Below are 57,671 nucleotides of genomic sequence, written 5' to 3'. Positions count from 1 at the left end.
TTTCTTGCGAGTCACCGTGAATACACGCTTTATCGCGCAGAGCTAGACGGTAAGCCAGTTGTTGTATGTTCAACAGGTATCGGCGGCCCATCTACTTCTATCGCAGTTGAAGAGCTTGCTCAGCTTGGCGTTCGTACTTTCCTACGTGTTGGGACGACTGGTGCGATCCAACCTCACGTAAACGTGGGTGACATGATTGTTTCTACGGGTTCTGTTCGTCTAGACGGCGCTAGCCTACACTTCGCTCCTATGGAGTTTCCAGCAGTTGCTGACTTCGAAGTTGCTACAGCAATGAAAGCAGCAGTTGAAGAATCAGGCGCAGCAGTTCACATGGGCGTAACCGCTTCAAGTGATACTTTCTACCCAGGTCAAGAGCGTTACGACACGTTCTCTGGTCGCGTGGTTAAGCGTTTCCAAGGTTCTATGCAAGAATGGCAAGACATGGGTGTTCTTAACTTCGAAATGGAATCTGCAACGCTACTAACAATGTGTGCAAGTTCTGGTTTGAAAGCAGGTTGTGTTGCTGGTGTGATCATCAACCGTACTCAAAAAGAGATACCTGATCACGAGACACTAAAAGTAACGGAAGCGCGCTCAATCAAAGTGGTTGTAGAAGCTGCTCGTAAAATGCTTTGAGTCGTAACAGTACTTTTAGTTTTCAAGTGCTTTAAGTCCCAAAACGACTTCAAATTTTGAAAATGGCCACATCGAATGATGTGGCCATTTTTTTGGGTGTTTACAAGTCCTTTGAGCTTTTTACCTTGCGAGCTTTAGACTTTGTAAACGTAGACCTTGTGAGCTCTAAACCTTGTGAACATCTAGATGCTGTAAAGTTTAGACCTTGTCAATACGGGCGGGGTAGTGGATATAAGTCATTTACTACGATTGGCATAATCGTTACGGGTACAAAAAAGGCGAGTGACTTAAGCGGTCATTCGCCTTTTTGTTTTTTGAGAATTCGATATGTTCGAGTTTCTTAAATTAGCACTCCAAATCTTCATCACCACCGGCAGCGGTAAACCATGCCGCGAGATGTGTTTTAAGATCTTTTAATTCGTCAGGGCCAATCAATGCTAGGCCAAGATCTTCTGCTCGTGTGATGTCATTATGACGAAGAGGGCGGAAGCTCACCAACATTGCACGGGCCTGTAGGCCACCTAGCAGGTCTCTGAGCGATTCCAGCTTGTACAAGGTATCATCGCCATCATCTCGCATACCTTTGGTCTTACACTCGATGATGTGCAGCTTATTGTTCACTACAGAAGCAACATCAAGCTCATTACGAACTTCGCGCTCACCGAGCTGACGATAAACCTGAACATTCAAAGAGCGATCTTGAATGGTCGGCATGTCATCTTGGATCTGCTTAACGGTGCTATGAACCAATGTTTCAAGCCATTCGCCGTTTGAGAAGCGTCGCGCGTCTTCATTGGCAAACGTCAAAATACCATTGTCATAAGTGGCAATCTTAGCTTCAACCAAATCGCTCAACAGCATGTTCAGCTCGCGATAACCTTGTTGCTTCTCAGACAAGCCCACATCAAGTCTTTGTTCTTTACGGCAGGTCGTTGCAAGGTAGTTCAATGTAGCAAGGCCTGGGCCTAATTCTAATGCGTTACTTGCCCAACGCTCACCCAGTTCATACAGTTTTTGGTCAAGTTGCGGAGACAGTTGTACATCGCTGAATTCACCACGAGCACCGAATACCGTTAAGTAGTCATCGATAGTGATGCGGTCTTGAACTTGTGCGTCTTCTTTACCATTCGGGTAAAGCCAGCACAGTTTGTCACTGTTTGGTTCAACAACAAAGATTGGCCAGTGGTAAGTACGAAATACTTCGTAGACAGACAGTAGGCGGTGACGAAGGCCACAACTTGCGTTGAGCTTCACTTCTTGTCCCCGAGCTTTTAAGTCTTCAGCAAGGTTTTGGATCGATTCTTTAATTGCAGAGGTGTTTACGATAGTTGGAATCTCGAAAAATTCACTCGTAATATCACGCTTCTGCAAAACGCTGTCTAAGCGTTGATAGATACTGATTTGATTTTTGTCACCGATGAACACGATGTGAGTGCTGATCGTTCGGTTGTCGAGTAGTGGGGTGATCAACCGAATGGGGTCTTGATCGATAATGCCAACATGAACAGCCATATAAATTCCTTAATAGCGGCTCGCTCATAAAGGTGAAAGAAAAACGGGAAGCAGCAAGCCTTTACAATCATATAATGACAAAGCTCATAAAAAACAAGGGCAACCCTTGATAAAAGTTGCCCTTGTTCAATTAGTTATCACTATTGGGTGAGATATCCCAACATTTCAGGTGAATATCTATTGGTTCTTCGTTTACTTATAGCTTGAATTGATGAACTAAATCGCCTTGCTGGTTTGCCAGAATTGTTAGGTTTTGGCTTGCCTCTGCAATTGATGACATCGCTTGATAACTCTTATCAGCAATCTGGTTGATGTCTTCAATGTTACGCGCGATATCACCCGAAGTTTCACTCTGCTCAGCCGCGGCTTGAGAAATGTGCGTACTCATTCGACTGATTTCTAGAATCAATGCCTGAATTTCTTCCATAGCACTATTAGCACTTGAAGCTTGTTCAACCGACATATCCATATCGCTCATGCAGCTTTCAATCACATTACTTGCTGTTTTAGAACTTGATTGTAGGTTACTGATCATGGTCTCAATTTCAGACGTCGATTGAGTTGTCTTTTGTGCCAGTACTCGGACTTCATCTGCAACTACAGCAAATCCACGGCCTTGTTCACCAGCGCGTGCGGCCTCGATTGCTGCGTTGAGTGCAAGTAGGTTGGTTTGATCAGCAATACCACGAATAACATCGAGGATAGAGCCAATCTGGCTACTCATTTGTTGTAGCTCGCCTACAGCACCCACGGATTCAGTCAGACGTACCTCAAGTTGATTAATGGTACTGATGTTGGTGTTCATGACCTGGCGACCTGATTCAGAAGCCGATTCTACTTGTTGAACCATAGTTAATGAGCTTTGTGCGCTGTTTGCTACTTCTTGTACAGAGTGAGACATTTGTGTCATTGCCGTTGCGACGGTTGCTGTTTGTTCACGCTGACTGTTCAATTGAGCCTGTGTCTCAGAAGAGGTTTTTTGGTTTACGCTTGCAGTATTGGTTAGGTCATCTGAAGCGTCATTCAGTTTCACCAGAATATTGTGCAGGTTGTCGGCTAAGGTATTGATGTGACGGCTTACTCGGCTGAATTCGTTGTCGTATCGAATATCGATACGCTGAGTCATATCTCCTTCAGTCAGGCCTTCTAATGTACCTAGGATACGCGTTAGTGGCTCTCTTACACTATGTGCAATGTGGTAACCAATTGCTGCAGCGAATACGGTGACAACAATGCCAATTGCAATCGCTTTGAATAGACCGTTGTCGTAGATGCTGCTCGCATCTGCTAATGATGAGTTGAGTTGCTCTTCCGCTGTGACGTTGAAAGAATCCAGTACCGCCATTGCTTGGTCGACTTCAACGGCTAGATTAGCAATGTTGATGTACAAGGCTTCTTTCGCTTTCAGATAGTTATTATGTTTATCTAAAACACCGCCTTTTTGTCCCACGTCTTTGGTGAAATTTTTAACCGATTCATCGAAAACATTTTTAATCGCAGGCAATTGTGTCGCTAAGCCACGGTACGCGTAGTTTAGGTGGGTAACGGCCTTTTTGTTTTGGTTGACGGCTTTTTGTACGAAGGCAACATCAGAACTTGCTAGTGCATCAGAGGTAATCACCTCGGCGTCTTGTAGTTTAATAAAGTAGCTCTTTGCCATCACTTTTACAGAGATGCTTTTTTGGTCGGCAACGTACTCTTTCATGCCAACGGTCAATTCTGAATGTAAGCGTTGGAAATCACGTGATGCTTTTTGTACTTGCTCTTGCGCCTCAAACATAGCGATATAATTGTTCATCGCTTCATCTGCTTCGGTGAAGTAACGTTCTTCCATCGCTCTTAATTGCGTGATGCGCTCAGTGAGCGAGGTATTGTCTTGGCTTGCTGTTTCTAGGCTACCTAGAACTTCAGAAAAAGCGTTTTGTGATGCAGCAAACTCTGTACGCATTGCAGACATACGCTCAGAATTTTGTGTGGTTAAGAAGTCTTTAAATGACTTGTCAGCGGAAAGTAATTGGACACTTGTTTGGTTTGAAAGCGCAACCAGCGGCAATGATACTTTTGAGACGCTCTCAAAATTGCTATGTATCTGATTCATGCTGCTCATCATGATGGTTATCGTGACTGCGAACATGATGATGATCAGTGCGAAACCAGCGTACATACGCTTGATCACAGATCCCTTCATGACTTTCTCCCTAAATAAATGTGGACCTAATACCAGGTCAAAACAAAACTAACAAAATTATCAGGATTCTATTGAGCTCGGCTTACGCATTTTATGACGCACACGTCAAAAATAGCCCTTTGTCCTAGCCAATATGCCGTTCTTGAGAGATAAGGCGTGTTTTTTTTGATTTGAACGGTGTTTTTTATTATGCTTTAAAGCAGGTTTATTGTGGTTTGATGCGGCATAGCGCATACTCAAAGCATTAAAAAATAAATGTTTTATCGGAGAGACACATGGCTGAAGAAACCATTTTTAGTAAGATCATCAATAAAGAAATCCCAGCAGATCTACTATACCAAGACGATTTAGTAACCGCATTTCGCGATATTAACCCTCGTGCTCCTAGTCATATTCTAATTATTCCTAACAAGCTGATTCCAACAACGAATGATGTTGAAACGGAAGATGAAGCAATGATGGGACGTATGTTTACTGTTGCTCGTAAGTTAGCAAAAGAAGAAGGCATTGCAGAAGATGGCTATCGTCTTATTGTGAACTGCAATTCTCACGGTGGCCAAGAGGTTTACCATATTCACATGCATTTGGTTGGTGGCCGCCCGCTTGGTCCGCTTTTAATGAGTTAATTAAAAGGCTAATAAGCTAACGAAACAGTTAATGGTCTCGTTAATACAAGTTAATGGTTAATTAACATAAACAGCGAGTTGGAAAATTTGTTGTTTGTATGCCAACTTTTAGTTTTATCTGTTGTCTGAATATCGGCATCGATTAGGTTGAGCCTAAAAAGCAAGGTATCCACTTGCTTAAGATCCTTTTAACAAAGTTGGCATTTTAAACATGCACGGAGACGATAAGTGAAGCACCAGTTTAGATTCGCTTCCATTGCCCTGTTATCGGCGTTGACAGCGGGTTGTGCGAATATGTCGGCAGGGAGCCTGTTCAGTCATTACAGCGCGCAAAACAAAGAAATTTACCAAGCAGTCAAGTCTGGGGATTATTCAACGGCTCAACAAGAGTTACCAGATTACGTAGCAGGTGACATTCTTGATAACTTTGAAAAAGGTAGAATTAATCTACTTGATCAAAAATATCCTGAGAGTAAGTCGTCGCTCGAACTGGCCGATCAGGCAGTAAAAGATCAGCAAAGTAAAGCGGTGATCTCTGTATCAGACAGTGCAACCAGTGTCGGCGCGTTGGCTGTGAATGACAATATTACCGAGTATGTGCCAGCCGATTATGAGTTGGGCTTTCTGCATTTATATCTTGGTTTAAATTATTTAAAGAAAAACGACTTAGAAGGTGCGGTGATCGAAATGCGTCGCGCTAACCAAGTTCAGGAGCAAGCCAAGAAACAACGTGAAGCTGAGTTAGAAAGTGCTGCAAGCGATGCAAAATCTCAAGGGTTGTCTGCCAACGTGGGTAGTATTCTTGCGAATTATCCTGATGCGGGTAAAAAGCTGCAATCTGTGCAAAATGCGTATTTGATGTTTTTGTCTGGCCTGCTTTACGAAGCATCTAACGATCTGAACAGCGCTTATGTGGACTATCGACGTGCTTTGGCCATCATGCCTGAGAACCAAGAAATCATCGATAGAACCATGGCAACAGCTGCTCGCTTAGGCATGCGACAAGATTTAGCTACACTGAAAAAGCGCTACAAGCAGTCATCTAAGTTAGGGGCAAGCGAAGGGCGAGTAATTGTGCTTCAAGAACAAAGTGCAGTTCAAGCGATGGACAGTTGGCGATTAGATTTACCTATTTATGACAGTCGCGATCAGGGCGCAATATACTCTCTGGCGCTGCCATATTACCCGCGCCAAAACGTAGAACGTTTTTCTGCGCTACGAATCAGCGGGCAACCGTTGTCTGAGCATTTGATTACGGATGTGAATGCGATGGCGCAGAATGATTTATCTGAACGTATGACGAGCATTGTTATTCGCCAAGCGTTACGTGTGGTCGCGAAAGACCGCATCCGTAAAGAAGCCACTCAAGGTAACGATGTCGGTAACATTTTGTTCAATGTCTGGAATGCATTCACGGAACAACCAGACACTCGAAGCTGGCAATCTTTACCTGCGGAAATAAAGACCAGCACGTTTGTAGCAAACAGTGGTCAATATACGTTAGAAGCGGGCACTAAAACGTATGACTTTGATATTCGAGAAGGGCAGACCACTTTGGTGTGGATTTCTCGACAAGGAAACAATGCAACAATGTGGCATAAACAGCTAGGGAGGCTGTAATGAAAAAGTGGTTAGTGAGCTTAGCAGCGGTTATGGCTCTGGCTGGTTGTGCTGATAATACAGCTGGCGTAAGGGTAGATAGTCAAACTCAGAACGTTTTCTTTGGTGATAAGGTATTGGGTAGCCGCTTACAGGTTGAAGATATCCGAACTGACCTCGTCGACGGTCATACGCGAGGAATCGTGCGTTTAAACAGTAACTATAAAGGCGATCAACATATCCTTTATCGCTTTTACTGGTACGACGATGCTGGTCTTGAGGTCAACCTAAAGCAAGGCCCTTGGAAGCAAGCGATTGTTCGTGGCTTTGAAAGTATTTCGTTGTCGGAAGTGTCGGTAAATCCGAAAGCGACTCAGTTCAGAGTTCAGTTCAGAGAGCAGTAAACTTTCGTTTGGAACCGCTCATATTTAGAGTGGTTCCAAGCTTTATAGCAAAGACGAGATAGAACGGGTCTAAGGATTCGAAAATACAAAAATTTAAGAGAGTGGGTAACCCCACTTAGTGATTAGTTAAGGAAACAAAATGAAAAAGAGTGTCATTGCGCTACTAGGTTTAGCGGTTATTTTAGGCGGTTGTTCAAACAAGGTAAGCTACGGTGATGCACAATCAGTAGAAACCACGACAATCGATTTCGGTTCAACTGACCTTCAAACGATTGCGGGCGAAATGGTCGATAGCATGATGGCGTCTGGTTCTGTGTCTTATATTACTCGTGAGCAACGTCCAATCGTGTTCGTAGAGCGAATCAAGAACAAAACAAGTGAGCACATCGATACTGAGTCAATCACTGATACCATCAGTACTAAAATGCTGAACTCTGGTAAGTTCCGTTTCGTTGATATGGACCGTGTAGAGTCTGTTCGTGAACAGTTGAATTTCCAAAATAACGATGAGCTTGTAAATCAAAGCTCAGCAATCCAATTTGGTAAAATGGTTGGTGCTCAGTACATGTTGTACGGCAACCTATCAAGCATCGTTAAGAAAGCGGGCAGCGACGAAGACGTATACTACAAAATGACCATGCGCCTAATGGATCTTGAGTCAGGCTTGATTGAATGGGCTGACGAAACTGAAATCCGTAAGCAACAATCTAAGAGCTTGCTGGGCTTTTAATTCAGTTTACTTGGCTTCTAATTAGCTTACTGAGTTTTTAATTTAGCTTATTGAGCTTCTTAAATGGCTTAGTGTGCTATTAACCTGGCTTAGTCATGCCTCAACGCAGTACATGTTATTTGCTGTGATTGGTATTAATGAAGAGGCACTGGCTTTTGGTCAGTGCCTTTTTTGTAGGGAAATTAAGACGTTTATAGGGCAGTTAAGACGTTTATAGGGAGTAAATATGGCGATTTTTTCTTGGTCTGAAGCAAAGCTTCTTGATACCAGTTTGAGTTCTCTTGATGGCTACTTTTCTGAGCCTCCAATCAGAGCACAGACACTGACAGGTGGGTTGACTAATCGATGTTGGAAATTGGTTTTAGCCGATGGCACCGCGTATGTTTGGCGTCCAATTACCCCCATCACCAAAGCGTTCTTCATCTCTCGCCATGAAGAGTATCAAGTACTGTCTGCTATTGAGCGTCTAGATATCGGACCAAGTCCGATAGTGGTCAATGAGCAAGGCTTACTGGTTGAATGGATCGCGGGTGAGACGTTGTACGAAGGACTCGAGCAGGATGATTTACTGAAGACGCTGATCTCAGTGCATTTGGTTAATACTGCGCGACTGCCGCTCCAACCGTTCAGCTATACGGCTCGAGTTGACCATTACTGGCTTCAGCTTGATGCGGTTCATAAGACTGAAACCTGCACCAAGATTTATCAAGAGTGGCGCGTGGCTCCAAGTATCCCAAGTGTAGGCCTGTCTTTGTGTCATTTTGATCTCGGTGGCTATAACCTTGTGAAGAATCAAGATGGGATTAAGATCATTGACTGGGAATACGCAGCGCTAGCAGACCCAAGGCTTGATCTTACGCTGACTATTGCTGTTGCCCGATTACCAGTTACAGAAGCTGTTAATAAGTACTGTCAGCTAAGAGGTATCCATGATCCCCAATCTTGGCTTGACGGAGTAGAAGCCTGGTTACCAAGAAGCCAAATGATGGCAATGCTGTGGTATTTACTTGCTCATCAGCTATGGGGCGATGACAGTTATCAGTGTGAAGCAGAGGCTCTTAGTCACACTTTATGTAGCTATGATCACGTTTAGGAAGTGAAAAATATAATTTCAGAGGTCTTCCCTTTAAAACCTTGTTTTTCGTGTTAGATTGATCAAAACGTACCAATATTCAATGGGGGAGGTACAATGATTATCTATCTACACGGCTTCGACTCAACAAGCCCGGGCAATCACGAAAAAATACTGCAGTTGCAATTCATTGATGATGACGTTCGTTTCATCAACTACAGTACTTTGCATCCAAAACACGATATGCAGCATTTGCTAAAAGAAGTGCATAAAGTGATAGAGCAATCCGATGATCCACATCCAATCATTTGTGGTGTAGGTTTGGGTGGTTTTTGGTCTGAGCGTATTGGTTTCTTATGTGGGATTAAGCAGGTGGTGTTCAACCCTAATCTGCACCCTGAGAACAACATGGTAGGTCGAATTGATCGCCCAGAAGAGTACGAAGACATCGCGACTAAGTGTGTCGCTCAGTATCGTATGAAGAACAAAGGACGCTGTTTAGTGGTGCTTTCTCGTGAAGATGAAATTCACGACAATACGAAAACAGCTTCTGCTCTAGAAGATTACTACGAAGTTGTCTGGGACGAAAAAGAGAGTCATAAGTTCAAAAAGATCTCTCAACACTTACAGGCAATGAAGGCGTTTAAAAACGCTTAAGGATTACCGTCATTTTATAAAACAGCACTCAATTGAGTGCTGTTTTTTTATCCAAATTAGCAAGCGATGCCCGAAGGGTTCGAGCTGAGCACCCCGCAAAAAGCGTTTTACTCTTTGTTGAGGGAGATTTGCTTAGAATGACCAGGCTACTTCCCCCTTGCCGCGATTAAAACGCTTTTATATCGAACGAAATTTGACCGTGAAAAGGTCAATGTGCCCTAGTCATATAGATTTTATCGATGAGTTTGCGCAAACGTTAACTAATCAGTCACGAATCCTCATTGTGGGTAAGGATTTTTGTTGCGGTCATCTTTTTGCTATATATAATGTTCTAAAGCAAAATATTTTGATAAATGTCAAAAAAAATTGAGAGCGAGTGATAAAACTTGCCCATAATTTGTGCTCTGCCTCTCAGGTAGACACCTTTTTCATCCTCGTGAGCAAAGTGACAAACCAATGTTTGTTGCTTGTAATCCCTCTAACTACTCAGTGAGCTGTTGTTACTTATTATCACAGTCATCAAATGAGCCGCAGCCTTTGGAATTGAGGCCGAGTAGATACATAGAATTTATCGGTTGGAGTAATCGAGCCGAACCCCATTTATTCATTTTGTAGAGGATTGTCATTGTGACAAAAATTATCGTAGTAGGCGGCGGTGCTGGTGGTTTAGAACTAGCAACTAAGCTAGGCCGCACTTTAGGTCGTAAGAAACGTGCCCAGATTACTCTGGTAGACCGTAAAGCAAGCCACCTATGGAAACCATTGCTTCATGAAGTAGCCACTGGCTCATTGGATGAAGGTGTTGACGCGCTAAGCTACCGCGCACACGCGAAAAACCATTGCTTTGATTTCCAAATGGGCAGCCTGAACGATATCGATCGTGAACGTAAAGTGATTGCGTTGAGCGAGTTGACTGATGAGCACGGTGAGTTACTGATGCCAAGCCGCGAACTTGAATACGACATTCTTGTGATGGCGTTAGGTTCAACGTCAAACGACTTCAATACCCCAGGTGTTCGTGACAACTGTATTTTCCTTGATAGCCCAGAGCAAGCACACCGTTTCCGTACAGAAATGAACAACCAGTTCTTAAAGCTGCACGCTAAGAATGGTCAAGGTACGGTAGACATTGCGATTGTTGGTGCGGGTGCTACTGGTGTTGAACTGTCTGCTGAGCTTCACAACGCTGTGAAAGAGCTTCGTACATACGGTTTTGGCGACCTAGATTCAAGCAAGCTGAACGTTAACCTTGTTGAAGCGGGTGAGCGTATTCTTCCAGCTCTACCTCCTCGTATTTCCAGCGCAGCACATTCTGAGCTAACTAAGCTTGGCGTCAACGTGCGTACAACGACAATGGTTACACAAGCTGACGCTGACGGTCTAACGACCAAAGATGGTGAGAAGATCCCAGCACAGATCATGGTATGGGCTGCTGGTATTAAAGCGCCAGATTTCATGAAAGATATCGGTGGTCTTGAGACGAACCGTATCAACCAGTTGGTTGTCAAAAACACGCTGCAAACTACGCTTGATGACAACATCTTTGCTATCGGTGATTTGGCGCAATGTACACAAGCGGATGGTTCGTTTGTTCCACCACGTGCGCAAGCTGCTCACCAAATGGCAAGCTGCGCATTTAGCAACATCATTGCTAAGCTGAACGGTCGTGACCTGAAAGACTACATCTACAAAGATAAAGGCTCACTGGTTTCACTAAGCCGTTTTTCTACAGTAGGTAGCTTGATGGGTAACCTGACTAAAGGTTCGATGATGGTTGAGGGACGTATTGCTCGTGTGGTTTACATCTCTTTGTACCGAATGCACCAGATGGCACTTCACGGCTTAATCAAAACATCACTGATGATGTTGGTGGGTCGTATTAACCGTGTCCTTCGTCCAAACCTAAAGCTTCACTAATCAGGTAAGCCTTCTAAGGTCATTACGCTGATAATAAAAAAGAGCTCTTCGGAGCTCTTTTTCGATCGTGTCGAGTACGTGTTATTTCGGATTGTTACTCTATTAAGCGATTAAGATAATGGAGGTAACACAGAATAAACCACGCCATCTTTCGGTTTACCGTTAAAGATAAAGCGATTCTTTGCAATGGCTTCACGTTCAGCGCCACATTTCTCGATCAGCTTTTGGCTGGGTAGGTTCTCTGTATCGCAGACAATCTCCAAACGCGTCAACTTGAGCATTGCGAAGCAAAATTCAAATAGGGCAAGCATTGCTTCTTTCGCTATCCCTTTTCTCTGAAATTGATCACCCACCCAATAACCTAAACTTGCCATATTAAAGGTGTGGTAAAGCTCATTTATGGCCACCATGCCGACTAACTTTTCGCTTTTTCGTTCGAAGATACCAAAGCCAAACGCATCGGCTTTAACCCAGTTTAAGCGAGTCGCAAGAATGAATCTCTCGGCCTCGACGGTCGAAAACTCGTCGTGGCACCAGTCGAGCCATGGCAATAAACTCGGGGAGGATTTAACCAGCTGCGAAAACTCTTGAGCGTCTGAGGCTTCAATGATTTTTAGGTTGAGGTGTTGAGTATTTATCTGAAAGTCAGGGCTCATAAGAAATACCGAATTACATGTAAGTACTGAACAAAGGATTCAGTGCAGAATAAAGATAGATAGCACTTAATAAAACGCCCTCACTAGGAGGGCGGATTGAATTATTTATATAATTATAGCCGAATCGGCAAGTAACTTACTGCGCTACACGTCGAACTTGAATCACCATGCCTAGAAGCGGGTGATCAAGGTAGTGAGTCTCAGTACTGCGCATACGACGTTTTTGGTCCATGCGGTAGCTCTTAAGGAACTCTTCCACTTCAACCGTCGGAGAGATTTCAGTGAGGTTGCCCACTTGAACATTGCTTTCGGCGCCACTTACTGGTGAATCTAGCTCGATTTGTTGCTCTTGAAGAGTCACTTCACGAACGCTCGGCGCTTTTAAATCCAATGTTGTTTCAGCGTAGAGGTAATGCTGAACGTAGATTTGCAGCTTGCCGTCTAACTCGTAAAGCGGCTTATCGATAGTCTCTTCTTGAAAACCATCAGTATTTACTGCTGTTACTACACCTTTCTCAGAACCGTCGGCATTAAACTGTTTGGAGAAGTCTTTACCGGCTTGAACATGGAAAACCGGTGCCGAGCTTTTGCCTTGGTCGCCTTGACGCCAAGCGGTATGCATCAGAACTTCAAAGCCTGCGTGTTTGCGTAGCTTGTCTTTCTGAGGTGTTAACTTGTATTCCGAGTAAGGCAGCATCTGCACGCCTTTCTTCGCTCGGTATTGGGTATCTTGAAATGAACCTACGCGCTCAAGTGAAATCTGAGGCTGTGTGTTTGGCCAAGATTCATTCACTTTTTCTGCATCAACAGCACGCTTAAAAATGATCACTTCTATATCAAATTGTCTCTGCGCCAAACTTGGCAGTGAGACGAACAATAGTAGCAGTGGGATCAGTCTTTTCATTTTTACTCCGTCTTCCAGCCGAACTACCGGCTGGATAATTTATATGTGCAAGTGGATTGGGTCTTATGCCGAAGGAAGCAAGTTCTGTCTGAATTCGCCCAATAAATCACTAACAAATTGAATTCGTTTCCGTCTGTCGACCAATGGTATCGTAAACTTGAACTTTGTTGGTCCTTCCATTGAAAACTTTTGCGGTTGAGATTGCAACAGTTTAACAAGGTAGGTCGGGTTTATGTCAGCATCCGGGTAGAATTCTAAGAATCCACCTTTATCATGAGCCTCAATTTTCTTCGCTTTGATAGACGCCGCGGCTAATTTTAGCTCTGAAACTGACAACAAGTTCTTGGTAGCATCCGGCAGAAGGCCGAAGCGATCAATCAGCTCGACTTTCAACTCTGCCAATTCGTCGGTGTCACTCACACTCGCAATACGCTTATAAGTAGACAAACGTGTATTGATGTCTGGGATGTAGTCATCAGGCAATAGCGCAGGCAGGCGCATCTCAATTTCAGTTTGTTCACGCAGTAGGTCATCAAGCGATGGCTCTCGCCCCTCTTTCAATGCTTCAACTGCTTGTTCAAGCATCTCCATGTACAAGGTGAAACCAACCGATTGGATTTGACCACTCTGTTCATCACCTAACAGCTCACCCGCGCCACGAATCTCTAAGTCATGGGTTGCTAGTGTAAAGCCTGCACCTAAGTCTTCAAGTGAAGCTATGGCATCTAATCGCTTAACCGCATCTTTGGTCATTGCTTTCGGAGGAGGTGTTAGCAGATAGGCATAGGCTTGGTGGTGAGATCGACCCACACGCCCACGCAATTGGTGCAACTGTGCTAAACCAAGGTTATCGGCTCTGTCCATTAAGATGGTATTGGCTGTTGGTACGTCGATACCGGTTTCGATGATGGTTGTACACACTAGCAAGTTAAAACGCTGGTGGTAGAAGTCATTCATGATGCGTTCTAGTTCGCGCTCTCGCATCTGGCCATGAGCCACGGTGACACGTGCTTCTGGAATCAGTTTCTGTAGTGACTCAGCCGTCTTTTCAATCGTGTCGACTTGGTTGTGTAAGAAGTAAACTTGACCACCACGCATGATTTCACGAAGTACCGCTTCTCTGACGATCGCGTCATCACTCTCACGGACAAAGGTCTTTATTGCTAAGCGTCGTGCTGGTGGTGTTGCGATGATTGACAAGTCACGCATGCCGCTCATTGCCATGTTCAATGTACGTGGAATTGGCGTCGCGGTGAGCGTTAGGATATCGACATCCGCACGCATTGCTTTCACTTTTTCTTTCTGACGCACACCAAAGCGGTGCTCTTCATCGACAACCAACAGGCCAAGGTCTTTAAACTGAAGGTCACTTGAAAGTAACTTGTGAGTACCCACTAAGATGTCGACCTTACCGTCGGCGACATCTTGCATGATCGATTTCTGTTCTTTGGCTGATTTGAATCGAGACAGAACCTCAACACGAATCGGCAAGTTGGCGAAACGGTCGCGGAAGTTTTCAAAGTGTTGCTGAGCAAGTAACGTTGTCGGTACTAACACGGCCACTTGTTTGCTGTTATCGGTACACACGAACGCGGCACGCATTGCGACTTCTGTTTTACCAAAACCAACATCACCACACACCAAGCGGTCCATGGCTTTTGCTTGGCACATATCAGACATTACCGCATTAATTGCCATCGCTTGGTCATCGGTTTCTTCAAACGGGAAGCCAGATTTGAAGGTTGCGTACTGACCACGATCGAGCACAAATTTGTAACCCGGCTTAAGCTCACGCTTGGCGTAAACATCGAGCAGTTCGGCTGCAACGTCACGGACTTTCTCTGCGGCGCGCTTACGAGCTTTCTGCCATGCTTCACCGCCAAGCTTGTGTAGCGGTGCGGAATCTTCAGCGCCACCAGAGTAGCGGCCAATTAAGTTCAGAGATGCAACTGGTACGTAGAGCTTGGCATCGTTTTGATACTCAAGTGTTACGTATTCGGTTTTCATACCACCCGCTTCTAAGGTTTGCAGGCCAATGTAGCGACCAATGCCGTGGTCAATGTGAACAACAGGTTGACCTGGTTTAAGCTCAGCAAGGTGACGGATTACGGTGTCGCTGTTTACGCTTTTCTTATCTTTTTTACGACGCTGAACAACGCGATCGCCCAAGAGATCACTTTCACAGATAAGGGCGATGTTTTGCTCTTCGTGGATAAAGCCATGCTCAGCAGAACCTAGGACTAGGGTGAACTTATCTTTACCTTTAATTGCCGCGTCGAGGTTTTCAACTTCACTTGGTCGTACTTTGATGCCTCGAAGTAATTCACTCAGTGCTTCACGGCGGCCTTCAGACTCAACCGAAAAGACCACTTTTCCGTCGAAGGCTTCAGTGAACTTTCTTAGGTTAGATAAAGGCTCTTTATTCTGATGTTGAACGCTGAGATCTGGTAGAGACGTAACTGGAAGGTTGGTACGTCCGGCTTTTTCTTCAATCGTGTCTAAGCTCAGATTGACCTGTGGTTTTTGCTTAAAGTGTGCGAACAGTTCGTCTTTCTTTAGCCACAGTTGTTCAGGTGTCAGCAGCGGTCGTAACGGGTCAACACCGCGTTGCTCGTATCGGTGAGAAACGTCGGTTAGGAACGAATCTACTGCAGTCTCGACATCACCTAGAATCAGGAGTTGCGCTTCATCGGCAACATAATCGAACAAGGTTTCGGTGTGCTCGAAGAACAGCGGTTGCCAATACTCAATACCAGCAGGCCACGTGCCTTTAGAAACCTGCATATAAACCGATTCTGGTTCACGGCGCGCATCAAACTGTTGGCGCCAACGAATACGGAAATCTTCAATCGCTGTTTCCGAGGTTGGGAATTCGTGAGCAGGCAGCAGTCGAATCTCAGAGATGTCTTCGATAGAGCGCTGGTTTTCAGGATCGAAAGTACGGGTCGTGTCGATCTCGTCATCGAAGAAGTCGATACGATACGGGTCTTTGCTGCCCATTGGGAACAGGTCGAGAATAGAACCACGGCTAGCGTATTCACCCGGGCCAAACACTTGGTCAACATAGCGATAGCCCGACTTTTCGAGTTGCAGACGTAATTTCTCTAGTGAATAGAGATCGCCTGTTTTCACCATTAACGTGTGTTGTAGTAAGAAGTCGCGCGGTGACTGGCGTTGCAATAACGTGCTGATCGGAACGATCGTGATGCCATCTTTTAGCGTTGGCAGTGCGTAAAGGCGTGCTATACGATCTGAGATGATCTCTTGGTGCGGTGAGAAGCTATCGTATGGCAGCGTCTCCCAGTCAGGAAATAACGCAACTTCATGTGCCGTAAACTGTTCAATTTCAGATTGAAGCTTGAGTGCGATCTGAGGATCAGGCACTGCAAGTAAAGTATGGCTGTTATGCTGCTCCGCTAGTTTAGCGATAGTAAGCGCGAGAGATGAACCAACTAGGTTACCGATGTGCTTTTTGTCACCGGCACCTTTGAGCTTAGGTAGTGTGAAAATGGATTGTTTTGTCATGTCTATTTACTTGTTATCTCGTTCTAGAGAGCGTTGACGTAAGAGCTTTTGTTGTTGATGGAGCGCAGCCTTGATCAACAAGTCTTGGTCAGTATCACGAAGATGAGCATATTTGAATTTGATTTCGAAGCCTGAATCTTTAGGTTCGCTAGCGAAGACCTCCGCGTAGCAATAGATAGCGGCGGCAGGGTGCTCGATAAAGAGCTTGGCTTTAACTAAGCGACCCGCTTCGATATCTGTTTTGGAAAAACACGAGAACTGACTCGCGCCAAATGAATACGTGTGGGTACGAAATTGTTCATCATCTTGTTGCGATAACATAAAGCTCAACAAGAGGTTTAATTTAGAGTTCTGTGCATCCAATAAACTGATGACATTCTTCAAGTCGCTGTTTTTCAGTTCGTTGCGAGCACTGTCAGCTAATAGATCCAATTGGCTAAATTCACTTGCCACTACAAAAGGGGCAGGGATCTCTGATTCGAACTGAATCTGAGAAGGTAAAGCGAAGTTACTGTCCATTGGCTCAATATTAGCGGTAAGGCTGTGGTGAACGGTAAAAAACTCTTGTTCTGTCATGCGTTAGTTCCTTGAAGTGATCTATTGATTATCGCTATGTGGCCGCAGTAATCAAGGTCAGTTAATTGAAAGTCTCAAATAGTTGTTTGAAAGTTAGCTATTTGACAAGGTTCTGTTTTTCAAGCCTAACTAATTGAGTTAATTCACTCTATATTTTCAATTAACCCCTACACAGTAACGGCAATACCCGTTACATTAACCCGCATCTCCTTTAGATGGTTCAAAGTATGTTTCATCCTATTTCATTGTTTGTTGGCCTGCGTTATTTGAAAGGCCGTTCAGGTGATCGCTTTAGCCGTTTTGTTTCTTATATGTCGACAGCCGGAATTACCATTGGTGTGCTGTCTCTGGTTACTGTTTTATCGGTAATGAATGGATTCGAAGCGCAGTTAAAAGACCGAATTCTTGGTGTCCTTCCTCAAGCCGTCGTTTACGAGCAAGGAGGCACAACGTCACTTTCTGCTCAAGCACCTAGCTTTGCGGAGCAAATGTCGCTCAATGGCCACGTAGAACCTATTGTTCGCAGTGAAGCGGTGATCCAAAGTCCTGCTCAGTTATCTGCGGGCTTGTTAATCGGTATTGAGCCAAATTCAGATGACCCTCTTCAGAATCATTTAATTGCTGGCAGACTGTCTTCACTCAAAGCTGGTCAGTATCAGCTTTTCCTTGGTCATACCTTGGCAAGAAACTTGAAAGTGTCTATGGGCGACAAAGTTCGCTTAATGGTGACCAGTGCCAGCCAATACACACCGTTAGGGCGCATACCTAGCCAACGAAATTTTACCGTAGCTGGCATTTTTAACACGGGTTCGGATATCGATGCTCAATTGATGGTGACGGATATCAACGATGCTGGGCGTTTGATGCGCTATAAATCAGACACCATTTCAGGCTGGCGACTGTTTTTTGATGACCCATTTGAAGTGGCAGAACTATCAAACCAACCGCTACCGGAAGGTTGGGTGTGGAGCGATTGGCGAGACCAACGTGGCGAGCTATTCCAAGCCGTTCGAATGGAAAAAAACATGATGGGTTTGATGCTTGGGCTGATCATTGGTGTTGCTGCGTTTAACATTATTTCTGCGCTTATTATGGTGGTGATGGAGAAACAGTCCGAAGTCGCCATCTTAAAAACCCAAGGTATGCGTGATGGTCAAGTCATGGGTATCTTTATGGTTCAAGGTGCAAGCAGTGGTGTGATCGGCGCATTATCTGGTGGCATCCTGGGCGTGATTTTAGCTTCGAACCTCAATACTATTTTAGAGGCGATGGGTGTTGCTCTGTTTTCATTTGGTGGACAGTTGCCAATTTTAATTAACCCAATTCAAATCGCCGTTGTTGTGGTTCTGGCTATTGCACTTAGCTTGATTGCCACTGTCTTCCCTTCTTATCGTGCATCGTCTGTGAAACCTGCTGAGGCCCTTCGTTATGAGTAATTTTCTTCAATGTAATGATATCCGTAAAACGTACCGTGAAGGCTCGTTAGATACTGAGGTTCTCAAGGGCGTCAGCTTCGAAATAGAAAAGGGTGAGCTAGTCGCAATCATTGGTACATCCGGTTCAGGTAAAAGTACGCTATTGCATATTTTAGGGGCGTTGGATGATGCTTCTGATGGTAGTGTCAGCTTTCTCGGACAAGACTTAGCGTCTTTGAGTTCGAATAAGCAGGCTAAGCTTCGCAACCAGCATCTTGGCTTTGTTTATCAATTCCATCATCTTCTTTCTGATTTCTCAGCGTTAGAAAACGTAGCAATGCCGTTGTTGATAGGTGGAGAGAAGCCAGCGAAAGCTAAACAAGAAGCACAGTTGCTACTTGATAAAGTGGGGCTAAGTCATCGTGTTGACCACCGACCTTCAGAACTTTCAGGTGGTGAGAGGCAACGAGTGGCAATTGCTCGTGCATTGGTGAACAAGCCTGCGCTAGTGTTGGCGGATGAGCCGACTGGTAACCTAGACCACAACACAGCACTTTCTATTTACGACTTAATGCGCGAACTGAACCGTGAGTACGATACTGCCTTTTTGGTTGTGACTCACGATGGTGAACTTGCCGGTAAGATGGATCGCCAACTTCACATGCAAGATGGTTTACTGGTCAACGTAGAAAAAGAGGAGAGCTAAGTGTTTTCTTCTTTATCTCTATTGGTAGGCGGCCGATTTAGCCGGGCGAAACAACGAGACAAAATGGTGTCGTTCATCTCCTTGTCTTCGACAATTGGTATTGCTGTTGGTGTCGCGGTAATCATTATCGGTTTGTCTGCAATGAATGGTTTTGAGCGAGAGCTTCAATCACGAGTACTTTCTGTCATTCCTCACGGTGAGTTTGAGGGCGTCAATAAACCAGTAACTCGCTGGGAGCATGTGATTGAGGAGTCGGTAAAGCACGATAAAGTCGTTGCTGCTGCGCCTTATGTGAAAATTACCGCGCTTGCCGAAAAAGGCAAAGAGTTGAAAGCAATTGAAGTTCGCGGCGTTGACCCACAACTTGAGCAACAAGTATCGAGCCTATCGAGTTTTATCGATAAGCAAGCTTGGAGCGATTTTAAGGCAGGGCAACAACAAATCATTTTGGGCTCTGGTGTGGCCAATGTACTTGGCGCGAAAGTCGGTGATTACCTGACTCTGATGATCCCGACGGTGAATGGGTCGGTTAAGGTTCAAGCACCTAAACGTGTTCGAGTCAAAGTGGTTGGCTTGCTGACGCTTAATGGCCAAATTGACCACAGCTTAGCTTTGATCCCGATCGGCGATGCGCAAACTTACGCAAACCTAGGCGAGGCAGTGACAGGGGTTTCTTTAAAAGTGACCGATGTTCTGAACGCGAACTCTATTGTGCGTGAGGTGGGTAACCAGCTTGATGTGTATGTGTATCTACGAAGCTGGCAACAGAAGTTTGGCTTCTTGTATCGAGATATTCAGTTGGTTCGCACCATTATGTATCTGGTGATGGTACTGGTTATTGGTGTTGCTTGTTTCAATATTGTCTCGACATTAATGATGGCAGTAAAAGACAGAGCATCAGAGATCGCGATTTTAAGAACCATGGGCGCATCGGACGGCCTTGTGAAACGCATTTTCGTTTGGCAGGGCGTATTCTCCGGTGTGTTAGGTAGTTTGGTGGGCAGTGTAATAGGCGTGTTAGTGGCGCTTAATCTCACGACACTTATCAAAGGGCTTGAAAGGCTAGTTGATCACCAGTTCTTGTCCGGTGACATCTATTTTGTCGACTTCTTGCCATCACAACTCGATATGACGGATGTTGTTGTGGTTTCAGGTACAGCGATTGTATTGAGCCTATTGGCGACATGGTACCCAGCATCACGAGCAGCCAAGTTAAACCCTGCCTCGGTGCTTAGCTCGAAGTAATGCGCTTAGTAATACGTCATGTAGCATGATAGACAAATGGCATACACAAAAAAGGATCCCTGATGGGATCCTTTTTTTTGAATTCAATCTGCATTCTTTACGACTGTGGTTACATCCCAATATTGCAGAGTTCTGCGGTTCATCTGACTTTAACTTGTGTGCGGTTTAAGTGAAGCGCATACAAGGATAGATTGAACGACAAGGAAAAGTTGTCAGTACCTTGCTTGACGCTTCTTCCAACTTCTTACTACTGAGTAACGCCATAACCCGCGAATACCAAAGTAGCCAATCATTGCTGAAACCACGCCACAAATCAGGCAACCCAGTAAGAAAGGAGGCCCGATTGTATTCATTTGCGCCAAGATGAAGTCCCAAGACAATTCGAAATGGAAGGCTTGGGGTGGTACATGCATAACAAACGCCCCGACTTTATAAGCAAAGTAGAAGAGAACGGGCATAGTGACCGGGTTACTGATCCAAACAAGTGCGACAGCCAAAGGTAGGTTAACGCCACATGCGACAGCAAGGCCTGCAGACATAATCATTTGGCTTGGTAGGGGGACAAACGCCATGAATAACCCAACAGCGAATGCGCCAGCCGCAGAGCGACGATTAAGACACCATAAGTTGGGGTTGTACAAAACATTGCCAAAAACTTTCAATGCTTTCTGACGCTTGATTAGCTCATGGTCAGGCATAAATCGTTTGATAAACTTTCTTGGCATAGGAGGAAGCTACTCTCTTGTTTAACACTTGGTTCTTGATTTCATTTGCTGCGACAGTTGTGTCTGCCAGCTTCTGGCCTGTGATGCCTCATTGGGTTTGGGCACCATTGATGCTGTTGTTACTACTAGCATCAACAAAGTATAGCGTTTTCCGGAGTGCAAGAGGTCTAGCAACAGCATTGATACTAGTTATCTGCCTAGGGAATGTAATTGAAATACAAACGAGTCGCTTATTTCAATCAGGGCAGAATACTACCATAAATGCTTCGGTTGTTAGCCTTTTTAGTGAAAATAGCCACGGTTTTGAAAGCGTAATAGTAGCTAGATCAATTGGCGGCGAAAAATTAATCTTTCCTCAATTAATAAAATTACGTTTGTTTACACCTTTTAAGTTAACACTCGGAGATGATGTCAATTTATCTGTGTATATAAAGCCTGTATGGGGCAAACTCAATGAAGCAGGCTTTGATTTAGAAAAGTATCTGTTTAGCGCAGGTGTGGTTGCCAATGCAATTTACAGATCTAATACAAAGTATCGCATTCATACCAATAGCAACTTACGGTCCTATTGGTTTGAAAACAGTCTTGAAAGGTTAAGTCAACTGGCAAATCAAGACCTCATTATGGCTTTGAGTTTTGGTTATCGAGACCTTATTCACTCTCAGCGTTGGGACTTACTTAAAAGCAGTGGTTTGATTCACTTGATGGCTATTTCGGGGCTGCATATTGGGATTGCCTTTGGTATCGGCTATCAAGTAGGAAAGGTATTCAGGTTACTATCATCTTCACTTCTTTGGTTGCCCACAATATTCGGAGTCGGCTTAGCCTATTTCTACAGTTGGTTTGCTGGGTTCACGCTGCCCACCTTGAGAGCTTTGGTGATGTGTATTATCGCCAGCTATTTCTTGTGGCGTGGGCAAAATATCAGTTTGTTTCGGTATGTCGCCTTAAGTCTGTGCGTGGTTCTGCTAATTTGGCCATTTTCAGCATTATCGAGTAGCTTCTGGTTGTCTTTTGGTGCGTTAGGTGCCGTTCTTTACATTGCGTTAAATAGTCAGTCATCCGATTCAAACTCAACATTTATCGAGCGAGCACTGCAGCTCTTCAAGATTCAGTTAATGCTGACATTCCTGATTGCTCCCTTTTCGATGCTGTTCTTTAATGGGGTCAGCTTAGTCTCTGTTTTCTACAACTTGCTCCTTTTACCTTGGGTGTCGATGGTGGTTATTCCACTATTGTTCCTGGCAATGTTCTTTAGCTTAATATTGGCGCCAGTATCAGGTGGCGTTGGCTTAACTACATTCAACAATGGTTTGTCTGAACAATTATGGATGTTGGTCGACTTATCGCTTGAGCCTCTCGTATTTAGTCTTCCTTTCTCTGAACGATTTTGGTTTCAAGTGGATAATCACACGATTGAGTTGTCTGTATTCCTCATCTTGTTTTTCGGTTTTGTCAGTCGATATTTCAAGCGAGCACTATCTATATTGATTATTACCGTGTTTGTACTGTGGTGGGAGTTCGGCAAGCCTCAACAAGACAAACTAATTATCGATATCTTGGATGTTGGTCACGGGTTGTCTTTGCTCTTAGAAAAGAACAATCAGATTGTTCTTTACGATCTTGGTAACGCATGGCCAGGAGGTTCCATTGTCGAATCCTTACTTATTCCTACTTTGAATCAGAGGGGAATTCATGAGTTGGAGGGTGTAATAGTGAGTCATTTCGATTCTGACCACGCTGGTGGCTATCCGTCGTTACTTGAAAATTACAACCCTAAGTGGGTAAGAGCCAGTCAGAATATCAGTCAACAAGGACAATCTACGATTCAAGAATCGTCAAATATTCAAGCATGTATTTTAGGAGAAGTATGGACTTGGCAAGGGGTTGCTTTTGAGGTCTTGTGGCCTCCCAAACAAGTGAAGAGGGCGTATAACCCACATTCGTGCGTAGTCAGGCTTTTTGACCCCGCTCTAGAGTTCTCGATGTTACTTACTGGTGATATTGAATTGGTCAGTGAGTGGTTACTTGCACGCGAAGGCGAACGGCTTCGAAGTGACGTAATGCTTGTTCCTCATCATGGTAGCAATACGTCTTCGATCGCCAGTTTTATTGAGGCCGTTTCACCTCAGTTAGCGATCGCTTCTTTGGCCAAAGGCAATCAATGGGGGATGCCGAGTGAATCCGTTATTGAACGTTATCACGACGCAGGGAGTGCTTGGCTTGATACTGGAGAAAGCGGCCAAATAACCATCAGTATTGGTCAAGAAGGTTGGCAATATCATGAGATTAGAGAACAACAAGGCAGACAGTGGTATAGGCAGATGCTTCGTAAGGGAGTAGAATAGGAAGATTATTGTGAGAAAATTAAGCGATTCTATGTCAACACAAACAGATGAAACTACCTGGGTCACATTTAAAAGACTTTGGACTTATATTCGACTATATAAGGCCGGCCTTGGTGTTGCGGTTATTGCGCTTATTATAAATGCTGTCACTGATACCTACATGATTTCCTTACTAAAGCCGTTACTTGATGAAGGCTTTGGTAATGCAGAATCTGACTTTTTACGTACGCTCCCTCTCATTATCTTTGTCATGATGTTCGTTCGTGGCATCAGTGGCTTTGTTTCAACTTATTGTTTGAGCTGGGTTTCAGGCAATGTGGTCATGGAAATTCGACGTAAAATATTCAGCCATTTTATGCATATGCCAGTTTCTTTTTTTGATAAAGAACAGACTGGTGCGCTGCTATCTCGAATTACTTACGATTCAGAGCAAGTCTCTGCGGCAACCAGTAAAGCATTAGTCAGTATTGTCCGTGAAGGTGCAAGTATTATTGGCCTGTTGACGCTGATGTTCTGGAATAGTTGGCAGTTGTCTTTGGTGTTGTTCGCTGTCGCCCCTCTTGTCGCGTGGGCAATCAGTATCGTATCGAAGCGATTCAGAAAGATCTCTAAGAACATGCAAACCAGTATGGGTCACGTCGCTTCTTCTGCAGAACAAATGCTGAAAGGACATAAAGTCGTTCTAACGTATGGCGGACAAGATCTAGAAAAACACCGCTTTGACCAAGTTAGTAACCAAATGCGCCAACAAAGCATGAAGCTAATCACTGCTCAAGCGGCCGCTAACCCAATTATTCAGATGATTGCATCACTTGCAATCGTAGTTGTTCTATTTCTTGCTAGTGTTGATTCAATTAAAGCAGAGCTTACTCCTGGTACGTTCACTGTTGTGTTCTCGGCGATGTTTGGTTTACTACGCCCACTAAAAGCTCTGACTAATGTAACGTCTGAATTCCAACGTGGTATGGCAGCGAGTACGACCCTATTTGGTTTGATGGATCTAGATACGGAACAAAATAAAGGTACGTTGAAGCCTGAAACCGTAGCGGGTGAAGTTGAAGTAAAAGATGTGACATTTACTTACCAGGGAGCAGAGAAAGCAGCGCTTGATAAGGTCAGTTTTAATATACCGAAAGGCAAGACAGTCGCACTTGTCGGCCGTTCAGGTTCGGGTAAGAGCACCATTGCGAACCTGTTTACTCGTTTTTATGACGTAGACTCTGGCTCTATTGAGCTTGATGGTCACGACATTCGTGATTATGAATTAAGAAATCTACGTGAGCACTTCGCTCTTGTTTCCCAGAATGTGCACCTATTTAACGATACGGTTGCGAACAACATCGCTTACGCAGCTGAAGAACAGTATTCACGTGAACAGATCGAACACGCGGCTAAACTTGCGCATGCAAGCGAGTTTATCGAAGGCATGGAAAATGGCATCGATACGGTTGTTGGCGAAAATGGCGCGAGCCTGTCTGGCGGTCAAAGACAGCGTATCGCGATTGCACGTGCTCTATTGAGAGATGCACCTGTTCTGATCCTTGATGAGGCGACATCTGCATTGGATACCGAGTCAGAAAGAGCGATTCAATCTGCGTTAGAAGAGCTGCAGAAAGACAAAACAGTACTTGTTATCGCACACCGACTATCTACTATCGAGCAAGCTGATGAGATTCTAGTGGTTGATGATGGGCATATTGTAGAAAGAGGTGCACATGCCGAGCTCATCGCCCTTGATGGCGCTTATGCACAACTACACCGAATTCAGTTCAGCGGATAAGATTAGGTCTTGTTGTGATCGAAAAAATTTGGTTTAACAATCACCCATTAAAATACTTTCTCTGGCCGCTATTGTGGCCATTGAGTCTGCTATTCAAAATGATCAGCGGTCAACGTCGTGATGCTTATCTATCGGGGAAAAAAGAGACCTATCGCCCGCCTTTACCCGTGATTGTTGTTGGTAATATTACCGCTGGCGGCAATGGCAAAACACCGGTTGTGATTTGGTTGGTAGAGATGCTTCAGGCTCATGGTTTTAAGCCAGGTGTTGTTTCTCGAGGTTATGGGGCGAAAGCACCAAACTATCCGTTAGTGTTGGATGAAAACACGCCAGCAGAGCACTCTGGTGATGAGCCTCGTTTGATTCGTAAGCGAACTGGTGCGCCTGTAGCGGTTGACCCTGTGCGCGCAAACGCAGTAAAGGCTTTGCTGAGCGAAGGGGTTAATGTCATCATCACTGACGACGGCCTTCAGCATTATGCACTTGAACGCGATATTGAATTTGCTGTTATCGACGGTGCGAGACGCTTTGGTAGTGAGTGTCTAATTCCTTTGGGCCCATTAAGAGAGCCTATATCTCGTTTAGATGACGTAGACTTTTTGGTTAATAATGGCGGTAAAGCGCACGGGCGAGAGTTCTCGATGTCTTTACTTCCAAGCCAAGCGGTTAACCTGAAGACGGGTCAGAAAAGGTCTGTGGCAGAATTACAAAAGCTGGTGGCTTTTGCTGGTATCGGTCACCCACCACGCTTTTTTAAAACATTGGAAAATCTTGATGGTGATGTGGTTTATACGCAGGGCTTCGCCGACCATCAAGATTTTGATAAAGATGAACTTCATGCCTTAGCAAAAAAAGGTATGAATATGATTATGACAGAAAAAGACGCTGTAAAATGCGAAGAATATGCGCAAGATAACTGGTGGTATCTTCCAGTTTCTGCGCAGTTTGATGAAGATTCGCAACAGCAAATTTTAAAAAGAATAAAAGAGGTTATGGAATACTATGGATCACCGTCTGCTTGAGATCGTTGCTTGCCCTGTATGTAAAGGTAAACTAACTTTTGACAAGGATAAGCAAGAGCTTGTTTGTAAAATTGATCGCCTTGCTTACCCAATTAAAGAGGGTATTCCTGTTCTTTTGGAACCTGAAGCTCGCACCGTTTCAATGGATGAGGGTAAGTAATGTCTTATACGGTTGTTATACCTGCAAGATACCAATCGAGCCGTTTACCAGGGAAGCCACTTGCTGACATTGGTGGCAAGCCGATGATTCAATGGGTATACGAACAGTCAATGAAGGCGGGTGCCGATAACGTTATTATCGCTACCGACGACGCTCGAGTTGAAAAAGCGGCCAAAGCATTTGGCGCGACCGTTTGTATGACATCACCGAATCATGAATCAGGCACTGAGCGTCTCGCTGAAGTGATTGAAGTTATGAAGATTCCAGATGATCATATTATCGTGAATGTTCAAGGTGATGAGCCACTTATCCCACCTGCGATCATTAATCAGGTCGCGAACAACCTTGCGAACAGTACAGCTCCGATGGCAACACTCGGTGTGGAAATTACTCATGCTGACGAAGTGTTTAATCCTAACGCCGTAAAAGTTGTGACCGACAAAGATGGGTATGCCCTGTACTTTAGCCGAGCTACTATTCCTTGGGATCGCGATGCTTACGCGAACAATGGTACAGCTGCTGAATCTCCACTGCTTCGTCACATTGGCATTTACGCTTACCGTGCGGGTTTTATTAATACCTATATCAATTGGGAACCAAGTACCCTTGAGCGTATTGAGTGCCTAGAGCAGCTACGTGTACTTTGGTACGGTGAAAAAATCCATGTAGACGTTGCGGCAGAAGCACCTGCAGCTGGTGTTGATACGCCAGAAGACCTAGAAGCGGTTCGAGCTATTATTGGCTAAGCGTCTTTTAGCGACTACTTCTTTGCTCTACAAAAATGCAAAATCATGAGCCTTGCTTATCGCGAGGCTTTTTTATGCCTAAAGAGAAGCGGATGACAGCCTTATTTATCTAAGTTAACGGATATTGAGTTGGTTGCATGGGTTTCTGTAGCATCACCCCGGAATTATCTAAGATTTACCTCGCTCGACTTGCAAATTTTCTCTATAATATGCCGCCTATAAAGTAGTGGCGAATCGCTAGTACAGAATAAAACTTACGACAAAACGTGGAGTAAAAGATGCCTTCTCAAAGCCCAGTGATTACGGTTGATGGACCAAGTGGTGCAGGTAAAGGTACCCTGTGTATGTTACTAGCAGATAAGCTAGGCTTTCATCTTCTAGACTCAGGCGCGATCTATCGCGTATTGGCTTTAGCGGCAATTCACCATGGCGTGGATACTGAATCAGAAGATGCTTTAGTACCGCTTGCAACTCACTTAGATGTTCAGTTTATCGCTGAAGGTGAGCTAGTGAAGGTTATCTTAGAAGGCGAAGATGTGTCTGGTGAACTTCGTAAAGAAGAGACGGGCATGGCGGCTTCAAAAGTCGCTGCTTTACCTCGCGTTCGTGAAGCACTGTTACGTCGTCAACGTGCTTTTAGCGCAGCTCCTGGTTTAGTTGCAGACGGTCGTGACATGGGAACCGTTGTATTTGTTGAAGCTGAAGCGAAAATATTTTTAGATGCGAGTGCTGAAGAGCGCGCGAGTCGCCGCCTTAAACAGTTGCAACAGAAGGGGTTAGATGTTAAATTTGACGACCTTTTGAGCGAGATCCAAGAGCGAGACGATCGAGATCGTAATCGCCCAGTGGCGCCACTTCGCCCTGCAGAGGATGCTCTAGTGCTTGATTCCACCTCAATGAATATTGAGCAGGTAGTCGAAAAAGCACTACACTATATTGAATCGAAACTGGCTGGGTAATTTCGCCGAGCTAGTACGAACGTTGGTCGCAAGGATGATGACCGGCGAATTTATCAACCCCATGCGGTAGGATACCCATGGACGTTTAATTATTGAAGATTAAATAATGACTGAATCTTTTGCTCAACTCTTTGAAGAGTTTCTATCTGAAACTGAATTCCAACAAGGCAGCATCGTTAAAGGTACTGTAGTAGCTATCGAGAACGGTTACGTTCTTGTAGACGCTGGTCTTAAGTCTGAATCTGCTATCCCTGCTGAACAATTCAAGAACGCTGCTGGCGAACTTGAAGTTGAAGTTGGTGCTGAAGTAGACGTAGCTCTAGACGCTGTTGAAGATGGTTTCGGTGAAACTCAACTTTCTCGTGAGAAAGCTAAGCGTCACGAAGCTTGGATCGTACTTGAGAAAGCTTGTGAAGAAGCTGAAACTGTTGTTGGTATCATCAACGGTAAAGTTAAAGGCGGTTTCACTGTTGAACTTAACGGTATCCGTGCTTTCCTTCCAGGTTCTCTAGTAGACGTGCGTCCTATCCGTGACACTGCTCACCTAGAAAACAAAGAGCTAGAGTTCAAAGTAATCAAGCTAGACCAGAAGCGTAACAACGTTGTTGTTTCTCGTCGTGCTGTTATCGAATCTGAAAACAGTGTTGAGCGTGACGAACTTCTTGAAACTCTACAAGAAGGTACTGAAGTTAAAGGTATCGTTAAGAACCTTACTGACTACGGTGCATTCGTTGATCTTGGCGGTGTTGACGGTCTTCTACATATCACAGATATGGCTTGGAAGCGCGTTAAGCACCCATCAGAGATCGTTAACGTTGGTGACGAAATCCTAGTTAAAGTTCTTAAGTTCGATCGTGAGCGCACTCGTGTTTCACTAGGTCTTAAGCAACTAGGCGAAGATCCATGGGTAGCAATCGCTAAGCGTTACCCAGAAGGTCACAAGCTTTCTGGTCGTGTTACAAACCTAACTGACTACGGCTGCTTCGTTGAAATCGAAGAAGGCGTTGAAGGTCTAGTACACGTTTCTGAAATGGATTGGACTAACAAGAACATCCACCCTTCTAAAGTTGTTAATGTTGGCGACGAAGTTGAGGTTATGGTTCTTGATATCGACGAAGAACGTCGTCGTATCTCTCTAGGTCTGAAACAGTGTAAAGCTAACCCATGGCAGTCATTTGCAGAAATGCAAGCTAAGGGCGACAAAGTTACTGGTAAGATCAAGTCTATCACTGACTTTGGTATCTTCATCGGTCTAGAAGGCGGTATCGACGGTCTTGTACACCTATCTGACATTTCTTGGAACGCTGCCGGCGAAGAAGCTGTACGTGAATACAAGAAAGGCGACGAAATCTCTGCTGTTGTTCTAGCAGTAGATGCAGAGCGTGAGCGTATTTCTCTTGGCGTTAAGCAAATGGAAAACGACCCGTTCAACGCATACGTTGCTGACAACAAGAAAGGTGTTCTTGTAAACGGTACTGTAACTGCAGTTGACGCTAAAGGCGCTACTATCGAGCTAATCGAAGGCGTTGAAGGCTACCTACGTGCTTCTGAAGTTTCTCGTGACCGTATCGAAGATGCATCTCTAATCCTAAGCGTTGGCGACAGCGTTGAAGCGAAGTTCACTGGTGTAGACCGTAAGAACCGCGTAATCAACCTATCTATCAAAGCTAAAGATGAAGCTGATGAGCAAGAAGCAATGGCTTCACTGAACAAGTCTGATGAAGGCGCGTTCGGTAACGCAATGGCAGACGCATTCAAAGCTGCTAAAGGCGAATAATAGCTTCTCATTAAGAGAATTATAGCTATCTAGCCAAGAAAGGAGCCGTAAGGCTCCTTTTTTTTTGCTTATTTTTCCTATAGGTCTATAATTTCTAAAAAGAAAACCAACGAGGGTAACTATGACTAAGTCTGAATTGATTGAAAGACTGTGCGCTGAGCAAACGCATCTTTCTGCAAAAGAAATTGAAGACGCTGTAAAAGACATTTTAGAGCACATGGCTTCAACACTAGAAAGTGGTGATCGAATCGAAATTCGCGGCTTTGGCAGCTTTTCTCTGCATTACCGTGAACCTCGTGTTGGACGTAATCCTAAAACTGGTGACAAGGTTGAGTTGGAAGGTAAATACGTTCCTCACTTCAAACCAGGTAAAGAGCTACGCGAACGAGTAAACTCAGGGTTGTAGGCTACTTATCGGAATTAAGAAAAGCGGCATACTATAATGTATGCCGCTTTTTTATGACCATAATATGGTGGTCTGATTAGTAATTTTCCTGCATAATCGTACAGCTAACTAATCAATGAGTGATGAACTATGAAAATTATAAAAATAGTCGCTGTTATCGCACTTTTCCTAATGGCACTGGCTTTAGGCTCTCAAAACCAAACAATCGTGAATTTCAATTATTTGCTAGCGCAAGGCGACTTCCACCTGTCAAGCTTGCTAGGTGTTGTATTCGTTTCAGGTTTTGCTCTTGCTTGGTTAGTCTTTGGAAATATGCACATGCGATCTCAACTAAAAATTCATCGCTTGAAGAAGCAACTCAATAAGCAATCAAAGCAGGTCGCTGCTGAAACTAAAGCTTAAAGGCCATATTTGATGTTAGAGTTACTGTTCTTACTTTTGCCCATCGCAGCCGCTTATGGTTGGTATATGGGTAATCGTAATGCTCAGCAAGAAAAACAAAAGCAATCACACCAGATCTCCCGCCAATACGTGACGGGTTTGAACCTATTACTGTCAGACCAATCTGACAAAGCGGTTGATCACTTCATTGAGTTACTTCAAGTAGACAGTGAAACCATCGATACTCACTTGGCTTTGGGCAACTTGTTCCGCTCAAGAGGCGAAGTCGACCGCGCTATTCGTATTCACCAAAATCTTATCTCTCGGTCTGGGCTTACCCTCGATCAAAAAAACCTCGCATTGCAACAATTAGCTAAAGACTATACGGTCTCAGGCTTTCTTGATCGCGCAGAGAAAATTTTTGAACAGCTTGTAGAAGAGCCTGATCATAAAGAAGGCGCTTTACAGCAGTTGGTTGCTATTTATCAGCAAACGCGTGAGTGGAATAAAGCGATTCATTACGGGAATATCTTAGTTAAGCTGAGCAAGAAGAAAATGAAGACGCGTGCGATGGTTGCACACTTCTGGTGTGAGCTTGCGATGCAAGAACAAGCCGACGGCAACCGCCCTAAAGCGCTTCAGCACTTCAAGAAGGCCCTTTCAGAAGACTCTAAATGTGTTCGAGCCAGTATTGCTTTAGGAAAATTCCATTTAGCCAATGAAGATTATCACAAGACAATTACTTATTTAGAGTCAGTTCTCGAGCAAGATATCGACTTCATTAGTGAAGTCTTGCCAACGCTTGCTGAGTGTTACCACAAACTTGGACAAGAAGCGCAGTTGGTCGAGTTCCTTAAAGCGTGTATTCAGAAGAAAGCCGGTGTTTCCGCTGAGTTGATGCTGGCTCAACTCGTTGCCGACCATGAAGATGTTGGCTCTGCTCAAGAGCTACTGACAAAGCAGCTTGTTAAAAATCCAACCATGAAAGGTTTTTATCGATTAATTGATTATCACCTAGAGGAAGCGGAAGAAGGTAGAGCCAAAGACAGCTTGACGACGCTTCAATCTATGGTTGGTGAACAACTCAAGGTTAAGCCTCATTACCGATGCCGTCAGTGTGGTTTCTCAACTCACTCAATGTATTGGCACTGCCCTTCATGTAAGGGGTGGGGAACGATCAAGCCTATTCGTGGGCTTGATGGTGAATAGATTTGTGGTCATTTTAAGACCAAATTATTAATTGCAGCTTTCGGGCTGCATTTTTATGACTGTTATTTATGGCCTGATTGGTATAAATATTTTGTAGAAAGTTAACTGCGTTAGGAGATGAAATGAACGACCAAAAAATCATTGTAGCATTGGATTATGATAACCAAGCGGATGCGTTAGCCTTTGTCGATCGTATTGACCCAGCATCTTGCCGCCTAAAAGTTGGCAAAGAGATGTTTACTCTATTTGGCCCTGAATTTGTTCGTGAATTACATAAACGTGGTTTCTCTGTGTTTTTGGACCTTAAGTTCCACGATATCCCGAACACATGTTCAAAAGCGGTACGTGCTGCCGCTGAGATGGGCGTATGGATGGTGAACGTACACGCGAGCGGTGGCGAGCGTATGATGACGGCTTCTCGTGAAATTTTGGAACCATATGGTAAAGATCGTCCATTGTTAATCGGTGTGACGGTACTAACCAGTATGGAGCAATCTGACTTAGCGGGTATCGGTCTGGATCTAGAGCCACAGCAACAAGTGATGCGCTTAGCGTCTTTGACTAAAAACTCAGGCCTAGACGGTGTTGTATGTTCCGCACAAGAGGCTTCTTTGCTCAAAGGTGCACTTGGTCAGGAGTTCAAGCTAGTTACTCCAGGTATTCGTCCTGTAGGCGCTGATGTTGGTGACCAGAAGCGTATCATGACCCCTTCTAAGGCGATTCAAGCCGGCTCAGACTACTTAGTTATCGGTCGTCCAATTACTCAAGCAGCGGACCCTGCAGCAGTACTTGCTGAAATCAACGGCACGCTAGCTTAAGCTTATCATTAAGTCGTAATTCCAATAAAGAAGGCCAGCAATTTGCTGGCCTTCTTATAGGTGTACTAAATACAGAATTGGTCTGGAGTAGACTTGTTCTGAACGGCTTAAACCGGAGCGCCACTATGAAACTTAAAGTCGCTGTCTTCTGAAGTGATAAGTTCTGCTTCAACTTGCGCAAAATGAGCAATACGCTCAGAGATATCTTTCCCTGCGATTTGTTCCGCGAGTTCAAGATAGTCTTGATAGTGACGAGCTTCTGAACGAAGTAGAGATACGTAAAACTTTTCCATGTCTTCTTCTAAGAAAGGAGCCAGTTTAGCAAAGCGTTCACAAGAGCGAGCTTCAATAAATGCACCAATAATAAGCTTATCAACCAGAGCATCAGGCTCGTAAGTTTTAACTTGCTTGATTAAACCCTTAGCGTAGCGGCCCGCCTCGATCGGTTGATAAGTCACGCCTTTTTTTACCATCAATTCCATCACTTGGTAGAAGTGATGCAACTCTTCTTTGATCAGTAATACCATTTTATCAATCAAGTCAGCACCGTAATTACAGCCTTCTTTCGCTGTAATTTGCTTTGATACATTACTTTTACCACGTAGAGACTCCAAGTCTCCAATACGACGGTAAGCAAATTGCTCGTAGGGCAAAATCCACTCATTCAGTTGCTTCGCGCTTTCTTTATCTACCGCATATTTACGGATAAGGAACAAAGCACTTTGAGCTGCTTTAAGTTCACAAAGCATGTGATCGCGTAGAATGATATGAAGGTTTTCAGGCTTCTTGGCTTCATCTATCCATGAATCTGGCGTTTCAGCTTTAAGAAAAGAGTGTATAGGGGCTAATAATTCTTGATACATGGTAAGGGCAAGTTTGTTGATAATGCGGGATTTTATCACAGCTTAAGAGATCCCCCTATACGGAGAAAGGAAATTCCACAGGTACAAAAAAGGCCGCTAATTTAAATAGAGCGGCCTTTAAGTGTTGAGTTAGAGCGTTACCATTTTTTCTTCTGACCGAATAGAGCATCCATGTCATCTTCACGCTCTTTCGATTCCATCTGCTGTAAATCTTCTGCGTTTTTATTTAGGCGCTTCTGATCAAGATCGTCAAGCATCTGTTGTAGCTTGTCTTTCGCTTGATTGGAGTATGCGTCGTTTTTAGTGGCTAATGCATCGATGCCTTTGCGCAACAGTTGAATCGCTGTGCCAGGCTGTCCACGAGATATCGAGTCATTTGCACGTTTGATAACATTCTCGATGTTGATGCGAATTTGGATTGTTTCTAAGCGAGCGTTTTCAACCACAAAAGCTTGAGTATTAAAACGTCCTTTATTGTGCTCGTTACGAACCGTGTCACGCAAGCGTTTAACTAGCTTAAGCATCATGATTGCTTGTTTGTCACTACTAGGCATGCGAAAAGCGGTGCTTTCGCCCACTTGGTGGTTCTCTTTAAGCTGAGTGATTTGTTGCTTTACGCTTTCGATGCGTTGGGCAAGCTGCTTATTTTTAGGATCGAGCTCATACATATTAACTAATGCATCAAGAATTCGATTGTTTAAGCATATAAGAAGATCTTGGCTAAACGGCATGTGGTGAGCATTGCCAATTAACTCTTCTGTTCCATCTATAATGGTTAGATAACGAGAAGCTTCCTGTTTCTTCGTTGTTTCTACCTTAACTTTGTATTGAAGCATGATGTTGTAGCCTAAAACCAACACCAAAAGCACGGCTACCAAGGCGATTATTAAACCAATATTCATATATTTGTGTCTGCTTATTGTTTTCTATAGCTAACTAGAGAGGATACACGATTCCATTGTGTATAGGCACTTGTAAATTACAATTTTTGATTATCTCTTGTTGAGCGCAATCGGCAATCAAAATTTACTAACTAATGTGTGAGAATGAGGAGTGGCTTACAAAGCGTCAGTGATATTTTTATTTGTTACGCTTTAAAAGCTCGATATTTCTGTCATTTTAGTTCTCGAAGCGTTATAACTATTAATTATATTACACGAGACTATAACGCTCTATTTGCAAATAAGTTAGCGCAGAAATGAGTAAAGGATTACGAGGTTAGATATGAAGTTACAGCAACTGAAGTATATTGTTGAGGTTCTAAACCATAACCTAAATGTTTCAGCGACAGCAGAGAGTTTGTACACATCTCAGCCCGGCATAAGTAAACAGGTTAGATTACTTGAAGATGAGCTAGGCATTCAAATATTTGAGCGTAGCGGTAAGCATTTAACTCAGGTTACACAAGCCGGTGAGGATATTATTCGTATCTCTCAAGAGATTTTGGCTCGTGTTGAGAGTATTAAAGCGGTTGCGGGTGAGCACACTCATCCTGAGATGGGCACATTGAATATTTCAACCACTCATACTCAAGCTCGTTATGCACTCCCTGATGTGATTAAAGGTTTCACGGCGCGTTATCCAAAAGTGTCGCTTCACATGCATCAAGGCACGCCAAGCCAGATGTCAGAAGCGGTAGCTAAGGGTACAGCGAACTTTGCGATTGCAACGGAAGCGCTACACCTTTATCAAGATGCAATTATGCTGCCTTGTTATCATTGGAACCGTTCGATCGTGGTAACGAAAGATCACCCTCTTGCACAGAAACGAAATATCTCGATTGAAGATCTTGCCGCTTATTCTCTCGTGACTTATGTATTTGGTTTTACTGGCCGTTCCGAGCTGGATACAGCATTTAACAAAGTAGGCTTAACACCGCGTGTTGTGTTTACCGCGACGGATGCTGATGTGATTAAAACTTATGTTCGGATGGGAATCGGGGTGGGTGTAATTGCAAGCATGGCGATTGACCACGAGCAAGATACAGACTTGGTTGCTATTGACGCGAGCCATCTATTTGGTGCTAGCACCACAAGCATTGGCTTTAGAAAGGGTACTTTCTTACGTTCTTACATGTTCGATTTCATGGAGCGTTTTGCACCGCACTTAACTCGCCCAGTAGTTGAGCAAGCTATTTCTTTGAAATCGAATGAAGAGATCGAAGAGATGTTTAAAGACATCGACTTACCCGTTCGCTAAGGGGCATAGTTTTACCTAGATTCCTAATTCGGCCTGTTTAAAGGCCGTTTTCATTTAAGCTCATTTGTGGTTTGCTTGCTGGTAGGTTGTCTTTATATAGCCTCAATTTGTAACCTTCCTTTCCATTTTGGCCTCTTACCCCTACAATCCTCGCATCATAGGGGGAAGCATGCATTCACGATTCAAAATACTCGATTCATTTTTGCTAGAGCACCAAATTTACTGGCGTTCAGAACCTTTTCACCTATGCCAAACTCACGATCAGCCATGGACAGACGTGAACCTTCCACTTGTCGATTGGTTAGATGGCTTGAGTATTGAACGCATTCAAACGCTAAAAGAACAGCCTCAAGTTCTGATTTCGGAACTTATGAGTTTTCTCCCAGAGTTAGAGAATGCCAATCAACACATCCAGTTTGATAATTCGGCTTTAGTTGGGCTTGATCTTCCGCGCGGTACTGCCGATGGTATCCCCGGCAGAAAGCTGCAACAAATCGTCGCGATGGGAGAGGCTTCATTAAAAGAGCATCATAGTAAAGAGTGGCTTGAATGGTGTTCTGGCAAAGGCTTTCTCGGTCGAATCTTATCTCAGCAATCAGATCAAAAGGTCACTAGCTTTGAGTGGCAACAATCGTTGTGTGAAAGCGGACAAAAGATTGCCGATGACCAGAAACTAGAGATGGACTTTGTTCAAGGTGACGCGTTTTCAAAAGATGCAGATCGGGTGTTTAACTCAAATCAACATGCTGTTGCTCTTCACGCTTGTGGTGATCTTCATGTTGAATTAGTGAAGAAATCTGTTTCACATGGGCTTCCTGCAGTCACCATTTCTCCATGTTGCTACCACCTTATTCGCGATGAAAGCTACCAAGCGATGTCATCCGTTGCGAAAAGCTCAGCATTAACGTTGAGCAAGAGCGACTTAAGAATCCCGCTTCAAGAAACCGTCACTGGTGGTGAAAGAGTAAAAAGACACCGTCAGTTAGAAATGAGTTACCGATTAGGCTTTAGCCAACTACTTAAGGGTGAGCTTGGTGTCGACGAGTACATCCCTGTACCAAGCATCAAGAAATCGGAGCTATCCGAAGGCTTTGAATCATTTTGTTGCTGGGCATCTGAAGTGAAAGATATATCGCTGGGCTCAGATATTGATTTTGACTCTTATTTAATTCAAGGCGAAGCGCTTTTCTGGGAAATGGAAAAGCTGAGTTTAGTTCAACAAGTCTTTAGAAGACCTTTAGAGATATGGTTGGCCTTAGATCGTGCCATTTATCTGCAAGAACAAGGTTATCAAGCTTCGATTGAAGAGTTCTGCGAACGTAGTGTAACGCCAAGAAACCTATTGATTCATGGGGTTAAGATCGAGCGCTAGCGGTAAACAGCACTGGTACGTGTTTTTACGATCTAACATCATGAATGCAAAATAAAGTTATAAATACAAAAAAATGATAAATACAAAAAAGCCAGCGACATAATGTCGTACTGGCTTTTTGTTTAATGTGTCTGAATTAACTGAACGCTTCAACGAGAAGGTTATTGCGTTCAGTTAGCCATTACATCATTAGTTAAACATCGCGATTGCTTCTGCAGGCGCTACGTATTCTAGGTCAAAGCTTTCTGCAACTTCTTTACAAGTCACTTTACCGTGGATTACGTTTAGACCTTCTAGGAAACCTTCATCAGATAGAAGTGCTTCGCGGTAACCTTTGTTCGCTAGCTTAACAATGTAAGGAAGTGTTGCATTGTTTAGTGCGTAAGTAGAAGTACGAGCAACGGCACCTGGCATGTTAGCAACACAGTAGTGAACTACGTCATCAACGATGTAAGTTGGATCGGCATGAGTTGTCGCGTGTGAAGTTTCGAAACAACCACCTTGGTCGATTGCAACGTCAACAACTGCTGAACCTGGCTTCATCTTAGCGATGTGATCTTTTGTAACAAGTTTAGGAGCGGCTGCGCCTGGGATTAGTACTGCACCAATCACTAGGTCTGCTTCTAGAACATGCTTCTCAATAGCGTCTTCAGTAGAATAAACCACTTTTGCGCGACCTTGGAATTCTTCATCAAGACGACGAAGCGTATCTACGTTGCGATCAAGAATGGTTACGTCTGCACGAAGGCCAACAGCCATACGTGCTGCGTTAGCACCAACAACACCGCCGCCAACAACAACAACTTTTGCTGGCTCAACACCTGGAACGCCGCCAAGAAGAAGACCACAACCACCGTTAGATTTCTCTAGTGTTTGTGCACCTGCTTGAATAGACATGCGACCAGCGACTTCAGACATTGGTGCTAATAGTGGCAAGCGACCCATATTATCTGTTACAGTCTCATAGGCTACGCAGACAGCTTTGCTCTTGATTAGCTCTTCCGTTTGTGGAAAATCTGGTGCAAGGTGTAAATAGGTAAATAATATTTGCCCTTCGCGAAGCATAGCTCGCTCGACAGCTTGAGGTTCTTTAACCTTTACAATCATTTCTGCTTTCGTGAAAACGTCAGCAGCAGTAGGAAGAATGGATGCGCCTACAGCGATGTAATCATCGTCTGAAAAACCGATACCATTACCGGCATTGGTTTCTACAAAAACTTGGTGGCCGTGTGAGATTAGTTCTCTCACGCTAGCTGGGGTCATACCAACGCGGTATTCGTGGTTCTTGATTTCCTTAGGTACGCCAATGATCATCCTGACTCCTCATTTTATTTTGGTTGTTTTATCTATGTGTAGGGTAATTCTGTCGAATTAATATCTAGTATAGACATGTTTAAGTAAAATTTGATACTGAATATTAAAAAGTTGTAGTATATTTTTTTGCAAGGAAGTAATAAGGTGGAATAAAAAATGGCAGACAATTATAAGAAGCCGTCCAAGGAACTAGATCGTATTGACCGCAACATTCTTAATGAGTTGCAAAAAGACGGTCGTATCTCAAACGTTGAACTCTCAAAACGAGTAGGGCTTTCTCCAACTCCATGTCTTGAGCGTGTTCGTCGTTTAGAGCGTCAAGGTTACATTACTGGGTACACAGCATTGCTGAACCCACAGTACCTTGATGCTTCACTTTTAGTGTTTGTTGAAATTACGTTGAACCGTGGTGCGCCAGATGTGTTCGAACAATTCAACACCGCTGTGCAGAAACTGGATGACATCCAAGAGTGTCATTTAGTGTCGGGTGATTTTGACTATCTTCTAAAAACACGTGTATCTGATATGGGTGCTTACCGTAAGCTACTGGGTGATACGTTACTTCGTCTACCAGGCGTAAACGACACTCGAACTTACGTTGTAATGGAAGAAGTGAAACAAACCAATCAACTTGTGATTAAAACTCGTTAATCACAATTGGTGAAATGAAAGAAAGCGGACATTTGTTCCGCTTTCTTGCTTTCTGGAATTGGGTTTTCCTGTTTGATATGGTTAAATCAACAGTAGTTTCATTGAAACGAGCGGCTATTGCCGCTCGAGATGTTTTTATCCCGTTTAATTATTAAGTTGGTTTATGTTCAAGCAGAGCAGTAATAAAGTAGAAACAATCATTAAAACGAGTGAAGAGCCTCAGTCTCCTCGTTTAAGTGGTTCTCAACGTCTAAAAGAGTGCAGCCTAATTCTAGGTGTTCTCTTCTCTATTCTACTTGCCGTTGCGTTATTAACTTTTAGCCCTGCTGACCCATCATGGTCGCAAACGGCTTGGGGTGGTGATATTCAAAATGCAGGAGGCTACGTAGGTGCATGGTTGGCGGATACGCTTTTCTTTGTGTTTGGTTCTTTAGCTTATCCTTTACCTATCTTGGTGACGGTTGCTGCGTGGGTATTATTCCGTAAACGTAATGAAGATGAGCAGATCGATTTCATGCTGTGGGGTACTCGTTTACTTGGACTGACTGTCCTTATTCTTACTAGCTGTGGTTTAGCGGATATCAACTTCGATGATATTTGGTACTTTTCATCTGGTGGTGTAGTCGGTGATGTATTAACAAGTCTTGCACTTCCAACGCTGAACGTTCTGGGCAGTACGTTGGTTCTTCTTTTCTTATGGGGAGCTGGCTTTACCCTATTAACGGGCATTTCTTGGTTAAGTATTGTGGAATGGCTAGGCGAGTGTGCAATCAAATTCTTTACGTCAGCCGTTAATAAGGCGCGCGGCCAAGATCAAGAGCTGCTTGAACCTCAGTTAACAGAATCGGCAGACCGCGATTTAATCGAAGAACGTCATCAAGAGCCGAGTTACCGTGATGTTCCTGCTTTAGAAGATAACAAAGAATCAAAAGAGCATGATCTACTAGATCCTGCGATGAGCTTCTCAGCGACCAATGAGTCTTCAGATAAGACTGAAGAGTCGTTGGACAATACAGCAACACCGAAGCGCCATTATAATATTCATATGCCTGTCGAGGCGCCAGCGAAGCAAGACGCTTCAGCTCAAGAAGTGTCTGATATTCAACGTCAACCTGAAGTTGAACCTGAGCCGATCCCTGCTGCGCCTGTTTACCAAGCGCCAGAAGAACCATTAGAAGAAGGTATTGAGCGTTCGAAGCAGTTGAATGCAACGATAGAGCAGCTAGAGAATGCTGCAATGTATGAAGATGATCTAGCGGCTCAAGAGCAAGTTGACGCACATGAATCTCAGGTTGCGTATCAACAATACATGCAAAACGAACAAGCAGAAGTTAGTCCAACTCATAGTGATTTTGATAGTGCTGAAACAGCAACGGATAGTTCCTCTGAAGTCGAGGGTGAACTCGGTGCAGAAGACGTTCAGCCTGAATCTTTATATGCTTCGCCAGTGGATGAAACAGAAGAAACAATCGAGGACGATTCTTCTGTGCAAGCATCTCCGTTTGATATGGCGGAAGAGCAAGATGAACAAGCTTCAGTGTTCCAACCGGTATCGATTGAAGATGTTAATACTGAGCAACAAGAGCCTTTAGCTGCCCAACAAGGTAATGCGGAGTTTGAGCAAGCTAACGAACAAACTGAAGAGCTTGCTGTTGATCTTCCATGGGAGGAGGTCTCGGAAGATGAGTCTGCGCACCAAGACCAAGATGTAGCAGCATTCCAAAATCTGGTATCTGAAGCGCAAGCGAATATGGCGGCGACACAAAACCCGTTCTTGGTACAGCAAGATGTGAATTTGCCCAAACCTGCCGAGCCATTGCCAACACTTGAGCTGTTGTTCCACCCTGAAAAACGTGAAACCTTTATTGACCGCGATGCACTAGAGGCGATTGCTCGTCTTGTTGAATCGAAGCTAGCGGACTACAAGATAAAGGCAGATGTGGTTGATATCTTCCCTGGCCCTGTCATCACTCGATTCGAACTCGATCTGGCTCCTGGCGTGAAAGTGAGCCGTATTTCTGGTCTTTCTATGGACTTAGCGCGTTCACTTTCTGCATTGGCAGTGCGGGTCGTAGAGGTAATACCGGGTAAACCTTATGTTGGTTTGGAATTGCCGAACATGAGCCGTCAAACCGTATTCTTCTCCGATGTGGTAGGTAGCCCTCAGTTCCAAGAAGCGACGTCACCAACGACCGTTGTTCTAGGACAAGATATTGCAGGTGAAGCGGTTATTGCTGATTTATCGAAGATGCCACACGTACTGGTTGCAGGTACCACCGGTTCTGGTAAGTCGGTGGGTGTGAACGTGATGATCTTGAGTATGCTTTACAAGGCATCGCCTGAAGACGTTCGTTTCATCATGATTGACCCGAAAATGTTGGAATTGTCTATCTATGAAGGTATTCCACATCTATTGTCTGAAGTCGTTACCGACATGAAAGATGCGTCTAACGCCCTTCGTTGGTGTGTTGGCGAAATGGAACGTCGTTATAAACTGATGTCGGCACTTGGTGTTCGTAACATTAAAGGCTACAACGACAAATTGAAGATGGCTGCGGAAGCGGGTCACCCAATTCATGATCCTCTGTGGAAACCGGGCGACAGCATGGACCCTGAAGCACCATTATTGGAAAAACTGCCTTACATCGTAGTTGTCGTCGATGAATTCGCCGATTTAATCATGGTAGTGGGTAAGAAAGTTGAAGAATTGATTGCTCGTTTGGCACAAAAAGCACGTGCGGCGGGTGTTCACTTGATCCTAGCGACTCAGCGCCCGTCAGTGGATGTTATTACGGGTCTTATTAAAGCCAATATCCCGACACGTGTAGCCTTTACTGTATCAACCAAAACGGACTCTCGAACGATTCTTGACCAAGGTGGTGCAGAATCATTATTGGGTATGGGTGATATGTTGTACTTGCCACCGGGTTCAAGCCACACAACTCGTGTACACGGCGCATTTGCATCTGATGATGATGTACATGCGGTCGTGAATAACTGGAAAGCACGCGGTAAGCCAAACTATATTGAAGAGATTACTAACGGCGACCAAACCCCAGAAACACTGTTACCAGGTGAGAAAATGGAAGGCGATGAAGAAGTCGATCCTCTGTTTGATCAAGTTGTCGAACACGTTGTCCATTCACGTCGTGGTTCAGTTTCTGGTGTGCAACGTCGATTTAAGATCGGCTACAACCGTGCCGCACGAATTGTTGAGCAATTAGAAGCTCAAGGTATTGTCAGTGCTCCAGGACATAACGGTAACCGAGAAGTCTTGGCGCCCGCGCCACCAAAAGATTAGTTCCAATAGGAACTCATAACTATTCAGTCGGTCAAAACCAAAACATGACCGACTTATGTTCTAACAGGATTATTGATGAAAAAAGTATTCGCACTTTTATTTATGAGCTTCTCAGTATTTGCTTCTCCGAAAGAAGAGTTGAGTAGCCGCTTGTCGCTGAATGCAGGTTTTAGCGCTGACTTTAAACAAGTTGTCACCAGCCCTGACGGTGATGTTGTGATGGAAGGCGAGGGCACAGTAGAGATTGCACGCCCTAGCTTGTTCCGTTGGGAAACGACTTTCCCTGATGAAAACCTATTGGTCTCTGATGGTCAAAGCTTGTGGTACTACAGTCCGTTCATTGAACAAGTGAGCATTTACTGGCAAGAACAAGCCACATCGCAAACGCCATTTGTATTGCTGACTCGTAACCAAGAAAGCGATTGGGACAACTACAACGTCGCGCAAACGGGTAACCAATTTACGCTAACGCCAACGGCTGTGGACTCTAATCAGGGCGATTTCCAGATTAACATCACCGAGAAAGGCATTGTTCAGGGCTTTAATGTGATTGAACAAGACGGCCAAAAAGGTGAGTTTACCTTTAACAATGTTGACTTAGGTAAACCTGCTGCTGACCGCTTTACTTTTGTGGCGCCGGAAGGTGTCGAGGTCGACGACCAAAGAAACTGATCCAAACTGGCAGATCGTTTGGTAGTAAGTCGATAGGTATTGATGCCATCAACGAATCAAGAGATTGCAATTGAGTAATTACAGCTTAGATTTTGCGGGGGACGAAGATTTTCGTCCCCTTGCTGCTCGTATGAGACCTGAAACTGTTGAACAGTATATTGGTCAGCAGCATATATTAGGTCCAGGTAAACCCCTTCGCAGAGCGTTGGAGGCGGGCCATATCCACTCCATGATTTTATGGGGGCCTCCGGGCACCGGTAAAACCACGCTTGCAGAAGTGGCAGCTAATTACGCCAATGCAGAAGTCGAGCGCGTGTCAGCAGTGACTTCGGGTGTAAAAGACATTCGTATCGCCATTGAAAAAGCGCGTGAGAACAAGCAAGCAGGGCGTAGAACGATTCTATTTGTGGACGAAGTCCATCGCTTTAATAAAAGTCAGCAAGATGCGTTCTTACCTCATATCGAAGATGGCACGGTTACGTTTATCGGCGCGACCACAGAAAACCCTTCTTTTGAGTTAAACAACGCTTTGTTATCACGTGCGCGTGTCTACAAACTGACTTCGCTTAATACTGAGGATATCTCCCTCGTCATTCGCCAAGCCATTGAAGATAAACAGCGTGGCTTGGGTGATGTGTCGGCTGATTTTGCTGATAACGTATTAGATCGTCTTGCGGAGCTGGTCAACGGTGATGCACGTATGTCGCTCAACTATCTAGAGCTGCTGTATGACATGGCGGAAGACAACGACAAAGGCGAGAAAGCGATAACATTGCAGTTGTTAGCTGAGGTGGCTGGTGAGAAGGTTGCTCGTTTCGATAACAAGGGTGATATTTGGTACGACCTAATCTCCGCCGTTCACAAGTCGATTCGTGGCTCTAATCCCGATGCTGCGTTGTATTGGTCGGCGCGAATGATTGCAGCGGGTTGTGACCCTTTGTATATAGTAAGACGCTTGCTGGCGATTGCTTCTGAAGATATTGGTAATGCTGATCCAAGAGCAATGCAGGTCGCAATGTCGGCTTGGGATTGCTTCACGCGTATTGGCCCAGCAGAAGGGGAGCGTGCGATTGCTCAGGCGGTTGTCTATCTAGCGTGTGCGCCAAAGAGTAACGCTGTTTACACCGCTTGGAAGCAAGCCTTAACAGATGCTCACAACCTTCCTGAATATGAAGTCCCTCATCATTTACGTAATGCACCCACAACTTTGATGAAGGACATGGGCTACGGGCAAGAATACCGTTATGCTCATGATGAACCAGGTGCCTACGCCGCTGGAGAAAAGTATTTGCCGCCTGAAATGGGCGAAACACAATACTATTTCCCAACAAAACGAGGCTTAGAGACCAAAATTGGCGAGAAGCTAGATTATCTGGCGGATTTGGACGCAAAAAGCCCACAAAAACGCTATGAAAAGTAGTCTTTTTTGGATATCGTTACCTAGTCATAAAAATTCAATTAAATCGTTAGAAATTGGTCGAAATAGCACCAATTTTAGGGGTTTAGCAGTGATTCAGTAGCAATCTACTGAATATTCAAATAACTAAAGCATAGGATTAGCAATGCTGGATTCTAAATTACTTCGAGCTGAGCTGGATGAAACAGCGGCAAAATTAGCACGTCGAGGCTTCACCCTTGATGTAGAGACAATTCGTGAACTTGAAGAAAAACGTAAGTCCCTTCAGATGAAAACTGAAGAGCTACAAGCGTTACGTAACTCTCGATCGAAGTCCATTGGTCAAGCGAAAGCAAAAGGCGACCATGAAGAAGCTGAGCGTATCCTTGCAGAAGTAGGCAACTTAGGCGCAGAACTAGACCAAGCTAAAGTAACATTGGCTGAGCTTCAATCTGAGCTAGAAACGATCACAATGTCAATTCCTAACCTACCTGACGCAGAAGTGCCAGATGGTAAAGATGAAGACGACAACGTAGAAGTTTCTCGTTGGGGTCAACCTAAGACTTACGACTTCGAAGTGAAAGATCACGTGGATCTTGGCGAAATGTCTGGCGGTCTTGATTTTGCTAGCGCAGTTAAAATCTCTGGTTCTCGTTTTATCGTGATGAAAGGCAAATTCGCACGTCTACACCGTGCTATTGCTCAGTTCATGCTGGACCTTCACACTGATGAGCACGGCTACACAGAAATGTACGTACCGTACCTAGTGAACCACGATAGCCTATACGGTACTGGTCAACTTCCTAAGTTCGGCGAAGACTTGTTCCACACAAGCCCGCTAACTGAGCAAGTAAGTGATGTACCGCTTAAGACGTTATCGCTTATCCCTACTGCGGAAGTACCGGTAACGAACATGGTTCGTGACACGATTACTGATGAAGCTGAACTGCCACTTAAGATGACAGCTCACACTCCATGTTTCCGTTCTGAAGCGGGTTCTTACGGTCGTGACACTCGTGGTCTTATCCGTATGCACCAATTCGACAAAGTTGAATTAGTACAAATTACTAAGCCAGAAGACTCAATGGCAGCGCTTGAAGAGCTAACAGGTCACGCTGAGAAAGTACTTCAACTTCTAGAGCTTCCTTACCGTAAAGTGATTCTATGTACGGGTGACATGGGCTTCGGTTCTGCGAAAACTTACGACTTAGAAGTCTGGGTTCCAGCACAAGAGACATACCGTGAAATTTCTTCTTGTTCAAACATGTGGGATTTCCAAGCGCGTCGTATGCAAGCTCGTTTCCGTCGTAAAGGCGAGAAGAAACCTGAACTTGTACACACACTTAACGGTTCTGGTCTTGCTGTTGGTCGTACTATGGTTGCTATTCTTGAGAACAACCAAGAAGCAGATGGCCGTATTGCTATCCCAACAGTACTTCAACCATACATGGGCGGCGTAACGCACATCGGTTAATACCAATTTAGGTTCATCGAATTTAGATTAGTCTATCTCGTTAGAATTGTTAAAAGGCTTTGCTGTAATGGCAAAGCCTTTTTTGTATGCGGACGTTGTTTAAATAGAAGCTACATATATGAGAAGGCAGCCTCGGAAGTATTGTTTGCTTGTTTCCAGGCCAAATCTGCTTGCTTACATGCCAGAAGCGCCTTTCGGTAATAGTTTTGATAGTTGTTTTGTGTCAGCTCATCAATCGTATAAAGCTGTGTGATCACTTCGTCACATTGCTTAATGATGGTTAGCACTTGTTTTGCACCCATTGAATCAGGCCAAATAACAGAGAGCAATTTTATCGTATTCATACATACGTTCTTGATCATCGGACATCGTTTATGAATATCTAAGTAAGTCACAAGCACCTGTTTGTAGTCTGACTTTGCTAGTTTGATGCCGATATTCTTCTCTTTGAGCCAGTTCATTTTTGCGGTGTTGCGATGTTTCAACTCAGTGCACATCGTTATCTGACTTGAAACCACTGTCTCGCTCGCTGTTTTCACTATCAACATGCTGCAACGGTTTTCCGCAATTTTAAACTCGTTTTCACAACTCATCCTATCCAATAACCATGCATGGTGATAAATCACAGGGAAGGCATCAAAGTCATTCTTGTCGTGCAATGCGGTTAGTATAGTGACTGCTTTTTGATATTGGTTAGCTTCCATCGCGATGTGAGCTGCGATAAGTGCTAAGTCAGTTTGAAGCCCTGATCTTGCCTCGGTAGGGATCTTCGAAATTAAGTAGTTGACGTGACCCAAATTTGCTTGCTTATCGATGCCATCTGAGGCGCAATAGAGCAAGAATCGTATATGACTTAGCTTCATATATAGGTTGTCTCGAAAGGTGTCCTTATTGATTTGCACATGGTTTTGGTAGTGGAATAGCGCTGTTTTAGTATCATTAACCGATAAGCATAGGTTTGCGATTGCAAGCTCTCTCTCAGAGTTACCTGGTGTTAGTTTACTCGCTAACTTGAAGTGAGCAATGGCTGCCGGAACCTTATTGCTGATCAGGTTTACTTGAGCTGCTTGGTCTCGATACAAAGTGCAGGTTGGCGCAGAATTGATCAAACTTTCAATCATCGACTGTGCTTCGCTAAGCTGCCCCAAATTCGCAAGGCTGTTTGCTAATCCTGCTTGAGCCCAATCAAAACTGCCTTCATCTATCGCTTTCTGATAGACATTCTTGGCTTCCTCGTAGAGCTCTAGTTTTGATAGAAAGCTCCCTCGAAATTGCTGGATTGTTGCGAAGTATTCGGGATGAAACGCGGCAAGCCCTTCGCAATGCTCTAGGCCCGCTTCATAGTTATTTTCTCTTTCAGCCTTATAAATGTCTTGTAAAATCAGCTTCTTCCTTAAGGAACTGGTGATGCGCTGTTTTAGAGTTTCGCGGTTAAACGGTTTTAACAAATAGTTGTCAGGTCGTAGTTCAAGGATAGGGCGTATCGATAGAGCTGAATTTTCACCTGTAACAAGAATAAATATTCCGTCATCTTTTAATCTGTTGGCTTGCTTCAATTCTTCAAATAGCTGTTTGCCGTTGATCGTGTTACCAAAGTTGTAATCACAAATGATGACATCAAAAGTTGTGTCATTCGTGATGGTCATTGCAACACGAGGTGATTTCGCAATGGCAATCAAACGTTCTGAAAAACCAATATGAACCAGCATGTTACGAATAGTTGATAACACTATCGTTGAGTCATCAATGATAAGTGCATTTAGTTGGGTTAATTTCATGCTTACTTTAAATTATTTACTGACGTGAATTACGTAGCTATTGCGGATTGTCTTGATGTCTTGCACGACCGACAAAACAAGAAGCGTTAGGTTTCTACGAAGTTGATATAAGCCTTCGCTAGAATTGGATTCTTTTTTTGCGAATATTTTTATCTAATAGGAGTTAAAAATATTGGCTAATTTGATTCTGAGATGAACTCGAATAAGGAAGGTCATTCATTATATTCAGTACCAAAATGGCGCGTATTTTATGACGGCTTTTTACCCGATAGGTAACACTCTTTTGCTAATTGTTTTTATGGAGAGGATTAAATTTATTTGTGGGGTTTTTCGAGTTCAAATCAAAGATAAAACAATGGCTTGGGGTGTGTTTGTTGGCTGGTTTTTCACGTGAAGGATAAGCCGCCGTTAGTATTTTATGGGCGGCTACCGGTTTTTAAAATGATGTTTGTTAAATCAACTTGGCTTGAAGCAAGCAGATTGTTGGAGGGCTTTATCAATAGATGAAACAAGTTGTTCGATGTGCTCAGCCTTGCTAATGAAAGGAGGCATCATATAAATCAACTTACCGAACGGACGTATCCAAACGCCTTGTTCAACAAAGTGAGCTTGGATGGTTTCCATATCGACAGGTGTGTGGGTTTCAACGACCCCAATAGCGCCCAACCAGCGAACATCTTTGACAAGAGCATGCTTGAGTAGAGGCGGTAGCAACTCAGAAAAGAGTTGTTCAATCTGATGAGTCTGATTTTGCCAATGACCTTGCTCTATGATGGACAAACTTGCCGCACCTACTGCACAAGCTAAAGGGTTGCCCATGAAGGTTGGCCCGTGCATAAAGCAGCCTGCTTCACCGCCACATACCGTGTCAGCAACTTCTTTACTCGCAAGCGTCGCTGACAATGTCATATAGCCACCAGTTAAAGCCTTGCCTACGCATAAGATGTCCGGTTTGACATCGGCATGCTCACAAGCGAACAGTTTCCCTGTGCGGCCAAATCCGGTCGCAATCTCATCCAAGATCAGCAAGACGTTGAATTCATCACACAGCAAGCGAACCTGTCTCAGGAATTCAGGATGGTAGATGCGCATGCCGCCAGCACCTTGAACGATTGGTTCTAAGATCACAGCTGCCACTTCTTTGTGGTGGACCGTTAGCTTTTCTCGAAAGCTGTTGATGTCGTTTTCGTCCCATTGATCCCAAAACCCCGTTTTTGGCGAATCAGCAAAAATGTGCTCAGGCAAAAAGCCTTTGTAGAGGCTGTGCATCGAGTTATCTGGATCGGTCACCGACATTGCCGCAAAGGTATCACCGTGGTAACCATCTCTCAACGTGAGGAATTTTGAACGAGGTTGCCCTTTAGCGTGCCAGTATTGGAGAGCCATCTTGAGACTAACCTCTACGGCTACTGAACCTGAATCAGCCAAGAATACGTGCTCGAGATTATTTGGTGCTAGGTTCAAAAGTTTCTTACATAAATCGATAGCAGGCTGGTGGGTGATACCTCCAAACATAACATGCGAAACCTTATCGATTTGGCTGTGAGCTGCAGCATTGAGCTCTGGATGATTGTAGCCGTGGATGGTTGACCACCAAGAGGACATACCATCAATAATTCGTTTTCCGCCCTCTAATTCTAGGTAAACGCCGTCTGCGTTAGTGACTGGGTAGCAGGTCAGAGGTGTCAACGTTGATGTATAAGGATGCCAGATATGCTGGCGGTCAAAGGCGAGATCCATAGTAACTTCCATTCTTAGTGTGGCTAATGAATAACCAGATGTAAACTTTTGATATTATCAATGTGTTGACAGTCTAAAGCTTGTCGGTAGACTATCCAAGCATAAATACAATCTCTATTGATAGAGATGTAACATCAAATAATAAAAAAGGATCTACACGTGGAAGTTCGTCATGACTGGACAGTTGCTGAAGTAAGAGCACTGCTTGAAAAACCGTTTATGGATTTAATGTTTGAAGCTCAAGTGGTTCATAGACAGTACCAACAGCACAACCACGTGCAGGTGAGTACACTGTTATCGATTAAGACAGGTGCTTGTCCTGAAGATTGTAAGTACTGCCCTCAGAGTGCTCACTACCGAACGGATGTCGACAAAGAACGCTTAATGGAAGTCGAGCGTGTTTTGGATGCGGCGCAAAAAGCCAAGAATGCGGGTTCGACTCGCTTCTGTATGGGCGCGGCGTGGAAAAACCCGAAAGAACGCGATATGCCTCACCTAACTGACATGATCAAAGGTGTGAAAGGCATGGGCCTAGAAACATGTATGACACTAGGCATGTTAACGCCTGACCAAGCAGGTGAGCTAGCGGACGCAGGTTTGGATTACTACAACCATAACCTTGATACGTCTCCGGAGTTCTACGGCAGTATTATCACCACTCGTACTTACCAAGACCGTTTAGATACGCTATCTCATGTGCGTGATGCCGGTATGAAGATCTGTTCTGGTGGTATTATTGGTATGGGCGAAAGTACTAATGACCGTGCAGGCCTGCTTGTAGAGCTTGCGAACCTTCCTGTTCACCCAGAAAGTGTACCAATCAACATGCTCGTAAAAGTCAAAGGCACACCGATGGAAAACGTCGATGATGTTGAGTCTTTCGACTTCGTCAAACTGATAGCGATTGCTCGTATCATGATGCCAATGTCTGCGGTTCGTTTATCAGCAGGCCGTGAGAACATGAACGAACAGATGCAAGCGATGTGTTTCATGGCGGGTGCGAATTCTATCTTCTACGGCTGTAAGCTACTGACTACGCCAAACCCAGATGAAGACACGGACATGCAGCTGTTTAAGAAGTTAGGTATCAACAGCCAACAGGTGGCTCAGAAGCCTGACGAAATTCAAGAAAATGAACTGTTAGATCAAGTGGTGGAGCGGGTTGCTGCTCGTCCAACGAAAGATGACATGTTCTACGATGCCACTGTTTAAATCGCGCATCAAAAGTGCCCTTGCTCATCGCTGTGAGCAAGGGTTAACTCGTCAACTTAAGGTACTCGAAAACAGCAATAGCCCTTTGCTTACTAGTGAAGGTTCTAACTTCATTAATTTTTCGAGTAATGACTATTTAGGTTTGGCAAACGACCCTGAACTGGTCGATGCATGGCAAACCGGACTTTCCCAATATGGTGCCGGCAGTGCGGCATCGGCATTGGTCACGGGTTTTAGTCCTGCTCATCGAAATTTAGAGGCTCAGCTGTGTGAATGGCTTGGCTTTGAACGTGCCATTCTATTTAGTTCTGGTTTCAGTGCTAATCAAGCTTTGTTGTTTTCTCTGCTCGAAAAAGACGACTTTCTGTTGCAAGACAAACTTAACCACGCCTCCCTGACAGAAGCGGGGATACTTTCACCAGCAACCATGAAACGCTTTAAGCATAACGACACGCAACATTTAGAGTCGCTATTGAGTAAAACTCCACAATCTTTGGTCGTGACTGAGGGTGTGTTCAGCATGGATGGTGATCAAGCGCCTCTCAGCCGGATATCTAACCTAACTCATCAATACGACAGTTGGTTGGTGGTTGATGATGCCCACGGTATCGGCGTATTAGGTGATAAAGGGGCAGGGAGCTGCAGTGCGGCACAAATCTCCCCCGATATTTTGGTGGTGACCTTTGGTAAAGCATTTGGCCTTTCTGGTGCTGCGATTCTTTGTTCGTCAGAAGTGGGTGATTACTTAACTCAGTTTGCGCGTCATCATGTGTATTCGACGGCAATGCCACCTTCACAAGCGGTGGCTTTATCTCATGCGTGTCAGATGATTCAGACGCAAGAGTGGCGTCGTGAGAAGTTGACAGAACTTGGCGCCCTTTATGCTGAGCAGATGAGTGGCGTGAAAGGCTTTATTGATACTCAGACGCCGATCAAGCCATTTTTAATCGGCGAAGCCCAAGCTGCACTATCTATTGCTGAAGAGTTAAAGCGCAATCAAGTTTGGGTAACGGCAATAAGGCCACCAACGGTGCCTATTGGGACTGCTCGTTTGCGTATTACCTTAACGGCGAACCATAGTCAGGAACAGATTCTTCAGTTAACTGACTCGTTGCTTCAAGCAATAGAGCGAAGCAACGACTCTGGAAGCAAACCAAGCATAGAATCAAGCTTTGAATTAAAGAAAGAGGCTCAGTAAATGTCACAAGAAGCAGTAGTGCATAATTACGTAAGCCAAGATAAGAGTGCGATTGCTGAAGCCTTCGGCAAAGCAGCTGCAACCTATGACAAACACGCTGAGTTTCAGCGCGATGTAGGCCACCGACTATTGGATAAGCTACCGAGTGACCTCTCTGGGTTAAAGGTGCTCGATCTAGGTTGTGGTACAGGGTATTTCTCTGAACAGTTAGTTAAGCGAGGTGCTGCAGTGGTATGTGCTGACCTTTCCAATGGAATGTTGGACGAAGCAAAACAGCGCTGTGGTGTATCAGTCTCTTCATATCAACAAGCCGATGCCGAGCAATTACCGTTTGAAGACGGGCACTTTGACATCGTTTTCTCTAGCCTTGCGTTGCAATGGTGTGACGACTTGTCGTCGCCTTTGAGAGAGATGAAGCGTGTTACAGCGGTTGGTGGACGTGTTATTTTCTCAACTTTGCTTGATGGATCACTGTTTGAACTGAAAAAGTCGTGGTCCAAAATTGACGCACATCAACACGTTAACCATTTTATTACAATCAATCAGGTAAAAATTGCGTTAGCGCAATCTAGCTGTACTGCTCATCAACTAGACTTGCCCACCATCACCGTTTGGTACGACACTGCGTTTGAACTGATGCGCGACCTTAAAGGTATCGGCGCTAATCACGTAAGTGGTCGCTCACAAGGTTTAACAAGTCGCCGAATGTTGCGGCTTGTTGAGCGGGAATATAGAGAGTTTAAAAACCATCAAGGTTTCTTACCAGCAACATATCAAGTTTGTTTAGGGGTTATTCAATTATGATTGATGCATTATTCATTGCAGGTACGGATACCGAAGTGGGAAAAACTGTGGTTTCAAAAGCGATTCTTCAAGCTTTAGCCGCACAAGAGTTATCAACAATAGGCTACAAGCCAGTTGCCGCAGGGTGTGAACAATCCCCTGAGGGATTACGTAATAGTGATGCACTGCATCTTCAAGAAGCTGCGACGCAAGATATCGCCTACGAAGACGTTAACCCGTATGCGTTGTTGCTACCATCATCACCACACATTGCAGCAAAGCATGATGGTGTCGTGATTGATGAAACCGTATTATCAGCTAAGTTGGCAGAGCATAAGCGAAACTCTGACATCGTGTTAGTTGAAGGTGCTGGTGGTTGGCGTGTACCGGTTTCTGATGAAGAATATTTGTCTAGCTGGGTCAAAAAAGAGCAGCTGCCAGTGGTATTGACGGTCGGTATTAAGCTTGGCTGTTTGAGTCATGCACTGCTAACCGCAGAAGTAATTCGTGCTGATGGACTGAACCTAGTGGGTTGGGTTGCAAACCGCATTAACCCAGGTACTGAACATTACGCTGAAATTATAGCGATGCTTGAAGATAAGCTAGGTGCACCGAAGTTAGGTGAAATTCCGTATGTGCCAAGAGCAAAGTCTAAGAACATTGGTAAGTATATTGATATACAGCCATTGCTCGACCTTTAAACTTCGAGTTATACGTTAAACAAGAAAAGGGCTGCGATTGCAGCCCTTTTGCTATGTTAAGCCTTTTGGCCATGAGTTTATAAACAACTGGCCTTTGAACAAGTCGCTATGGGTTAGTGTTCTTTTGTAAGTCCCATTAGTGCTTGTTGTGTCTCTGTGATTTTTGTCTGTGCCGCTTGCGGTGTTAGGATCCCAATCTGCTTTTTTGCTTCTTCTTCAGTAATCCCTAGGTGACAGCACAGTAAATCGATAGCCATTTGAGTGTTAGTACCTTCAACCATGATTCTTCCCTTTTTGTACATGGACTAGCCAATAAATCATCTGAAGCCACTGTAAACGGATTGTTATACCGACACCATACGACTTAGGTCTAATAGACTGGAGGTGATTCGAATATGGTCTCGTAATCAAATGTTGCAATTTAATGCTTAACCTTGTTTTCTTAATCTAAGACTATATGTATAAGTAAGTATAAGTCTTCAAGGTTGGAATAAATTGCTGTCTGCCTTGTCTATAATAATAAGTTTTATAAAAACAGCTTTCATGCGGAGATAAGTAATGAAGCGAGTAATGTTGTTCCTTGCAACCAACCTAGCGGTTGTATTGGTACTAAGTGTTGTTCTTAATATTGTATACGCAGTTACAGGTATGCAACCTGGTAGCCTATCAGGCTTATTGGTGATGGCTGCAGTATTTGGCTTTGGTGGCTCATTCATTTCATTGATGATGTCAAAGAAAATGGCGCTACGATCGGTAGGCGGTATGGTCATTGAAAGTCCACGTAACGAAACCGAACATTGGTTGATGGAGACAGTAAGCCGTCAGTCTCAACAAGTTGGTATTGGTATGCCAACGGTGGCGATTTACGATTCGCCAGACATCAACGCGTTTGCGACGGGCGCTAAGCGTAATGATTCATTAGTAGCAGTCTCTACGGGTCTGCTACACAACATGACGCGTGATGAAGCTGAAGCAGTGTTAGCGCATGAAGTGAGTCACATCGCAAACGGTGATATGGTGACCATGACGCTAATGCAGGGCGTGGTGAACACGTTCGTTATCTTCCTATCTCGTTTCATCGCCAACATTGTTGCGTCGAATGACAACGAAGAAGAGGGTGGCAGCAACATGATGGTGTACTTTGGTGTGTCTATGGTGCTGGAATTAGTATTTGGTTTCTTAGCAAGCTTCATTACGATGTGGTACAGCCGTCATCGTGAATTCCATGCCGATGCAGGTGCTGCGCACTTAGTAGGTAAAGAGAAGATGATAGCAGCACTAGAACGTCTTAAGGTGAGCCATGAGCCACAACTAGAAGGTTCTATGATGGCATTTGGTATCAACGGCAAGAAATCGCTTACTGAGCTTCTGATGAGCCACCCACCACTAGACAAGCGTATTGCATCTCTACGTAACATGTAATCGCTACGTAATTCTCAGTCGCTAGTCGACAAGAGACCTTTTAAAGGCTTCCTTCGGGAGGCCTTTTTTGATTTTGGTGTTCAAGACAGTAAGTATCCGAGGGATATGTGTCTGGTGATAGAGGGTTACTAGTGATGAAGCGTTGCGATATTTATTGGTTGATATCGCACGGACTGACATGTATAGGGTAATTAGGAGGGGGGCTATGTTCTTTTGATTACAGCTCTTGCTCAGTGCACTTTCTTCCGCTCAACAAAAAGGCTTCCACATGGGAAGCCTTAGTCTATTCTGTGATTCGAAATTCGAATCTTACAGCTTGTCAGTTAGCTCGATAGCTTGACCGATGTAGTTCGCTGGAGTCATCTCTTTCAGACGAACTTTCTCGTCTGCAGGGATTTCAAGGCCGTCGATGAATGCACGCATGCCTTCGCCATCTACACGTTTACCACGAGTTAGCTCTTTTAGCTTCTCGTATGGCTTCTCGATGCCGTAACGGCGCATTACTGTTTGTACTGGTTCTGCTAGTACTTCCCAGTTCTTGTCTAGTTCAGCAAGTAGCGCTTCACGGTTAACTTCTAGCTTACTAATACCTTTCAGAGTCGAAGTGTATGCAATGATAGCGTAGCCAACACCAACACCTAGGTTACGAAGAACCGTAGAGTCAGTAAGGTCACGCTGCCAGCGAGAAACTGGAAGTTTTTGTGCAAGGTGGCTGAATACTGCGTTTGCTAGACCAAGGTTGCCTTCAGAGTTTTCGAAGTCAATTGGGTTAACTTTATGCGGCATTGTAGAAGAACCGATTTCGCCAGCAATAGTCTTCTGCTTGAAGTGACCAAGAGCGATGTAGCCCCAAACGTCACGGTCGAAGTCTAGAAGGATCGTGTTGAAACGAGCAACTGCATCAAAAAGCTCAGCGATGTAATCGTGAGGTTCGATTTGAGTTGTGTACGGGTTCCAAGTTACGCCAAGAGATTCAGTGATGAACTCTTCGCTGAACTGGTGCCATTCAACTTCTGGGTATGCAGAAAGGTGTGCGTTGTAGTTACCTATAGCACCGTTGATTTTCGCTAGGATCTCAACGTTTTCGATTTGCTTGTATTGACGTTCCATACGGTACGCAACGTTAGCCATCTCTTTACCCATAGTAGAAGGAGAAGCAGGCTGACCGTGTGTACGAGACAGTAATGGAATGTCACGGTACTCGTTCGCAAGTGCTTTGATAGCATCAATTACGTTACGGATTTCTGGAAGAATCACTGTGTCACGAGCTTCTTTAAGCATAAGCGCGTGAGACGTGTTGTTGATGTCTTCAGAAGTACATGCAAAGTGAATAAATTCGTTTACAGCGTGAAGTTCAGGAACGCCAGCAACTTTCTCTTTCAAGAAGTACTCAACCGCTTTAACGTCGTGGTTAGTCGTGCGCTCGATCTCTTTGATACGTAGAGCATCTTCTTCACTGAAGTTAGCTGCTAGTTCATCAAGAAACTGGTTAGCTTCTGCACTGAACGCTGGTACTTCTTTGATTGCATCTGTAGCTGCAAGCTTTTGTAACCAACGAACTTCAACGATAGAGCGGTACTTTAGTAGGCCAAACTCACTAAAGATGCTGCGTAATGCAACAGTCTTGCTTCCGTAACGGCCGTCTACTGGTGAAACAGCAGTCAATGCTGACAGTTCCATGGTGTTCTCCTGAATTGAGTTTTCTAAATTTTGAGAGGTTTATACCAGTAACAATCTCAATTGTCACGCATATTGCGCAATCGTTTGCGCGAGAGTTGTGTTGGTACAAAAAACAAGCTCGCGACGAGGCGCGAGCTAATAAATCACATGCGAGCTAGCAGGATTTGAGCCTGCTCGATCATCTTCTTGCGACCGAAGATAAGGTGGCGACGTTTACCGCCAACTTGACGCCATAACACAGCGCTTCGAATGCCTGATAGCAGCAGGGCACGAACCTTATGCTGGCTCGACGTCTGTTGAAGTACAGCTGGCGTCCCAGAAACCTGAATACGCGGGCCGATAGGGCTCACAACATCAAGGTAGATACTGGCTAGGTTGCTGATCATTTGCTCGTCAAACAGATCAAAGTGTTCAGTTTGACGTTCTGCAGTTTGAATACGATCGCCAAGCTGAGACATAGAGTCGTTACGAGAAGATAGCTTACGCTCAAGTGCCATCAAGCTGATGATGTAGCGAGTAATATCGCTACCAGCGGGAGTACTATCGATACCTTTTACTAAGCACTCAAGGCCAAGCTTTAGGTTCGCTTCACGTCCAAAGACACCCACGGTGTTCGCTGGATTGGTATTTAAAATGGCACTGAGTGAAGCTTCGAAGGCATCTTTATCACAATGGCCGTCTTTCGCTACTTGTTGAACCAAAGCCACAGCTTGGCAAATTCCAGCGAAAGCAATAGTACGGTCATAAAGTGTATTAGCCACGTAGTAACTCCTAGTTGTCTTCTATTGTTTGTCGTTCGATTATTGGTTAGATGCGCTTTTCAATGATACCACCACCAAGACATACGTTGTCTAGGTAGAACACTGCTGATTGACCTGGGGTCACCGCAATTTGTGGTTCGTCAAAAATAACCTTAATGTTCTCATCATCAATTGGGATGATTGTACAAGGAATATCGGTCTGACGGTAACGTGTTTTTACCGTGCACGTCATAACTTCAGTAATTGGTGTGCGATTAACCCAATGAAGCTGAGAAGCGAACAAACCTTCTGATTTTAAAAGAGGGTGGTCTTTACCTTGTACCGCGATCAGAACATTACGTTTAAGATCTTTTTCACCAACAAACCATGGTTCTTCATTACCGCCGCCACCTTTGGTGCCACCGATATGCAGGCCTTTACGTTGGCCTAGAGTGTGGTACATCAAGCCTTGGTGT

50 protein-coding genes (2 of these 50 cut by a window edge) are annotated in these 57,671 nt (G+C 44.4%); 34 read left to right on the top strand and 16 right to left on the bottom strand.

Annotated elements, in window-relative coordinates; translation table 11 throughout:
- Positions 1 to 636, top strand: partial view of a uridine phosphorylase gene (gene udp / locus AB6D80_RS01950; protein WP_009847163.1) — the 3' portion only. The gene continues 123 nt to the left of window position 1, outside the view; 636 of the gene's 759 nt are visible here — the last part of the coding sequence; its start codon lies beyond the left edge, outside the window; the stop codon is at positions 634 to 636.
- Positions 637 to 981: 345 nt separating this feature from the next.
- Here the strand turns inward: udp and AB6D80_RS01945 are convergent, their stop codons facing one another.
- Positions 982 to 2,148 carry a DUF1887 family protein gene (locus tag AB6D80_RS01945; RefSeq protein ID WP_009847162.1) on the bottom strand — a complete coding sequence of 389 codons (1,167 nt, stop codon included), beginning with the start codon at positions 2,146 to 2,148 and terminating at the stop codon, positions 982 to 984.
- Between the two features lie 196 nt (positions 2,149 to 2,344).
- Entirely contained in the window at positions 2,345 to 4,336 is a 1,992-nt protein-coding gene (locus AB6D80_RS01940) for a methyl-accepting chemotaxis protein (RefSeq protein WP_017096887.1), read from the bottom strand.
- 275 nt (positions 4,337 to 4,611) lie between these two features.
- Between AB6D80_RS01940 and hinT the strand changes: the two genes are divergently transcribed.
- The 7 genes from hinT (at position 4,612) to AB6D80_RS01905 (ending at position 11,341) form a co-directional block, all read left to right on the top strand.
- Complete coding sequence (gene hinT, locus AB6D80_RS01935; RefSeq protein ID WP_012604413.1) at positions 4,612 to 4,962, top strand: purine nucleoside phosphoramidase; 351 nt, start codon at positions 4,612 to 4,614, stop codon at positions 4,960 to 4,962.
- Between the two features lie 228 nt (positions 4,963 to 5,190).
- Positions 5,191 to 6,582 (top strand): COG3014 family protein, encoded by a 1,392-nt coding sequence (locus AB6D80_RS01930; RefSeq protein ID WP_017104113.1) that lies wholly within the window; start codon positions 5,191 to 5,193, stop codon positions 6,580 to 6,582.
- The gene (locus AB6D80_RS01925) at positions 6,582 to 6,965 is read left to right on the top strand and encodes a YcfL family protein (protein ID WP_009847158.1); all 384 of its coding nucleotides are present in this window, start codon (positions 6,582 to 6,584) and stop codon (positions 6,963 to 6,965) included. The genes AB6D80_RS01930 and AB6D80_RS01925 overlap by 1 nt, the downstream gene beginning before the upstream one ends.
- Positions 6,966 to 7,104: 139 nt before the next feature.
- Positions 7,105 to 7,695, top strand: a complete 591-nt coding sequence (gene lpoB / locus AB6D80_RS01920) for a penicillin-binding protein activator LpoB (protein ID WP_009847157.1) — start codon at positions 7,105 to 7,107, stop codon at positions 7,693 to 7,695.
- Positions 7,696 to 7,921: 226 nt separating this feature from the next.
- Positions 7,922 to 8,788 (top strand): phosphotransferase, encoded by an 867-nt coding sequence (locus tag AB6D80_RS01915; protein WP_371707354.1) that lies wholly within the window; start codon positions 7,922 to 7,924, stop codon positions 8,786 to 8,788.
- 96 nt (positions 8,789 to 8,884) lie between these two features.
- Positions 8,885 to 9,424 (top strand): alpha/beta hydrolase YcfP, encoded by a 540-nt coding sequence (gene ycfP / locus AB6D80_RS01910; RefSeq protein ID WP_012604408.1) that lies wholly within the window; start codon positions 8,885 to 8,887, stop codon positions 9,422 to 9,424.
- Between the two features lie 627 nt (positions 9,425 to 10,051).
- Positions 10,052 to 11,341: an NAD(P)/FAD-dependent oxidoreductase gene (locus AB6D80_RS01905; protein ID WP_017096883.1), complete on the top strand. Its 1,290-nt coding sequence runs from the start codon at positions 10,052 to 10,054 to the stop codon at positions 11,339 to 11,341.
- 110 nt (positions 11,342 to 11,451) lie between these two features.
- On the opposite strand, the gene AB6D80_RS01900 is transcribed toward AB6D80_RS01905, so the two are convergent.
- From AB6D80_RS01900 to AB6D80_RS01885, 4 genes are all read right to left on the bottom strand, one after another.
- Entirely contained in the window at positions 11,452 to 11,997 is a 546-nt protein-coding gene (locus AB6D80_RS01900) for a GNAT family N-acetyltransferase (RefSeq protein WP_012604406.1), read from the bottom strand.
- Positions 11,998 to 12,133: 136 nt separating this feature from the next.
- The gene (locus AB6D80_RS01895; RefSeq protein WP_017104111.1) at positions 12,134 to 12,901 is read right to left on the bottom strand and encodes a peptidoglycan binding protein CsiV; all 768 of its coding nucleotides are present in this window, start codon (positions 12,899 to 12,901) and stop codon (positions 12,134 to 12,136) included.
- A gap of 63 nt (positions 12,902 to 12,964) precedes the next feature.
- The gene (mfd, locus tag AB6D80_RS01890) at positions 12,965 to 16,426 is read right to left on the bottom strand and encodes a transcription-repair coupling factor (protein ID WP_371707355.1); all 3,462 of its coding nucleotides are present in this window, start codon (positions 16,424 to 16,426) and stop codon (positions 12,965 to 12,967) included.
- Between the two features lie 6 nt (positions 16,427 to 16,432).
- Entirely contained in the window at positions 16,433 to 17,002 is a 570-nt protein-coding gene (locus AB6D80_RS01885) for a hypothetical protein (protein WP_009847150.1), read from the bottom strand.
- 227 nt (positions 17,003 to 17,229) lie between these two features.
- Here AB6D80_RS01885 and lolC point away from each other — a divergent pair, with 227 nt between their 5' ends.
- From lolC to lolE, 3 genes are read left to right on the top strand one after another with little or no spacing between them, the layout of a single operon-like run.
- A complete protein-coding gene (lolC, locus tag AB6D80_RS01880) occupies positions 17,230 to 18,438 on the top strand; it encodes a lipoprotein-releasing ABC transporter permease subunit LolC (RefSeq protein ID WP_009847149.1) in 1,209 nt (402 codons plus the stop codon).
- Complete coding sequence (lolD, locus tag AB6D80_RS01875; protein WP_009847148.1) at positions 18,431 to 19,123, top strand: lipoprotein-releasing ABC transporter ATP-binding protein LolD; 693 nt, start codon at positions 18,431 to 18,433, stop codon at positions 19,121 to 19,123. The genes lolC and lolD overlap by 8 nt, the downstream gene beginning before the upstream one ends.
- Positions 19,124 to 20,368: a lipoprotein-releasing ABC transporter permease subunit LolE gene (gene lolE, locus AB6D80_RS01870; RefSeq protein WP_372187636.1), complete on the top strand. Its 1,245-nt coding sequence runs from the start codon at positions 19,124 to 19,126 to the stop codon at positions 20,366 to 20,368.
- Between the two features lie 212 nt (positions 20,369 to 20,580).
- Here lolE and AB6D80_RS01865 read toward each other — a convergent pair whose 3' ends face one another.
- A complete protein-coding gene (locus tag AB6D80_RS01865) occupies positions 20,581 to 21,093 on the bottom strand; it encodes a DUF2062 domain-containing protein (RefSeq protein WP_009847146.1) in 513 nt (170 codons plus the stop codon).
- Positions 21,094 to 21,308: 215 nt separating this feature from the next.
- On the opposite strand from AB6D80_RS01865, the gene AB6D80_RS01860 reads away from it, so the two are divergent.
- The 11 genes from AB6D80_RS01860 (at position 21,309) to pyrF (ending at position 32,699) form a co-directional block, all read left to right on the top strand.
- A complete protein-coding gene (locus tag AB6D80_RS01860; protein ID WP_371701031.1) occupies positions 21,309 to 23,441 on the top strand; it encodes a DNA internalization-related competence protein ComEC/Rec2 in 2,133 nt (710 codons plus the stop codon).
- Positions 23,442 to 23,472: 31 nt separating this feature from the next.
- Positions 23,473 to 25,221, top strand: a complete 1,749-nt coding sequence (gene msbA, locus AB6D80_RS01855; protein ID WP_009847143.1) for a lipid A ABC transporter ATP-binding protein/permease MsbA — start codon at positions 23,473 to 23,475, stop codon at positions 25,219 to 25,221.
- A 14-nt stretch (positions 25,222 to 25,235) separates the two neighbouring features.
- Entirely contained in the window at positions 25,236 to 26,243 is a 1,008-nt protein-coding gene (gene lpxK / locus AB6D80_RS01850) for a tetraacyldisaccharide 4'-kinase (protein WP_135381599.1), read from the top strand.
- Entirely contained in the window at positions 26,224 to 26,403 is a 180-nt protein-coding gene (locus tag AB6D80_RS01845) for a Trm112 family protein (RefSeq protein ID WP_004736429.1), read from the top strand. Before lpxK ends, AB6D80_RS01845 begins: the two co-directional genes overlap by 20 nt.
- Positions 26,403 to 27,149, top strand: coding sequence for a 3-deoxy-manno-octulosonate cytidylyltransferase (kdsB, locus tag AB6D80_RS01840; RefSeq protein WP_009847141.1), 747 nt, complete (start codon positions 26,403 to 26,405; stop codon positions 27,147 to 27,149). Before AB6D80_RS01845 ends, kdsB begins: the two co-directional genes overlap by 1 nt.
- 278 nt (positions 27,150 to 27,427) lie before the next feature.
- Positions 27,428 to 28,108: a (d)CMP kinase gene (cmk, locus tag AB6D80_RS01835; RefSeq protein WP_009847140.1), complete on the top strand. Its 681-nt coding sequence runs from the start codon at positions 27,428 to 27,430 to the stop codon at positions 28,106 to 28,108.
- 106 nt (positions 28,109 to 28,214) lie between these two features.
- Positions 28,215 to 29,885: a 30S ribosomal protein S1 gene (gene rpsA / locus AB6D80_RS01830; RefSeq protein WP_012604398.1), complete on the top strand. Its 1,671-nt coding sequence runs from the start codon at positions 28,215 to 28,217 to the stop codon at positions 29,883 to 29,885.
- A 121-nt stretch (positions 29,886 to 30,006) separates the two neighbouring features.
- Positions 30,007 to 30,291, top strand: coding sequence for an integration host factor subunit beta (gene ihfB, locus AB6D80_RS01825; RefSeq protein WP_010439923.1), 285 nt, complete (start codon positions 30,007 to 30,009; stop codon positions 30,289 to 30,291).
- 129 nt (positions 30,292 to 30,420) lie between these two features.
- Positions 30,421 to 30,693, top strand: coding sequence for a LapA family protein (locus AB6D80_RS01820; RefSeq protein WP_012604397.1), 273 nt, complete (start codon positions 30,421 to 30,423; stop codon positions 30,691 to 30,693).
- Between the two features lie 12 nt (positions 30,694 to 30,705).
- Positions 30,706 to 31,881 (top strand): lipopolysaccharide assembly protein LapB, encoded by a 1,176-nt coding sequence (gene lapB / locus AB6D80_RS01815; RefSeq protein ID WP_371700937.1) that lies wholly within the window; start codon positions 30,706 to 30,708, stop codon positions 31,879 to 31,881.
- Positions 31,882 to 32,003: 122 nt separating this feature from the next.
- A complete protein-coding gene (gene pyrF, locus AB6D80_RS01810) occupies positions 32,004 to 32,699 on the top strand; it encodes an orotidine-5'-phosphate decarboxylase (RefSeq protein WP_017089172.1) in 696 nt (231 codons plus the stop codon).
- A 107-nt stretch (positions 32,700 to 32,806) separates the two neighbouring features.
- Here the strand turns inward: pyrF and miaE are convergent, their stop codons facing one another.
- Complete coding sequence (gene miaE, locus AB6D80_RS01805; RefSeq protein ID WP_012604394.1) at positions 32,807 to 33,601, bottom strand: tRNA isopentenyl-2-thiomethyl-A-37 hydroxylase MiaE; 795 nt, start codon at positions 33,599 to 33,601, stop codon at positions 32,807 to 32,809.
- Positions 33,602 to 33,699: 98 nt separating this feature from the next.
- Positions 33,700 to 34,464 (bottom strand): DNA repair protein, encoded by a 765-nt coding sequence (locus tag AB6D80_RS01800; protein ID WP_371700935.1) that lies wholly within the window; start codon positions 34,462 to 34,464, stop codon positions 33,700 to 33,702.
- 322 nt (positions 34,465 to 34,786) lie between these two features.
- On the opposite strand from AB6D80_RS01800, the gene cysB reads away from it, so the two are divergent.
- Entirely contained in the window at positions 34,787 to 35,761 is a 975-nt protein-coding gene (cysB, locus tag AB6D80_RS01795) for an HTH-type transcriptional regulator CysB (RefSeq protein ID WP_009848858.1), read from the top strand.
- A gap of 169 nt (positions 35,762 to 35,930) precedes the next feature.
- Complete coding sequence (locus AB6D80_RS01790) at positions 35,931 to 37,133, top strand: methyltransferase (protein ID WP_371700933.1); 1,203 nt, start codon at positions 35,931 to 35,933, stop codon at positions 37,131 to 37,133.
- A gap of 189 nt (positions 37,134 to 37,322) precedes the next feature.
- Here the strand turns inward: AB6D80_RS01790 and ald are convergent, their stop codons facing one another.
- Positions 37,323 to 38,447: an alanine dehydrogenase gene (gene ald, locus AB6D80_RS01785; RefSeq protein ID WP_371700931.1), complete on the bottom strand. Its 1,125-nt coding sequence runs from the start codon at positions 38,445 to 38,447 to the stop codon at positions 37,323 to 37,325.
- A 156-nt stretch (positions 38,448 to 38,603) separates the two neighbouring features.
- Here ald and lrp point away from each other — a divergent pair, with 156 nt between their 5' ends.
- From lrp to serS, 5 genes are all read left to right on the top strand, one after another.
- Positions 38,604 to 39,098, top strand: a complete 495-nt coding sequence (gene lrp / locus AB6D80_RS01780; RefSeq protein ID WP_004734558.1) for a leucine-responsive transcriptional regulator Lrp — start codon at positions 38,604 to 38,606, stop codon at positions 39,096 to 39,098.
- Positions 39,099 to 39,261: 163 nt separating this feature from the next.
- Positions 39,262 to 42,399: a DNA translocase FtsK 4TM domain-containing protein gene (locus AB6D80_RS01775; RefSeq protein WP_372187633.1), complete on the top strand. Its 3,138-nt coding sequence runs from the start codon at positions 39,262 to 39,264 to the stop codon at positions 42,397 to 42,399.
- 75 nt (positions 42,400 to 42,474) lie between these two features.
- Positions 42,475 to 43,071 carry an outer membrane lipoprotein chaperone LolA gene (lolA, locus tag AB6D80_RS01770; RefSeq protein ID WP_029222615.1) on the top strand — a complete coding sequence of 199 codons (597 nt, stop codon included), beginning with the start codon at positions 42,475 to 42,477 and terminating at the stop codon, positions 43,069 to 43,071.
- A gap of 64 nt (positions 43,072 to 43,135) precedes the next feature.
- The gene (locus tag AB6D80_RS01765; protein ID WP_017098146.1) at positions 43,136 to 44,491 is read left to right on the top strand and encodes a replication-associated recombination protein A; all 1,356 of its coding nucleotides are present in this window, start codon (positions 43,136 to 43,138) and stop codon (positions 44,489 to 44,491) included.
- A 142-nt stretch (positions 44,492 to 44,633) separates the two neighbouring features.
- Positions 44,634 to 45,941, top strand: coding sequence for a serine--tRNA ligase (serS, locus tag AB6D80_RS01760; protein WP_004734554.1), 1,308 nt, complete (start codon positions 44,634 to 44,636; stop codon positions 45,939 to 45,941).
- Positions 45,942 to 46,051: 110 nt separating this feature from the next.
- On the opposite strand, the gene AB6D80_RS01755 is transcribed toward serS, so the two are convergent.
- Together AB6D80_RS01755 and bioA are read right to left on the bottom strand one after the other, a co-directional pair.
- Positions 46,052 to 47,719: a response regulator gene (locus AB6D80_RS01755; protein ID WP_372187632.1), complete on the bottom strand. Its 1,668-nt coding sequence runs from the start codon at positions 47,717 to 47,719 to the stop codon at positions 46,052 to 46,054.
- A 456-nt stretch (positions 47,720 to 48,175) separates the two neighbouring features.
- Complete coding sequence (gene bioA / locus AB6D80_RS01750; RefSeq protein WP_372187631.1) at positions 48,176 to 49,459, bottom strand: adenosylmethionine--8-amino-7-oxononanoate transaminase; 1,284 nt, start codon at positions 49,457 to 49,459, stop codon at positions 48,176 to 48,178.
- A 159-nt stretch (positions 49,460 to 49,618) separates the two neighbouring features.
- Here bioA and bioB point away from each other — a divergent pair, with 159 nt between their 5' ends.
- Genes bioB through bioD form a run of 4 tightly spaced genes read left to right on the top strand, consistent with a single transcriptional unit; the run spans position 49,619 to position 53,353 of the window.
- Complete coding sequence (gene bioB, locus AB6D80_RS01745) at positions 49,619 to 50,671, top strand: biotin synthase BioB (protein WP_372187628.1); 1,053 nt, start codon at positions 49,619 to 49,621, stop codon at positions 50,669 to 50,671.
- Positions 50,658 to 51,869: an 8-amino-7-oxononanoate synthase gene (bioF, locus tag AB6D80_RS01740; RefSeq protein ID WP_372187645.1), complete on the top strand. Its 1,212-nt coding sequence runs from the start codon at positions 50,658 to 50,660 to the stop codon at positions 51,867 to 51,869. Before bioB ends, bioF begins: the two co-directional genes overlap by 14 nt.
- On the top strand, positions 51,870 to 52,673 hold the full coding sequence (bioC, locus tag AB6D80_RS01735) for a malonyl-ACP O-methyltransferase BioC (protein WP_017098151.1): 804 nt from the start codon (positions 51,870 to 51,872) through the stop codon (positions 52,671 to 52,673). It begins immediately after the preceding gene.
- On the top strand, positions 52,670 to 53,353 hold the full coding sequence (gene bioD, locus AB6D80_RS01730; protein WP_029223965.1) for a dethiobiotin synthase: 684 nt from the start codon (positions 52,670 to 52,672) through the stop codon (positions 53,351 to 53,353). The genes bioC and bioD overlap by 4 nt, the downstream gene beginning before the upstream one ends.
- A 113-nt stretch (positions 53,354 to 53,466) precedes the next feature.
- On the opposite strand, the gene AB6D80_RS01725 is transcribed toward bioD, so the two are convergent.
- On the bottom strand, positions 53,467 to 53,634 hold the full coding sequence (locus tag AB6D80_RS01725; protein ID WP_009848816.1) for a hypothetical protein: 168 nt from the start codon (positions 53,632 to 53,634) through the stop codon (positions 53,467 to 53,469).
- 277 nt (positions 53,635 to 53,911) lie between these two features.
- Here AB6D80_RS01725 and htpX point away from each other — a divergent pair, with 277 nt between their 5' ends.
- On the top strand, positions 53,912 to 54,775 hold the full coding sequence (gene htpX, locus AB6D80_RS01720) for a protease HtpX (protein ID WP_017098153.1): 864 nt from the start codon (positions 53,912 to 53,914) through the stop codon (positions 54,773 to 54,775).
- A 309-nt stretch (positions 54,776 to 55,084) separates the two neighbouring features.
- Here the strand turns inward: htpX and purB are convergent, their stop codons facing one another.
- From purB to mnmA, 3 genes are all read right to left on the bottom strand, one after another.
- On the bottom strand, positions 55,085 to 56,455 hold the full coding sequence (purB, locus tag AB6D80_RS01715) for an adenylosuccinate lyase (protein ID WP_372187627.1): 1,371 nt from the start codon (positions 56,453 to 56,455) through the stop codon (positions 55,085 to 55,087).
- A gap of 143 nt (positions 56,456 to 56,598) precedes the next feature.
- Entirely contained in the window at positions 56,599 to 57,216 is a 618-nt protein-coding gene (hflD, locus tag AB6D80_RS01710; protein WP_009848813.1) for a high frequency lysogenization protein HflD, read from the bottom strand.
- A 46-nt stretch (positions 57,217 to 57,262) separates the two neighbouring features.
- Positions 57,263 to 57,671: the 3' portion of a tRNA 2-thiouridine(34) synthase MnmA gene (mnmA, locus tag AB6D80_RS01705; protein WP_372187625.1), read on the bottom strand. The gene runs 728 nt beyond the window's last position; 409 of the gene's 1,137 nt are visible here — the last part of the coding sequence; the start codon falls outside the window, past its right edge; its stop codon occupies positions 57,263 to 57,265.

The sequence above is a fragment of the Vibrio sp. 10N.247.310.17 genome, assembly GCF_041466605.1.
In the GTDB taxonomy this organism is placed as follows: Bacteria; Pseudomonadota; Gammaproteobacteria; order Enterobacterales; family Vibrionaceae; genus Vibrio; species Vibrio tasmaniensis_A.
Note: the sequence above shows the minus strand (reverse complement) of the source record. Positions and strands in the feature narration are given on the sequence as shown.

Excerpts from the sequence above, each read along its gene's own strand:
- AB6D80_RS01945 (WP_009847162.1), bottom strand. The coding sequence starts at position 2,148 with ATGGCTGTTCATGTTGGCATTATCGATCAAGACCCCATTCGGTTGATC.
- AB6D80_RS01940 (WP_017096887.1), bottom strand. The coding sequence starts at position 4,336 with ATGAAGGGATCTGTGATCAAGCGTATGTACGCTGGTTTCGCACTGATC.
- hinT (WP_012604413.1), top strand. The coding sequence starts at position 4,612 with ATGGCTGAAGAAACCATTTTTAGTAAGATCATCAATAAAGAAATCCCA.
- AB6D80_RS01925 (WP_009847158.1), top strand. The coding sequence starts at position 6,582 with ATGAAAAAGTGGTTAGTGAGCTTAGCAGCGGTTATGGCTCTGGCTGGT.
- lpoB (WP_009847157.1), top strand. The coding sequence starts at position 7,105 with ATGAAAAAGAGTGTCATTGCGCTACTAGGTTTAGCGGTTATTTTAGGC.
- AB6D80_RS01915 (WP_371707354.1), top strand. The coding sequence starts at position 7,922 with ATGGCGATTTTTTCTTGGTCTGAAGCAAAGCTTCTTGATACCAGTTTG.
- ycfP (WP_012604408.1), top strand. The coding sequence starts at position 8,885 with ATGATTATCTATCTACACGGCTTCGACTCAACAAGCCCGGGCAATCAC.
- AB6D80_RS01900 (WP_012604406.1), bottom strand. The coding sequence starts at position 11,997 with ATGAGCCCTGACTTTCAGATAAATACTCAACACCTCAACCTAAAAATC.
- AB6D80_RS01895 (WP_017104111.1), bottom strand. The coding sequence starts at position 12,901 with ATGAAAAGACTGATCCCACTGCTACTATTGTTCGTCTCACTGCCAAGT.
- mfd (WP_371707355.1), bottom strand. The coding sequence starts at position 16,426 with ATGACAAAACAATCCATTTTCACACTACCTAAGCTCAAAGGTGCCGGT.
- AB6D80_RS01885 (WP_009847150.1), bottom strand. The coding sequence starts at position 17,002 with ATGACAGAACAAGAGTTTTTTACCGTTCACCACAGCCTTACCGCTAAT.
- lolC (WP_009847149.1), top strand. The coding sequence starts at position 17,230 with ATGTTTCATCCTATTTCATTGTTTGTTGGCCTGCGTTATTTGAAAGGC.
- lolD (WP_009847148.1), top strand. The coding sequence starts at position 18,431 with ATGAGTAATTTTCTTCAATGTAATGATATCCGTAAAACGTACCGTGAA.
- AB6D80_RS01865 (WP_009847146.1), bottom strand. The coding sequence starts at position 21,093 with ATGCCAAGAAAGTTTATCAAACGATTTATGCCTGACCATGAGCTAATC.
- msbA (WP_009847143.1), top strand. The coding sequence starts at position 23,473 with ATGTCAACACAAACAGATGAAACTACCTGGGTCACATTTAAAAGACTT.
- AB6D80_RS01845 (WP_004736429.1), top strand. The coding sequence starts at position 26,224 with ATGGATCACCGTCTGCTTGAGATCGTTGCTTGCCCTGTATGTAAAGGT.
- kdsB (WP_009847141.1), top strand. The coding sequence starts at position 26,403 with ATGTCTTATACGGTTGTTATACCTGCAAGATACCAATCGAGCCGTTTA.
- cmk (WP_009847140.1), top strand. The coding sequence starts at position 27,428 with ATGCCTTCTCAAAGCCCAGTGATTACGGTTGATGGACCAAGTGGTGCA.
- rpsA (WP_012604398.1), top strand. The coding sequence starts at position 28,215 with ATGACTGAATCTTTTGCTCAACTCTTTGAAGAGTTTCTATCTGAAACT.
- ihfB (WP_010439923.1), top strand. The coding sequence starts at position 30,007 with ATGACTAAGTCTGAATTGATTGAAAGACTGTGCGCTGAGCAAACGCAT.
- AB6D80_RS01820 (WP_012604397.1), top strand. The coding sequence starts at position 30,421 with ATGAAAATTATAAAAATAGTCGCTGTTATCGCACTTTTCCTAATGGCA.
- lapB (WP_371700937.1), top strand. The coding sequence starts at position 30,706 with ATGTTAGAGTTACTGTTCTTACTTTTGCCCATCGCAGCCGCTTATGGT.
- pyrF (WP_017089172.1), top strand. The coding sequence starts at position 32,004 with ATGAACGACCAAAAAATCATTGTAGCATTGGATTATGATAACCAAGCG.
- AB6D80_RS01800 (WP_371700935.1), bottom strand. The coding sequence starts at position 34,464 with ATGAATATTGGTTTAATAATCGCCTTGGTAGCCGTGCTTTTGGTGTTG.
- cysB (WP_009848858.1), top strand. The coding sequence starts at position 34,787 with ATGAAGTTACAGCAACTGAAGTATATTGTTGAGGTTCTAAACCATAAC.
- AB6D80_RS01790 (WP_371700933.1), top strand. The coding sequence starts at position 35,931 with ATGCATTCACGATTCAAAATACTCGATTCATTTTTGCTAGAGCACCAA.
- ald (WP_371700931.1), bottom strand. The coding sequence starts at position 38,447 with ATGATCATTGGCGTACCTAAGGAAATCAAGAACCACGAATACCGCGTT.
- lrp (WP_004734558.1), top strand. The coding sequence starts at position 38,604 with ATGGCAGACAATTATAAGAAGCCGTCCAAGGAACTAGATCGTATTGAC.
- AB6D80_RS01775 (WP_372187633.1), top strand. The coding sequence starts at position 39,262 with ATGTTCAAGCAGAGCAGTAATAAAGTAGAAACAATCATTAAAACGAGT.
- lolA (WP_029222615.1), top strand. The coding sequence starts at position 42,475 with ATGAAAAAAGTATTCGCACTTTTATTTATGAGCTTCTCAGTATTTGCT.
- serS (WP_004734554.1), top strand. The coding sequence starts at position 44,634 with ATGCTGGATTCTAAATTACTTCGAGCTGAGCTGGATGAAACAGCGGCA.
- AB6D80_RS01755 (WP_372187632.1), bottom strand. The coding sequence starts at position 47,719 with ATGAAATTAACCCAACTAAATGCACTTATCATTGATGACTCAACGATA.
- bioA (WP_372187631.1), bottom strand. The coding sequence starts at position 49,459 with ATGGATCTCGCCTTTGACCGCCAGCATATCTGGCATCCTTATACATCA.
- bioF (WP_372187645.1), top strand. The coding sequence starts at position 50,658 with ATGCCACTGTTTAAATCGCGCATCAAAAGTGCCCTTGCTCATCGCTGT.
- bioC (WP_017098151.1), top strand. The coding sequence starts at position 51,870 with ATGTCACAAGAAGCAGTAGTGCATAATTACGTAAGCCAAGATAAGAGT.
- bioD (WP_029223965.1), top strand. The coding sequence starts at position 52,670 with ATGATTGATGCATTATTCATTGCAGGTACGGATACCGAAGTGGGAAAA.
- AB6D80_RS01725 (WP_009848816.1), bottom strand. The coding sequence starts at position 53,634 with ATGGTTGAAGGTACTAACACTCAAATGGCTATCGATTTACTGTGCTGT.
- htpX (WP_017098153.1), top strand. The coding sequence starts at position 53,912 with ATGAAGCGAGTAATGTTGTTCCTTGCAACCAACCTAGCGGTTGTATTG.
- purB (WP_372187627.1), bottom strand. The coding sequence starts at position 56,455 with ATGGAACTGTCAGCATTGACTGCTGTTTCACCAGTAGACGGCCGTTAC.